61 protein-coding genes (1 of these 61 only partly in view) are annotated in these 54,027 nt (G+C 63.5%); 39 read left to right on the top strand and 22 right to left on the bottom strand.

The features are described 5' to 3' along the window. Nucleotides 1-1,296, bottom strand: the start of a protein-coding gene (gene acnA, locus FJV77_RS13085) for an aconitate hydratase AcnA (RefSeq protein WP_142867218.1). Its footprint begins 1,395 nt before the window's first position; the window shows 1,296 of its 2,691 coding nt (coding positions 1-1,296); its start codon is at nt 1,294-1,296; its stop codon lies off the left edge, out of view. Between the two features lie 285 nt (nt 1,297-1,581). On the opposite strand from acnA, the gene ccmA reads away from it, so the two are divergent. From ccmA to FJV77_RS13065, 5 genes are all read left to right on the top strand, one after another. Continuing rightward, on the top strand, nt 1,582-2,241 hold the full coding sequence (gene ccmA, locus FJV77_RS13080; RefSeq protein WP_142867217.1) for a heme ABC exporter ATP-binding protein CcmA: 660 nt from the start codon (nt 1,582-1,584) through the stop codon (nt 2,239-2,241). 61 nt (nt 2,242-2,302) lie between these two features. Beyond that, the gene (gene ccmB / locus FJV77_RS13075; RefSeq protein WP_142867216.1) at nt 2,303-2,968 is read left to right on the top strand and encodes a heme exporter protein CcmB; all 666 of its coding nucleotides are present in this window, start codon (nt 2,303-2,305) and stop codon (nt 2,966-2,968) included. Next, nucleotides 2,955-3,077, top strand: coding sequence for a hypothetical protein (locus FJV77_RS33270; RefSeq protein ID WP_281408580.1), 123 nt, complete (start codon nt 2,955-2,957; stop codon nt 3,075-3,077). The genes ccmB and FJV77_RS33270 overlap by 14 nt, the downstream gene beginning before the upstream one ends. Continuing rightward, nucleotides 3,074-3,265 (top strand): heme exporter protein CcmD, encoded by a 192-nt coding sequence (gene ccmD / locus FJV77_RS13070; protein ID WP_142867215.1) that lies wholly within the window; start codon nt 3,074-3,076, stop codon nt 3,263-3,265. The genes FJV77_RS33270 and ccmD overlap by 4 nt, the downstream gene beginning before the upstream one ends. After that, entirely contained in the window at nt 3,262-3,837 is a 576-nt protein-coding gene (locus FJV77_RS13065; protein ID WP_142867214.1) for a DsbE family thiol:disulfide interchange protein, read from the top strand. Before ccmD ends, FJV77_RS13065 begins: the two co-directional genes overlap by 4 nt. Before the next feature lie 217 nt (nt 3,838-4,054). Here the strand turns inward: FJV77_RS13065 and FJV77_RS13060 are convergent, their stop codons facing one another. Beyond that, a complete protein-coding gene (locus FJV77_RS13060; protein WP_142867213.1) occupies nt 4,055-4,222 on the bottom strand; it encodes a hypothetical protein in 168 nt (55 codons plus the stop codon). A gap of 288 nt (nt 4,223-4,510) precedes the next feature. Here FJV77_RS13060 and FJV77_RS13055 point away from each other — a divergent pair, with 288 nt between their 5' ends. Both FJV77_RS13055 and FJV77_RS13050 read left to right on the top strand, forming a co-directional pair. Continuing rightward, on the top strand, nt 4,511-5,431 hold the full coding sequence (locus tag FJV77_RS13055) for an SMP-30/gluconolactonase/LRE family protein (protein WP_142867212.1): 921 nt from the start codon (nt 4,511-4,513) through the stop codon (nt 5,429-5,431). Between the two features lie 165 nt (nt 5,432-5,596). Beyond that, nucleotides 5,597-5,803, top strand: a complete 207-nt coding sequence (locus FJV77_RS13050) for a 4-oxalocrotonate tautomerase family protein (protein ID WP_142867211.1) — start codon at nt 5,597-5,599, stop codon at nt 5,801-5,803. Nucleotides 5,804-5,808: 5 nt separating this feature from the next. On the opposite strand, the gene FJV77_RS13045 is transcribed toward FJV77_RS13050, so the two are convergent. The 8 genes from FJV77_RS13045 to FJV77_RS13010 all read right to left on the bottom strand — a co-directional run bounded on the left by FJV77_RS13045 (nt 5,809) and on the right by FJV77_RS13010 (nt 13,307). Beyond that, nucleotides 5,809-6,342 (bottom strand): NADPH-dependent FMN reductase, encoded by a 534-nt coding sequence (locus tag FJV77_RS13045; RefSeq protein WP_142867210.1) that lies wholly within the window; start codon nt 6,340-6,342, stop codon nt 5,809-5,811. A 33-nt stretch (nt 6,343-6,375) separates the two neighbouring features. Beyond that, nucleotides 6,376-6,996 carry a pyridoxamine 5'-phosphate oxidase family protein gene (locus FJV77_RS13040; protein WP_142867209.1) on the bottom strand — a complete coding sequence of 207 codons (621 nt, stop codon included), beginning with the start codon at nt 6,994-6,996 and terminating at the stop codon, nt 6,376-6,378. A 91-nt stretch (nt 6,997-7,087) separates the two neighbouring features. Beyond that, entirely contained in the window at nt 7,088-7,759 is a 672-nt protein-coding gene (locus tag FJV77_RS13035; RefSeq protein WP_142867208.1) for a septation protein A, read from the bottom strand. A 61-nt stretch (nt 7,760-7,820) separates the two neighbouring features. Next, on the bottom strand, nt 7,821-9,797 hold the full coding sequence (gene ftsY / locus FJV77_RS13030; protein WP_142867207.1) for a signal recognition particle-docking protein FtsY: 1,977 nt from the start codon (nt 9,795-9,797) through the stop codon (nt 7,821-7,823). Between the two features lie 12 nt (nt 9,798-9,809). After that, complete coding sequence (gene mtaB, locus FJV77_RS13025) at nt 9,810-11,114, bottom strand: tRNA (N(6)-L-threonylcarbamoyladenosine(37)-C(2))-methylthiotransferase MtaB (protein ID WP_142867206.1); 1,305 nt, start codon at nt 11,112-11,114, stop codon at nt 9,810-9,812. Then, a complete protein-coding gene (dapF, locus tag FJV77_RS13020; RefSeq protein WP_142867205.1) occupies nt 11,114-11,998 on the bottom strand; it encodes a diaminopimelate epimerase in 885 nt (294 codons plus the stop codon). Before dapF ends, mtaB begins: the two co-directional genes overlap by 1 nt. Before the next feature lie 73 nt (nt 11,999-12,071). Next, entirely contained in the window at nt 12,072-12,233 is a 162-nt protein-coding gene (locus FJV77_RS13015; RefSeq protein ID WP_142867204.1) for a DUF1328 family protein, read from the bottom strand. A 63-nt stretch (nt 12,234-12,296) separates the two neighbouring features. Next, nucleotides 12,297-13,307: an MBL fold metallo-hydrolase gene (locus tag FJV77_RS13010; protein WP_142867203.1), complete on the bottom strand. Its 1,011-nt coding sequence runs from the start codon at nt 13,305-13,307 to the stop codon at nt 12,297-12,299. A gap of 158 nt (nt 13,308-13,465) precedes the next feature. Here FJV77_RS13010 and FJV77_RS13005 point away from each other — a divergent pair, with 158 nt between their 5' ends. The 3 genes from FJV77_RS13005 (at nt 13,466) to zapE (ending at nt 16,866) form a co-directional block, all read left to right on the top strand. Continuing rightward, nucleotides 13,466-14,881 (top strand): hypothetical protein, encoded by a 1,416-nt coding sequence (locus FJV77_RS13005; protein ID WP_142867202.1) that lies wholly within the window; start codon nt 13,466-13,468, stop codon nt 14,879-14,881. A 203-nt stretch (nt 14,882-15,084) separates the two neighbouring features. Next, complete coding sequence (locus tag FJV77_RS13000; RefSeq protein ID WP_112560096.1) at nt 15,085-15,624, top strand: AprI/Inh family metalloprotease inhibitor; 540 nt, start codon at nt 15,085-15,087, stop codon at nt 15,622-15,624. Nucleotides 15,625-15,654: 30 nt separating this feature from the next. Beyond that, nucleotides 15,655-16,866: a cell division protein ZapE gene (gene zapE / locus FJV77_RS12995; RefSeq protein WP_142867201.1), complete on the top strand. Its 1,212-nt coding sequence runs from the start codon at nt 15,655-15,657 to the stop codon at nt 16,864-16,866. Between the two features lie 4 nt (nt 16,867-16,870). On the opposite strand, the gene FJV77_RS12990 is transcribed toward zapE, so the two are convergent. Then, nucleotides 16,871-17,209 (bottom strand): hypothetical protein, encoded by a 339-nt coding sequence (locus FJV77_RS12990; protein WP_142867200.1) that lies wholly within the window; start codon nt 17,207-17,209, stop codon nt 16,871-16,873. A 29-nt stretch (nt 17,210-17,238) separates the two neighbouring features. Then, nucleotides 17,239-17,631 (bottom strand): GNAT family N-acetyltransferase, encoded by a 393-nt coding sequence (locus FJV77_RS12985; RefSeq protein ID WP_142867199.1) that lies wholly within the window; start codon nt 17,629-17,631, stop codon nt 17,239-17,241. 236 nt (nt 17,632-17,867) lie between these two features. Between FJV77_RS12985 and mdh the strand changes: the two genes are divergently transcribed. From mdh to lpdA, 10 genes are all read left to right on the top strand, one after another. After that, nucleotides 17,868-18,836, top strand: a complete 969-nt coding sequence (gene mdh, locus FJV77_RS12980) for a malate dehydrogenase (protein ID WP_142867198.1) — start codon at nt 17,868-17,870, stop codon at nt 18,834-18,836. A gap of 35 nt (nt 18,837-18,871) precedes the next feature. Then, nucleotides 18,872-20,065 (top strand): ADP-forming succinate--CoA ligase subunit beta, encoded by a 1,194-nt coding sequence (gene sucC / locus FJV77_RS12975; RefSeq protein WP_142867197.1) that lies wholly within the window; start codon nt 18,872-18,874, stop codon nt 20,063-20,065. Nucleotides 20,066-20,069: 4 nt separating this feature from the next. Further along, nucleotides 20,070-20,441, top strand: coding sequence for a cupin domain-containing protein (locus FJV77_RS12970; RefSeq protein ID WP_142867196.1), 372 nt, complete (start codon nt 20,070-20,072; stop codon nt 20,439-20,441). A 3-nt stretch (nt 20,442-20,444) separates the two neighbouring features. Further along, the gene (locus FJV77_RS12965; RefSeq protein ID WP_142867195.1) at nt 20,445-20,942 is read left to right on the top strand and encodes a DUF1579 family protein; all 498 of its coding nucleotides are present in this window, start codon (nt 20,445-20,447) and stop codon (nt 20,940-20,942) included. Between the two features lie 12 nt (nt 20,943-20,954). Beyond that, nucleotides 20,955-21,857: a succinate--CoA ligase subunit alpha gene (gene sucD, locus FJV77_RS12960; RefSeq protein WP_142867194.1), complete on the top strand. Its 903-nt coding sequence runs from the start codon at nt 20,955-20,957 to the stop codon at nt 21,855-21,857. A gap of 126 nt (nt 21,858-21,983) precedes the next feature. Beyond that, on the top strand, nt 21,984-24,971 hold the full coding sequence (locus FJV77_RS12955; protein ID WP_142867193.1) for a 2-oxoglutarate dehydrogenase E1 component: 2,988 nt from the start codon (nt 21,984-21,986) through the stop codon (nt 24,969-24,971). A gap of 98 nt (nt 24,972-25,069) precedes the next feature. Then, nucleotides 25,070-26,359, top strand: a complete 1,290-nt coding sequence (gene odhB / locus FJV77_RS12950; protein ID WP_142867192.1) for a 2-oxoglutarate dehydrogenase complex dihydrolipoyllysine-residue succinyltransferase — start codon at nt 25,070-25,072, stop codon at nt 26,357-26,359. Between the two features lie 42 nt (nt 26,360-26,401). After that, on the top strand, nt 26,402-26,923 hold the full coding sequence (locus tag FJV77_RS12945; protein WP_246691249.1) for a hypothetical protein: 522 nt from the start codon (nt 26,402-26,404) through the stop codon (nt 26,921-26,923). Beyond that, a complete protein-coding gene (locus tag FJV77_RS12940) occupies nt 26,920-27,675 on the top strand; it encodes an SDR family oxidoreductase (protein ID WP_142867191.1) in 756 nt (251 codons plus the stop codon). Before FJV77_RS12945 ends, FJV77_RS12940 begins: the two co-directional genes overlap by 4 nt. Continuing rightward, entirely contained in the window at nt 27,672-29,105 is a 1,434-nt protein-coding gene (lpdA, locus tag FJV77_RS12935; RefSeq protein WP_281408584.1) for a dihydrolipoyl dehydrogenase, read from the top strand. The genes FJV77_RS12940 and lpdA overlap by 4 nt, the downstream gene beginning before the upstream one ends. A gap of 719 nt (nt 29,106-29,824) precedes the next feature. On the opposite strand, the gene FJV77_RS12925 is transcribed toward lpdA, so the two are convergent. Both FJV77_RS12925 and FJV77_RS12920 read right to left on the bottom strand, forming a co-directional pair. Continuing rightward, the gene (locus tag FJV77_RS12925; protein WP_142867188.1) at nt 29,825-30,892 is read right to left on the bottom strand and encodes a TraB/GumN family protein; all 1,068 of its coding nucleotides are present in this window, start codon (nt 30,890-30,892) and stop codon (nt 29,825-29,827) included. Nucleotides 30,893-31,233: 341 nt separating this feature from the next. Next, nucleotides 31,234-32,172: a tyrosine recombinase XerC gene (locus FJV77_RS12920; RefSeq protein ID WP_142867187.1), complete on the bottom strand. Its 939-nt coding sequence runs from the start codon at nt 32,170-32,172 to the stop codon at nt 31,234-31,236. A 96-nt stretch (nt 32,173-32,268) separates the two neighbouring features. On the opposite strand from FJV77_RS12920, the gene rimM reads away from it, so the two are divergent. From rimM to FJV77_RS12905, 3 genes are read left to right on the top strand one after another with little or no spacing between them, the layout of a single operon-like run. Next, nucleotides 32,269-32,868, top strand: coding sequence for a ribosome maturation factor RimM (rimM, locus tag FJV77_RS12915; protein ID WP_142867186.1), 600 nt, complete (start codon nt 32,269-32,271; stop codon nt 32,866-32,868). Then, entirely contained in the window at nt 32,865-33,566 is a 702-nt protein-coding gene (trmD, locus tag FJV77_RS12910; RefSeq protein WP_142867185.1) for a tRNA (guanosine(37)-N1)-methyltransferase TrmD, read from the top strand. Before rimM ends, trmD begins: the two co-directional genes overlap by 4 nt. Next, the gene (locus FJV77_RS12905) at nt 33,559-34,023 is read left to right on the top strand and encodes a DUF4279 domain-containing protein (protein WP_142867184.1); all 465 of its coding nucleotides are present in this window, start codon (nt 33,559-33,561) and stop codon (nt 34,021-34,023) included. Before trmD ends, FJV77_RS12905 begins: the two co-directional genes overlap by 8 nt. Here FJV77_RS12905 and FJV77_RS12900 read toward each other — a convergent pair. After that, a complete protein-coding gene (locus FJV77_RS12900; RefSeq protein WP_142867354.1) occupies nt 34,005-34,757 on the bottom strand; it encodes a sulfite exporter TauE/SafE family protein in 753 nt (250 codons plus the stop codon). The genes FJV77_RS12905 and FJV77_RS12900 overlap by 19 nt on opposite strands. 339 nt (nt 34,758-35,096) lie before the next feature. Here FJV77_RS12900 and rplS point away from each other — a divergent pair, with 339 nt between their 5' ends. The 10 genes from rplS to FJV77_RS12840 all read left to right on the top strand — a co-directional run bounded on the left by rplS (nt 35,097) and on the right by FJV77_RS12840 (nt 44,695). Next, nucleotides 35,097-35,648: a 50S ribosomal protein L19 gene (gene rplS, locus FJV77_RS12895; RefSeq protein ID WP_142867183.1), complete on the top strand. Its 552-nt coding sequence runs from the start codon at nt 35,097-35,099 to the stop codon at nt 35,646-35,648. A gap of 433 nt (nt 35,649-36,081) precedes the next feature. After that, the gene (locus FJV77_RS12890) at nt 36,082-36,513 is read left to right on the top strand and encodes an organic hydroperoxide resistance protein (protein ID WP_142867182.1); all 432 of its coding nucleotides are present in this window, start codon (nt 36,082-36,084) and stop codon (nt 36,511-36,513) included. Then, entirely contained in the window at nt 36,510-37,007 is a 498-nt protein-coding gene (locus FJV77_RS12885) for a MarR family transcriptional regulator (RefSeq protein ID WP_142867181.1), read from the top strand. The genes FJV77_RS12890 and FJV77_RS12885 overlap by 4 nt, the downstream gene beginning before the upstream one ends. A 237-nt stretch (nt 37,008-37,244) precedes the next feature. After that, nucleotides 37,245-38,045, top strand: a complete 801-nt coding sequence (locus tag FJV77_RS12880; RefSeq protein ID WP_142867180.1) for a transporter substrate-binding domain-containing protein — start codon at nt 37,245-37,247, stop codon at nt 38,043-38,045. A gap of 257 nt (nt 38,046-38,302) precedes the next feature. Continuing rightward, nucleotides 38,303-39,112, top strand: a complete 810-nt coding sequence (locus FJV77_RS12870) for an amino acid ABC transporter permease (protein WP_142867178.1) — start codon at nt 38,303-38,305, stop codon at nt 39,110-39,112. A gap of 60 nt (nt 39,113-39,172) precedes the next feature. Beyond that, complete coding sequence (locus FJV77_RS12865; RefSeq protein ID WP_142867177.1) at nt 39,173-39,808, top strand: class I SAM-dependent methyltransferase; 636 nt, start codon at nt 39,173-39,175, stop codon at nt 39,806-39,808. Between the two features lie 141 nt (nt 39,809-39,949). Then, entirely contained in the window at nt 39,950-40,321 is a 372-nt protein-coding gene (locus FJV77_RS12860; RefSeq protein ID WP_142867176.1) for a VOC family protein, read from the top strand. A gap of 276 nt (nt 40,322-40,597) precedes the next feature. Continuing rightward, nucleotides 40,598-42,007, top strand: coding sequence for a 3-isopropylmalate dehydratase large subunit (gene leuC / locus FJV77_RS12850; RefSeq protein WP_142867175.1), 1,410 nt, complete (start codon nt 40,598-40,600; stop codon nt 42,005-42,007). A 162-nt stretch (nt 42,008-42,169) separates the two neighbouring features. Beyond that, nucleotides 42,170-43,366 carry a GGDEF domain-containing protein gene (locus FJV77_RS12845; RefSeq protein ID WP_142867174.1) on the top strand — a complete coding sequence of 399 codons (1,197 nt, stop codon included), beginning with the start codon at nt 42,170-42,172 and terminating at the stop codon, nt 43,364-43,366. Between the two features lie 108 nt (nt 43,367-43,474). Beyond that, the gene (locus FJV77_RS12840; RefSeq protein WP_142867173.1) at nt 43,475-44,695 is read left to right on the top strand and encodes a GGDEF domain-containing protein; all 1,221 of its coding nucleotides are present in this window, start codon (nt 43,475-43,477) and stop codon (nt 44,693-44,695) included. Nucleotides 44,696-44,782: 87 nt separating this feature from the next. Here the strand turns inward: FJV77_RS12840 and FJV77_RS12835 are convergent, their stop codons facing one another. After that, on the bottom strand, nt 44,783-45,154 hold the full coding sequence (locus tag FJV77_RS12835; protein WP_142867172.1) for a hypothetical protein: 372 nt from the start codon (nt 45,152-45,154) through the stop codon (nt 44,783-44,785). A 245-nt stretch (nt 45,155-45,399) separates the two neighbouring features. Between FJV77_RS12835 and FJV77_RS12830 the strand changes: the two genes are divergently transcribed. The 5 genes from FJV77_RS12830 (at nt 45,400) to rpsP (ending at nt 49,633) form a co-directional block, all read left to right on the top strand. After that, nucleotides 45,400-45,804, top strand: a complete 405-nt coding sequence (locus FJV77_RS12830) for a hypothetical protein (protein WP_142867171.1) — start codon at nt 45,400-45,402, stop codon at nt 45,802-45,804. Between the two features lie 186 nt (nt 45,805-45,990). Next, nucleotides 45,991-46,932 (top strand): type II CAAX endopeptidase family protein, encoded by a 942-nt coding sequence (locus FJV77_RS12825; RefSeq protein WP_142867170.1) that lies wholly within the window; start codon nt 45,991-45,993, stop codon nt 46,930-46,932. 308 nt (nt 46,933-47,240) lie between these two features. After that, nucleotides 47,241-48,848 carry a signal recognition particle protein gene (ffh, locus tag FJV77_RS12815; protein ID WP_142867168.1) on the top strand — a complete coding sequence of 536 codons (1,608 nt, stop codon included), beginning with the start codon at nt 47,241-47,243 and terminating at the stop codon, nt 48,846-48,848. Nucleotides 48,849-48,855: 7 nt separating this feature from the next. After that, nucleotides 48,856-49,182 (top strand): chorismate mutase, encoded by a 327-nt coding sequence (locus FJV77_RS12810; RefSeq protein ID WP_112560129.1) that lies wholly within the window; start codon nt 48,856-48,858, stop codon nt 49,180-49,182. 49 nt (nt 49,183-49,231) lie between these two features. Continuing rightward, nucleotides 49,232-49,633, top strand: coding sequence for a 30S ribosomal protein S16 (gene rpsP, locus FJV77_RS12805; protein WP_112560130.1), 402 nt, complete (start codon nt 49,232-49,234; stop codon nt 49,631-49,633). Between the two features lie 64 nt (nt 49,634-49,697). Here rpsP and FJV77_RS12800 read toward each other — a convergent pair whose 3' ends face one another. The 3 genes from FJV77_RS12800 to FJV77_RS12790 form a co-directional block, all read right to left on the bottom strand. After that, entirely contained in the window at nt 49,698-49,961 is a 264-nt protein-coding gene (locus FJV77_RS12800) for a glycine zipper domain-containing protein (RefSeq protein ID WP_142867167.1), read from the bottom strand. Nucleotides 49,962-50,115: 154 nt separating this feature from the next. Further along, the gene (locus tag FJV77_RS12795) at nt 50,116-50,643 is read right to left on the bottom strand and encodes an SRPBCC family protein (protein WP_142867166.1); all 528 of its coding nucleotides are present in this window, start codon (nt 50,641-50,643) and stop codon (nt 50,116-50,118) included. 19 nt (nt 50,644-50,662) lie between these two features. Continuing rightward, nucleotides 50,663-51,073: a DoxX family protein gene (locus FJV77_RS12790; protein WP_142867165.1), complete on the bottom strand. Its 411-nt coding sequence runs from the start codon at nt 51,071-51,073 to the stop codon at nt 50,663-50,665. A 349-nt stretch (nt 51,074-51,422) separates the two neighbouring features. Here FJV77_RS12790 and FJV77_RS12780 point away from each other — a divergent pair, with 349 nt between their 5' ends. Then, the gene (locus FJV77_RS12780) at nt 51,423-51,830 is read left to right on the top strand and encodes an ACT domain-containing protein (RefSeq protein ID WP_142867164.1); all 408 of its coding nucleotides are present in this window, start codon (nt 51,423-51,425) and stop codon (nt 51,828-51,830) included. A 4-nt stretch (nt 51,831-51,834) separates the two neighbouring features. Here FJV77_RS12780 and FJV77_RS12775 read toward each other — a convergent pair whose 3' ends face one another. The 3 genes from FJV77_RS12775 to FJV77_RS33265 form a co-directional block, all read right to left on the bottom strand. Continuing rightward, on the bottom strand, nt 51,835-52,293 hold the full coding sequence (locus tag FJV77_RS12775; protein ID WP_142867163.1) for a GNAT family N-acetyltransferase: 459 nt from the start codon (nt 52,291-52,293) through the stop codon (nt 51,835-51,837). Between the two features lie 200 nt (nt 52,294-52,493). Then, nucleotides 52,494-53,528 (bottom strand): aspartate-semialdehyde dehydrogenase, encoded by a 1,035-nt coding sequence (locus tag FJV77_RS12770; RefSeq protein ID WP_142867162.1) that lies wholly within the window; start codon nt 53,526-53,528, stop codon nt 52,494-52,496. Between the two features lie 107 nt (nt 53,529-53,635). Then, entirely contained in the window at nt 53,636-53,761 is a 126-nt protein-coding gene (locus FJV77_RS33265; protein WP_280951246.1) for a hypothetical protein, read from the bottom strand. Nucleotides 53,762-54,027 lie beyond the last annotated feature (266 nt).

Genomic DNA, 54,027 nt, shown 5'->3' with positions numbered 1-54,027 from the left:
GGCGATGACGACGTCGCCATGGCCGAGATCATGGTCGGTACCCTCGACGGCGTAGCGCTTGGAGATTTCGGCAGCCTTCTTGTATTCGGTCTCCATCGCCTTGGCGAAGCCGGCCGGAATGCCTTCCAGCGCGACGCGGCCTTCAGGGCGCTTGGGGCCGGCCATCGACGGCACGACCTCGCTGAGTTCAAGCTCGAGCAAATCGGTGAAGATCGGATCGGCCGATCCGGTGTCGCGCCACATGCCTTGCGCCTTGGCATAGGCCTCGACAAGCGCGATGCGGCTTTCCTCGCGGCCCGACATTGTCAGGTAGCGGATGGTCTCGCCGTCGACCGGGAAGAAGCCGCAGGTGGCGCCATATTCGGGCGCCATGTTGCCGATGGTGGCGCGGTCGGCCAGCGTCATGTTGGAGAGGCCGGCGCCGAAGAACTCGACGAACTTACCGACGACGCCCTTCTTGCGCAGCATCTGGGTGACGGTGAGCACGAGGTCGGTGGCGGTGACGCCTTCTTTCAGCTTGCCGGTGAGGCGGAAGCCGATGACTTCCGGCAACAGCATGGAGACCGGCTGACCGAGCATGGCGGCCTCTGCCTCGATGCCACCGACACCCCAGCCCAACACGCCAAGGCCGTTGATCATCGTGGTGTGCGAATCGGTGCCGACGCAGGTGTCGGGATAAGCAGTGGTTTCGCCGTCTTCGGTGTTGGTCCAGACAACCTGTCCGAGATATTCGAGGTTGACCTGGTGGCAGATACCGGTGCCGGGTGGCACGACACGGAAGTTGCGGAACGCCTGCTGGCCCCATTTCAGGAACTTGTAGCGTTCCTCGTTGCGCTCATATTCAAGCTCGACATTCCTGGCGAAGGCCATTGGCGTGCCGAATTCGTCGACGATGACCGAGTGGTCGATGACGAGGTCGACCGGCACCAGCGGATTGATCTTCTGCGGATCGCCGCCGAGCGCCTTGAGGCCGTCGCGCATTGCCGCGAGATCGACCACCGCTGGAACGCCGGTGAAATCCTGCATCAGGACGCGGGCCGGGCGATAGGCGATCTCGACGCCTGCAGTGCCCTTGTCGGTCAGCCAGCCGGCAACCGCCTGGATGCTCTCCTTGGTGACGGAGCGGCCGTCTTCATTGCGCAAAAGGTTCTCCAGCAGCACCTTCATCGAATAGGGCAACTGGGCGATGCCGGTGAGGCCGTTCTTCTCGGCCTCGACCAGATTGTAATAGACATAGTCCGCGCCACCCGCGGTGAGGGTGCGGCGGCAATTGAAACTGTCGAGGGTTTTTGACACGTGCGGTCCGTCCTTGTCTGTTCAGCCTGAAAGGGAACGGACGCCGATGGGCATGCAATCACGCGCAAAGGTGCGGGTACGGCCATTTCCGCTGTCCGCTCCCGAGCAACCCGAGCCGTTCAAGGCGGCGCGTGCGCTGGTTCGGCGCAAATTCTGTTCCCGTGCCGACCGCTGGCACGGATGACCCGCATATAGAGAATTTTCTGGAATAGTTCTAGACAGTCGACAGGCAATTTTGTGCGATGCGGCAGCTGTCGCACGGTAAAGTTTTCGGGACGGGCAGGCATGCGGCTGATTGCCGAAAATCTGGGCGGCGAACGCGGCGGCGAGAGGATCTTTTCCGGCATCGGCTTTGCGCTCGAAAAGGGCCAGGCGCTGGTCGTCACCGGACCGAACGGATCAGGCAAATCGACACTGCTCAGGGTCATCGCCGGGCTGCTGCCGAGGGCTGAAGGCGATGTGCGAATCGAGAGCGGCGGCGAGACGTTTCCGACGATCGCTTCGGCCTGCCACTATCTCGGCCATCTCAATGCAATGAAGACGGCGCTGAGCGTAGCGGAGAATTTGCGCTTCTGGCGCGATTTCAACGGCGATGGCCAGTTGGGTGTCGAAGAGGCGCTGGAAACGGTGGGGTTGGGCGGTATCGGCCATCTGCCGTTCGGCTATCTGTCGACCGGTCAAAGAAGGCGGGCGGCGATTGCGAAACTTTTGGTCAGCCATAGGCCGCTGTGGCTGCTGGACGAACCGACGGCGGGGTTGGACAAGGCTTCGGAGACGCGGTTTGCGGGGCTGATGGCGAGGCACTGCGCCGAGGGCGGGATTGTTGTCGCGGCGACGCATCTGCCGCTGGGACTGGATGGGGCACAGGCGTTGGTGATGGGCTCACCCTCCCCCTTGTGGGGAGGGTCGATCCGCGAAGCGGAGCGGGGTGGTGGTCTCTTATGACAACCGCCGCTCCCCCACCCCGGCGCTGCGCGCCGACCCTCCCCACAAGGGGGAGGGTGAAGTGCTAGCCCTAGTTCTCCGCGACATCCGCCTCTCCATCCGTGCCGGCGGCGGGGCGTTGACGGGCGTCATCTTCTTCCTCGCCGTCATTGCCACCATCCCCTTCGGCGTTGGGCCGGACCTCAAGCTGCTGGCGCGTATCGGTCCGGCGATCCTGTGGATCGGCGCCTTGCTCGCCTGCCTGCTCGGTCTCGATCGCCTGTTCCAGGCCGACCGCGAGGACGGTTCGCTCGACCTTCTTGTGCTCGGCAATGACCGGCACATGCTGGCGCTGACGGTGCTGGTGAAGTGCCTGGCACATTGGGCGGGCAGCGTTCTGCCGCTGGTGGTCGCGGCACCTTTGCTTGGCCTGTTCATGAATATGGAACCGCTCAGCATCGGCGCCACCGCGCTGACGCTGCTGGTCGGCACGCCGGCAATCACCTTCATCGGCGCGGTGGGCGCGGCGGTGGCGGTAGCGCTGCCGCGCGGCGGGCTGTTGATTTCGGTGCTGGTGCTGCCGCTGACCATACCGGTGCTGATCTTCGGGGTGTCGGCCAGTTACGGCGCGGTGGCCGATCCCGACCCGTTTCTGCAGCCCTTCCTCATTCTTGCCGCGCTGACGCTGTTTCTTGCGGTGCTAGGCCCGGTGGCGGCAGCGCTGGCGCTGCGGCATGGAACGGATTGATGTGGCCGCTGCGGCGCAGCGGCCAATTGCGAAGCCGAAGCTGCAAAGCTATGGGAAGGCCATGATCGAGCACGGCGAAGCGACAGCGGAAGGGAAGCGGGCTGCATGAGCGCACACGCCCTTTATGTCACCGCCGCCTATGGCATCACGGCGGTCGTGCTGGCCGGACTGATCGGTTGGATCCTGCTCGACCAGCGTGGGCGCAAACGCGAACTGGCAGAACTAGAGGCAGCAGGCGTACGGCGGCGTTCGGACAAGGCCAGCACTGGGGCCAGCACTGGGGCCAGCAAACCATGAGCACGGAAAGCGAAGCGCCGACGCGCCGCCGCCTGATCGTGCTGTTGCCGCTGCTGGTTTTCCTCGGCCTCGCCGGATTGTTCCTGTTGCAGCTTTTGTCGGGACGCGATGAGGCGGAAGTGCCGTCGGCGCTGATCGGCCTGCCGGCGCCGCGGACCAATCTGCCGGCGCTGGAAGGGTCAAACCTGCCCGGGCTGGATTCGAAAGCGTTCGCCGGCAAAGTGACGCTGGTCAATGTCTTCGCATCGTGGTGCGCGCCGTGCCGGGAAGAACATCCGGTGCTGCTGGCGCTGTCGCAGGACAAGCGCTTCACGCTTGCAGCGCTGAATTACAAGGACGAGCCGCAAAACGCGCGCCGGTTCCTCGGCGATCTCGGCAATCCGTTCCAGGCCATCGGCGTCGACGAAGCCGGCCGCACCGCGATCGACTGGGGCGTCTACGGCGTGCCGGAAACCTTCGTCATCGGCAAGGATGGCAAGATTGCCTACAAATATGTCGGGCCGCTGACGGGGGAGTCGGCGCAGACGGTGCTGATGCCGGAGATCGAGAAGGCGCTCGCGGCACCGGGTTAGGCGACAACGCCCTTTCATTTCGTCATTCCAGGGCGAAGCAAGGAGCGAAGCGACGCGGCGCAGACCCTAGAATCCATGCCGTGACGTCGGCCGTAGACTACTGCGGATCAGAATAAGCGCTGCGTGGAACGGTAGACAGAATTCTGCACCGTTGCACCGCTCGAGAGTCACGGCATGGATCCTGGGGTCTTCGCGACGGAGCGGCGCGATGAGGTGCTCAGCCGTAGATCTGCTTGTGGACCTGGTAGAGCATTTCCGAGCGGTCGGCGCGCAGGTCGGCGAGGTCGCGGCCGGAAAGGTTCTCGATTTCGGCAACGAGGCGGTTGTAGTGCTTGCGCTTGGCAATCGAGGTGCGAGCGCGGGTCATGAGACTGTCGAAGATCATAGCAAGGGTCCTTTCGTGCCGCATATCAGCGGCGAATTTGTTCCTCCCTTGACTGTACGCAGCATGACATAGGAATGGTGCGTTGCAAAAAGAAGATGTTGCAATGCACCATTGCGCAGGACGCATAGCCGGTTAATGCAGCGCTAACAGCACCATGCACGGCCGAACACGTTTCCGGGCCAACACTGGGCGTGCGCCTTTTGTCTTACAAATTGCTCATGCGCCGTCTTGCCTTCTCGTTCACAGGCTGGCTTGATCCGCACGTTGCGTGATGCCCGGAGGAAAAGCATGGCGACTGCAGATTATTACGAAATTCTCGATCCGCGTTTCGCGCGGCTGTTCAATGGCAACGCCCAGGTGGAAAAACTGTTCACCGGCTGTCAGTGGGCGGAAGGGCCGGCCTGGTTCGCCGCCGGCCGCTATGTTGTCTGGTCCGACATCCCCAACAACCGCATGCTGCGCTATGACGAGACTGACGGTAATGTCAGCGTGTTCCGTCAGCCCTCCGGCAATTCCAACGGCAACACCGTCGACCGCCAGGGCCGGCTGGTGACGTGCGAGCATTCCGGCCGCCGCGTCAGCCGCACCGAGTATGACGGCTCGATCACCACCATCGCGGCCAAATGGAAAGGCAAGCGTCTGAATTCGCCCAACGACGTCGTGGTGCGCTCCGACGGCTCGATCTGGTTCACCGATCCGAGCTACGGCATCGACACCGACTATGAGGGCGACAAGGCCGAGAGCGAAATCGGCGCCTGCTACGTCTACCGGGTCGATCCCGGCAGCGGTGAGGTCGAGGCTGTCATCACCGACATGGTCAGGCCGAACGGGCTTGCCTTCTCGCTCGATGAAAGCCAGCTCTATGTCGTCGACACCGGCCGCACCCATGGCTCACAAAACCCGGCGCATATGCGGGTCTTCAACATCGGCAAGGGCGGCAAGAAAGTGTCGGGCGGAAAGGTGTTTGCCGACTGTACGGCGGGCCTGTTCGACGGTTTCCGGCTCGACGAGGCCGGCCGCATCTGGACCAGTGCCGCCGACGGCATCCATTGTTACGATCCCGACGGCACGCTGATCGGCAAGGTCAAGGTGCCGGAAGTCGTCGCCAATTGCGTGTTCGGCGGCAACAAGCTGAACTGCCTCTACATCGCCGGCACGACGTCGCTCTACATGGTGCGGCTGATGGTGAACGGGGCCAAGACCTATTGAGGCTGCTGGAAACGCTTCTCTGGCGGCCCTTGATGGCGCTCCTGCGCATGCCCGCGACGCCGGTTGCGCCGCGGCTGCCGGAACCGCCGCCAAGTGGTTCGCCGGAGCGGATTTCGAAGCCGTCTGCCAGTGGCGATATCAGGCACAATTCAAGGGGAGGACGTCATGCCATTCGTCAACATCCGCATCGTCAAGGAAGTGATCGCCGCCGATCCGGCGGGCAAGAAGGCTGACATCGCTAGAAAGGTAACGGCGGCCATCATGGACGCAACCGGGCTCGGCAATGACGACGTCTGGGTGGTGTTCGAAGAGGTCAACGCGCGCGATTGGTATGTCGGCAAGACCGATGTCGAGACGCTGCGGAAGAGGTAGGACGCTCACTGCCCGCGTATAAAACCCGCAAAGGCCTGCACAGCTTCCCGCATCGCCAGCACATTCGTTGGCTCCGCCAGAATGGCTTCCATCTCCGGCGGTTTCTTGCCCAGCAAGGCGATCTCCAACACCGCGTCCTCGCAGAGCGCAAACGACATCGTCCGCATGATCTCGGCCAGCGCGGCGCGGGCGTAGAGCGAGCGCGCGGAGGCGTGGGCCAGCATGGCCGGCTTGCCGACGGCGGCGTCGCGCGAGACCAGCCAGTCGAGGGCGTTCTTCATGCCGCCCGGCACGCCATGCGCATATTCGGGGCAGGAAACGATGATGCCGTCGGCGCGGGTGACGGCATCGATCAGTCGCGTGGCTTCGGCCGGCGTGCGCTCGCCTTCGTCGTCGGGATTGAAGATCGGCAGCAGGCCGAGCCCGTCATAGATGGTTACCCGGCAATCCGAAGGCGCGTTCGCGGCCAGCGCTGCGAGCAGCGCGGAATTGGTCGAGGCGGCGCGCAGGCTGCCGGAAACGGCGAGGAGCTCGATCAAGGGGAAACCGGGGTGGGCGAATCGTGCTCCACTCTACCACATGGTCTGGCGGTAGGCCTCGTCGAGCGAGCGGTCGAACTCGCCGGCAGTTTCGGAAAGCGTCATCTGGTCGGATAGAATCTGGCCAAGCGTCGGCAATGTCGCGCGATCATACCAGCTGTCCGGCTTCCACAATTGCGAACGCATGAAGGCCTTGGCGCAATGCATGTAGGCGGCCTTGACGCTCACCACGACGACGCTTTGCGGTTGCTTGCCGTCGACGGCGAGACGCTCGCGCAAGCCTGCATCGACGGTGATGCGGGCGTCGCCATTGATGCGCAGCGTCTCGTTCATGCCGGGGATGAGGAACAGCAGCCCAACCGAAGGGTTGAGCAGGATGTTTTCCAACGTGTCGAGCCGGTTATTGCCGGGTCGGTCGGGGATGGCGATGGTCTTGTCGTCGAGGACAAGGGCGAAGCCTGGTTTATCGCCTTTCGGCGTCACGTCGGCATTGCCGGCGTTATCGGAAGAACCGATCAGCACGAAGGGGCTCTTGCCGATGAAGGAGCGGCAGTGGCCGTCGAGCGCCTTGAGTTCCTTGCGCATCGAGGCGTCGGTCGGCCGCGGCGTCTTGTAGATCGTCCTCAGCTCGTCGCGCGTGGTGACGAATTCCATAGCCGTCTCCTCCAATTCCAGCGCAATTCCCAAGGGAAAGCGCTACGCGCTTTTCCCGGGAAAACCGCTACACACTTTTCCTGGAATTGCGCTATTTGCCAGCTTTCTCCGCATTCTCGGTCTTGTCATCCAGCGAATGGCGCAGGATCAGCGGCATCTGGCTGAAGGTGAACAGCAGCGTGATCGGCATGATGCCCCAGACCTTGAAGGTAACCCAGAAGTCGGTCGAAAAATTCCGCCACACCACTTCATTGGCAAGAGCCAGGAACAGGAAGAACAGGCCCCAGCGGAAGGTCAGCTTGCGCCAGCCTTCGGCATCGAGGCGAAAGGCCGAATCGAAGACATAGCCAAGCAGCGAGCGGCCGAAATACAGGCCGCCGAGCAGCACGCCACCGAACAGCGTGTTGACGATGGTCGGCTTCATCTTGATGAAGACGTCGTCCTGCAGATAGAGCGTCAATGCGCCGAAGATGAAGACGACGACGCCCGAAACCATCGGCATGATCGGCAAGGTGCGCATCAGCAGCCAGGAGGCGATCAGCGCGATTGCGGTCGCGGCCATGAACAGGCCGGTGGCGACGAAGATCGGCCCGCCGAACTCGGCCAGGACCGGGAATTTCTCGACCAGCCAGGCGCCGCGCGCATTGGCGAAGAAGAACACCATCAGCGGCCCGAGTTCCAGCACCAGCTTGAGCAGCGGATTGACGCTTTCCTTCTTCTTTTGCGGGTCGGACGGGTCGCGTTCGAGGATGGGAGGGTTCATGACTTCCTTCTGACGCATGATCTTGTCCAAAAAGCCGTCAGCTCTTCGGGATCATTGCCTGTTACGCTACGCCCGCGATCGCCCTGGCGAATTCGCTGGCTGAGAAAGGTTCGAGGTCGTCGACCTGTTCGCCGACGCCGATGAAATAGACCGGCAATTTGTGCTTTGCCGCGATCGCCACCAGAATACCGCCGCGCGCCGTGCCGTCCAACTTGGTCATCACCAGGCCGTTGACGCCGGCGACATTGCGGAAGATCTCAACCTGGTTGAGCGCATTCTGGCCGGTGGTGGCGTCGACCGTCTGCAGCACGGTGTGCGGTGCCTCCGGATCGAGCTTGCCCAGCACGCGAACGATCTTTTCCAGTTCGGCCATCAACTCGGTCTTGTTCTGCAGCCGGCCGGCGGTGTCGATGATCAGCACGTCGGAGCCAGCCTCTTTGGCCTTCTCGAAGGCGTCGTAGGCGAGGCCGGCGGCATCGGCGCCGATCTTGGAGGCGATGACTGGCGATTTCGTCCGCTCACCCCATATCTTCAATTGCTCGATGGCTGCAGCGCGAAAGGTATCGCCGGCGGCGAGCATCACCGATAAGCCGCCATCGGTCAGTTTTGCCGCCAGCTTGCCGATGGTCGTGGTCTTGCCGGTGCCGTTGACGCCGACGACCAGGATGACATGCGGCTTGTGCGAGAGGTCGAGCTCCAGCGGCATGGCGACATGGGTCAGCACCTTCTCCACCTCGGCCGCCATCACGGCGCGCACTTCCCCATCGGAGACATCCTTGCCGTAGCGGCTCGAGGCCAGCGCATCGGTGACGCGCAGCGCGGTCTCCAGGCCGAGATCGGCGCGGATCAGCACGTCCTCAAGGTCCTGCAGCGTTTCCTCATCCAGCTTGCGCTTGGTGAAGACGCCGGCAATGTTGCCGGTGAGTTCGCGCGACGACCGCGCCAGCCCGTCCCGCATGCGCTGGAACCAGGAGCGCCGCGGCGTCGGTTCCGGCGCTTTGACCGGCTCAGCCTTCTGCTCGACCTTCTTGGTGACGGTCACCTTGCCGGGAGCGGGTTTGGGCTCTGGCGAAGGTTGCGGGGCTGGCACTGGTTTGGGCGCGACCTCGGTAATGACGGGCCGTGCTTCGACCGACGTGGGTGCAGCTTCGGGCTGCGTGCGCTTTACCTCCCCCTCGATGGGGGAGGTCCCGAGCGCAGCTCGGGGGTGGGGGTGACTGGCATGAACGTCAGCGCCATCACCCCACCCCGCCGCTTCGCGTCGACCCTCCCCATCGAGGGGAGGGTAAGGCGCTGGCGCAGGAGCTTCTTCCTTCTCCCCGTCCCTATACGGGGAGAAGGTGCCGGCAGGCGGATGAGGGGCGGCGCTGGCTTCTGAGATCGGCTGCGCAGGAGACGGGGCCGGTGGCGGCACCTCGATCGGGGGCGCTTCGGCGGGAAGCTCGGCCGGTGTCGGCACCTCGACAGGCGCTGGCTCAGGCAGCCTTTCCGGGCGCGACGGTTCGATCTCCGGCTCGGCCGGTGCCGGCGGCACCTCTTGCGGCTGCGGTTCGGGCTCCGGAGCGGCGGGCGACGCAGGAACCTCCTCAGGCTCCAGCGGCTCGGGCTCAGGTTCCCGTTGCGGCTCTTCCTCCGGCACAGGCTCCGGCAGCGGTTCAGGCTCGGAGGGGACGACCGGCTCCGGTGCTGGCGGAATGGTCGGTGCTGGTTCGGGCTTCGGTTCTTCGGGCGCAGGCTCTACCTCCCCCTCGATGGGGGAGGTCCCAAGCGAAGCTTGGGGGTGGGGGTGACTGGCGCCGGCGTCGGCGCTGTCACCCCTCCCCGCCACTTCGTGGCGACCCTCCCCCTCGAGGGGAGGGTGGGGAGCTGGTGCTGGCTCGTCGCGCTTCAAAAATTCCGGAACGACTTGTTCAACCGCCGGCTTCAGCGCCTCAAGCGCGTCCCATTTGATCGGCGGCAGCGGAGCGGTTTCGTCGATGCGCTCCTCGACGACTTCCTTCTTGCCGAACGAAAATATCTTCTTGAAAAAACCGGCCATGCTTCAATCGTCTCAGGCGGCGCGGGCAGTGAGCGGTGCTGCAATGAGGCGAGCGCTGTCATGGCCGGAAATGACAGCCTCGACAATCTCGCCCGGCGCGCCGGCGGCGATGGCGGCCAGAGTAAACCCTTCGGTACGGCCAAGACCGTCACGTTCGACCAGGATCGACTGGCGCGTGCCGGGAAGCGATGCCAGATGACGCCGATACGCGGCCTCGCCGGCGGCGCGCAGCCTGGCGGCGCGCTGCTTGACCAGTTCGCGGCGGACCTGCGGCATGCGGGCGGCGGGCGTGCCTTCGCGCGGGCTGAATGGAAAGACATGCAGATGCGTCAGCCCGCACTCCTCGACGATTTTTATCGAATTCTCGAACATGTCCTCGGTCTCGGTCGGGAAGCCGGCGATGATGTCGGCGCCGAAGACGATGCCAGGGCGCAATTTGCGCACATCCTCGCAGAAGCGAATCGACTGGTCGCGCAAATGCCTGCGCTTCATGCGCTTCAAGATCATGTCGTCGCCGGATTGCAGCGACAGATGCAGATGCGGCATCAGCCTGGGTTCGGTGGCGATGGCATCGAGCAGATCGTCGTCGGCCTCGATCGAATCGATGGAGGACAGGCGCAGCCGCTTCACGTCGGGCACCTGCTTCAGGATGGTCTTTACCAGCCTGCCCAATTTCGGCGCGCCCGGCAGGTCGGCGCCGAAAGACGTCATGTCGACGCCGGTCAGGACGATCTCGGCATAGCCATTGCCGGCCAGCCGCTTGACCTGCTCGACCACGGCGCCCATCGGCACCGAGCGCGAATTGCCGCGACCGTAAGGGATGATGCAGAAGGTGCAGCGATGGTCGCAGCCATTTTGCACCTGAACGAAGGCGCGTGCCCTGCCCTCGATGGCGTCGACCATATGGCCGGCCGTCTCACGCACCGAGAAGATGTCGTTGACGCGCGCCTTTTCGGTGTCGTTGACGCCGAAATCCGGCAGTGCGCGATAGGAGTTCGCCTTCAGCTTCTCCTCATTGCCGAGCACCAGATCGACCTCGTCCATCGCAACGAAATTCTGCGGTTGGGTCTGCGCCGCGCAGCCGGTGACGATGATACGCGCCTGCGGGTTTTCGCGGCGGGCTTTGCGGATCGACTGCTTGGCCTGGCGCACCGCTTCCGAAGTGACGGCGCAGGTGTTGAAGATGATGGCGCCGCCTGCGAGCGCGCCGAGGCCGGCACTTTCCGCCTCACGCCGCATCACCTCGGACTCATAGGTGTTCAGCCGGCAGCCGAAGGTGACGACGTCGATGCCTTTGGAATTGGCAAGACTAGCCATCAAGCCGCGCTTTCGGTGTCGCGGGCCCAGCTGCCGGTCGACGGATCGAAACTGCCGGAAAATTCCCATTCGGCCGCGCCGGTCAGGATGACGTGGTCGTCGTCGCGCCATTCGACATGCAGCGAGCCGCCGCCGGGCGTCATCAGCGTAACGCTGCGGCCGGTGCGCCGGGTGCGGGCGGCGGCGACCACGGAGGCGCAAGCGGCCGAGCCGCAGGCCTTGGTCAAGCCGGCGCCGCGCTCCCAGGTGCGGATGATCATCGTCTCCGGCGACGTCACCTGGGCAATGGTGATGTTGGCGCGCTCGGGGAATATCGGGTGGTTTTCGAGCAGCGGGCCGAAGCGCTCGAGTTCATAGGACCAGACATCGTTGTCGACCCAGAAGATGGCGTGCGGGTTGCCCATCGAGAGAGCCGAAGGCGAATGCAGCACCGGCGCGTCGATCGGGCCGATCTGCAGTTCGATCATGCGGGTGTCGCGAAATTCTTCGGCCAGCGGAATATCCTGCCAGCCGAAGCGCGGCGTTCCCATGTCGACCGAGATCGTGCCGTCGGCATGCTCGACGGCGTTGAGGATGCCGGCGCGGGTCTCGAAGGTGAAAGTCTTCTGGCCGGTTTCGGCAGCCAGCGCCTGGACGACGCAACGCATGCCGTTTCCGCAGGCCTGCGCGCCCGAGCCGTCGGAATTCAATATGTCGATGTAATAGGCAGTACCAGGTGTGCGCGAATCATGGATCGCCATGATCTGGTCGAACCTGGTCGTCGCATCGGCGTTGAGCGCGACAGCCGACGCTGCCGTGACCTTGTCGGCACGACCACGCATGTCGGCAACGATGATCTCGTTGCCGATGCCGTTCATCTTGGCGAAGGGGGCCGTGCCTGCCATGGCGTTCGGTAATTCCTGTCCGTTTTGCCGCTATATGGCGGAAACGGGCAGGAATTACCAGTGTGGGCTGCGTCTAGGTTACCGCAAAGACGCCGAGCACGAACAGCAGGAATATGACGAGAACGATGCCGATAAGCACGCGCGCACCGGTGGCTGCGGCCCCCGCCAGCGCCGGCATGCCAAGCAGGCTCGCGGCAGCGGCGACAATCAGAAGAATGATGATCCATTTGATCATGGAAAGGCTCCCGGCCAAATTGCGTTGAGCAAACAACGCGTTTCGCCCCGTAGGGTTCCTTGGCTAGGCGTCCGGAACGTCCCAGATCTCGCCCGGCCGCAAGGCGCGGAATCGATCCTGCGGCAGGCCTTCGGCCTCCAGCGCCTGGCCAAGTTTTTGCGCCGGCTCGTCGATCGGTTCGTCGGTGAGCCGGAACGTCCCCCAGTGGCAGCCTGCGGCGTGAGCCGCGTTGCTGAGCTTCATGCCTTGCACCGCCTCCTCCGGATTTTGGTGCTGCGGCGCCATGAACCAGCGCGGCTCGTAGGCGCCGATGGGCAGGATGGCAAGGCGAAAGCCGCCATGCTTTTCAGCCATCAGCCGGTAGTTGGCGCCGCCATGGAAGCCGGTGTCGCCGGCGAAATAGATCTTTCCGGCGGGGGTTTCGACCACGAAGCCGGCCCACAATGCCATGCGCCGGTCGCGTGCGCCGCGCGCCGACCAATGGTGCACCGGCTCGACATGGACGGCGATGTCCTTGGTAATCTCGACCCGCTCGCCCCAGTCATGCGCGGTCAGCCGCATGCCGGGTACGGTGGCTTCGATGATCGCGTCATTGCCAAGCGGCGTCAGCACCTGCGGATCGTGCCTAGCCTTCAGCCGCTTGAGCGTGGCGAGGTCGAGATGGTCGTAATGGTTGTGGCTGACCAGCACCAGGTCGATCGGCGGCAATTCGGAAAAGGCGATGCCTGGCGCATTGACGCGCCTAGGGCCGGCAAAGGAGAGCGGCGAGACGCGCGGCGACCAAACCGGGTCGGTCAGGATGTTGAGGCCGGCGGTCTGGATCAGCAGCGTGGAATGGCCGACCATGGTCAGGCGCAGCCCGCTTCCGTCGATGCGCGCCGCCGGCTCTGCCGGCTCAAACGGGCTCGGATTGGCCGGCGGCCATTTCGAACGCTCGCCGCTCAACTGCCATTTGAGCAGATCGGTGAAGCGGCCGGGCATCTGGCCGTCGGGGTTGAAGAACAGAGTACCGTCGAAATGGTCGCTGGGCGGGCCGCTGTAATAGCGGTTGGCGGCTCTCTTTCTCGCGGCCAAGGTTTCGGCTCCGGCAGGTTTCTGTCCTTGCTAGATAGGGACCAGGGCCTCCGGCGCAAGCATTTGCCGGGTGGATGCGTGTCCATGGCTAAAGGCCATGCGCTGGTGCGGGCGATGATTTCCGGTGTACGATCGTGCAGCGGAACGGAGGGCCGCCCATGCGTTGGCTAGTTCTTGCAATCACAGCGGCGATCCTGGGGATTGGGCCGATATCGCCGGCTGCCGCCGCGCAGACAGAGCCCAGCGCCTGCACCCACACGCCAACCATCCTGGATGCAGCCGATTTCCTGCTTGCCGAACCGGCGACATTTCCGAATTTCTGGCGCGACCGCTTTGGCGACGATGCGGCCTATCTGAAGATACGCTATGGCGGCCTCGCCTACGCCGAGGGCACGGCGCTTATCGCAGGGCTGGAAAAACGCAGTCATCCGCCGCTGCGCATTGTCGAACTCAGGCTTGCCTACGCAAAAACATCGGACCGGGCGGCGATGATTGCCGGCATGCAACCGCTGCCCAACGCGAAGTCGATTGTGCCTCAGCTTGGGCTACCTGCCTTCCACGTGCTTGTCACCGAGGATGGCGGCGATTGGCTGCTGGGCGAACTGGGGCACTTGCAGACGTTGGATCTGAATCAGGCGTCAGACGCCGCCAAAGCAATTGCGGCCGCGCTGTCCGTTCTCGATGACGCGGCAAAGACTCAGTTCGCCCAAAGGGCCGAAAATGCAGGCGTTTGGCTGCTGGCTCTCGAGATGCGGGCAGTCAAGGACGACCTCTCAGACTACGTCGCGTACCTCGACAAGCTTCCACCCCACAAGGGCAATCGCACGGGGTTTATCCGCAATGCTCTCTACTCAGCCGATCTTCGCCCTTCCTTCGATATCTCCAAACAGCCAGCCGAAGTGCAGGCGCTCGACCGTCAAAACGATATGGGGCCAGCTATCCGACAAGTCGGGCAACTGGTTGCCTATTCTCCTCAGGCCGCGATCCTGCTGCCTCTCGTGAACGAGACCGGCGACCTGCGCCTCGGCACCACAGTGGCAGCGGCACTCAACGCGCAGATTGCCGCAAAACAGCTCGACCCGATCAACGATCCCGATGCTGTTACGACAGCCATGCTCGACGGGATCGATTATGTTCTTGGTCACCGCAAGCGGGAGGATAACCTGCGTCACGCTCTAATCTTTGAAGCGCAGGGCGAAACGGCGGATTCGTTCATCGACAGGGCGTTGGCTCGGTCGACGTTGACCTCTTTCATGCAAAGCAATGGGGCCGAACCGCCACCTCGCCCGAAACTGCTCACCGGGGCCTTTCCTTGGGAACAGTGGGTCGGATTGGCCAGCAGACTCAAGGCCGGCGAAACCATCTCTCCGGAAGATCGCATCGTCGCAGCAGATCTCATGATCGCAGCTGACCGCCCTTCAGATGCGCTGGCCTTTCTGAAAACAGCTGGCGACTGGAAGACGGCAGTGCTTCGGGCTCATGGTTTGGCGCTCGCCCTGGACCGCCGCTGCGCCGATTTGCTGCGACCCCCGATGCCACTGTGGCAACCACTCTACCGGTTCGAACCGCGCTAGAAAGTTGGTGAGGCGATGCAGTGCGCACGCTTGACGCCAAAACAGACTGTGGTTCGGCCGCCATTTTGCGATAAATTTACAACAATTCTTGCCGCAAACCCTATTTTAACCATATCGGGTTGAAATTTCGCCACCTTCTCCATCTTGGTGAGGGTGAGATTGTGCGGACGGCTTCCCCCCAGCCGGATCCGACGGAGGTTGACATGACTTTTTCGAGAAGCGGCCTGGTGGCCGTATCGCTGGCAGCGCTGTTTGCAAGCGGCTGTTCGACCTCGCGTTTTTCATCGATGGATGATCAACAGCCGGCGCCCCTGCAGCCCGCGCCGGCCGGCACGGTGAGCGGAAGCCAGCTGCCGCCGCCGGCAGCGCCGGGCACAACCGACCCCTCGCAATTCCCGACGGCGCCGGCCGGCACCCAGGTCGCCTCGCTGCCGCCGGATGGATCGGCGCCGGCTGGCGCCACCGACCTCACCGCGGCCAGCGTCGCCGGCGTCTGGAACGCCAGCGTTTCGGGTCAGAGTTGCAAGGTGGCGACTCCGCAGACCAAATTCGGCGCCGGCTATCGCGCCGGACCGCTGCATTGCCCCGCACCCATCGACGGCATCAAGTCGTGGAACGTCGCCGGCAAGCAGCTGACGCTCTACGATGAGAATGGCGGCACGCTGGCGCGGCTCTATTCGTCGGGCGGTTCGAAATTCGACGGCCAGACTTCCACCGGCTTGCCGATTTCGCTTACAAGATAAGCTGCCTATCCCTAGACAGCGACGTGACCGATGCATCTGCGTGACGGCCTCCAGACCCATGCGACCGTCAGGCAGCGCTACGACCATCTGGTCGACACCGGCGCCATCGGGCGCGATCCGGCGCAGGAGCGCATCGCCGCCGCACTCGACCGGTTGACCGATGAGATCTCGGTCAAGCGGCTGGCGCAGAAGTCGAGTGCGCTCGGCTGGCTGTTTGCCCGCAAGCGCGAGACGCGCGAGGTCGTCAAGGGCCTCTACATCCATGGTGGCGTCGGCCGCGGCAAGACCATGCTGATGGACATGTTCTTCGAGCTGCTGCCGGTCCGCCGCAAGCGCCGTGTCCATTTCAATGACTTCATGGCCGATGTGCAGGACCGCATCCAGAAGCACCGACAGGCGCGCAAGAACGGTGACGTCAAGGAGGACGATCCGATCCTGCCGGTCGCGCTCCAGCTTGCCGAACAGGCCTGGGTGCTGTGCTTCGACGAGTTTTCGGTCACCGACATTGCCGATGCGATGATCCTGTCGCGGCTGTTCTCGGCGCTGTTTGCCAATGGCGTGGTGCTGGTCGCCACCTCCAATGTCGCGCCCGAAAACCTCTATCGCGACGGGCTGAACCGCCAGCTCTTCGTGCCCTTCATCGGCATTCTCGAGCGCCACGCCCACGTGCTGGCGCTCGATGCAGACCAGGATTACCGTCTGGAAAAACTCGCCCGCACGCCGGTCTATGTCGCCCCGGCGGATGCGGCGGCAGACAGGGTGCTCGACGAGGCCTGGCAGGCCATGACGCGCGGCGCGCCGACCGCCGCAACGTCGTTGGCGCTGAAGGGCCGGCAAGTGACCGTGCCGGCCGCGGCGGGCGAGGCGGCGCGGTTTTCCTTTGCCGACCTCTGCGAAAGGCCGCTCGGCGCGCGCGATTTCCTCGCCATTGCCGGCCGCTTCTCCACCGTCTTCATCGATCACGTGCCGGTGCTGGGCGAAGGCAAGCGCAACGAGGCCAAACGCTTCATCCTGTTGATCGACACGCTCTACGATCATCACACGCGGCTGGTGGTCAGCGCCGAGGCGCCGCCGCAGGAGCTCTATACGGCCAGGCGCGGCAACGAAGTCTTTGAATTCGATCGCACGGCCTCGCGGCTGATCGAAATGCAAAGCCGCGACTGGCTGGAGGATTGGGCAGAACGGCAGAATGCGCAGAAGCCCGAAGGCAGGCATAGCGAGCCTCCGGTCGCGACGGTCTAAGCCTTCAAGTGGGCGGCAAGGTTCCGGCAACAACGGTGTAGTGGTCGACGAATTCGGGCTTTTCCAGAAGGTAGCGATCGTCTTCGGGATAGTAGCGGGCCAGTTCGGGTGCATCCCCAGCAAAGCGTCGCACGGCGTCCATTGATGACCACCAGCTCAATGTGACGATCTCCGTCGAGCCATCGTCGCGATCGCGCATAAGCATCTGGAAACCGCGATTGCCGGCCGTAGCCGCGTAGTCGAGGCCTCCCGTCCGCTCGACATAGGCGGCATAGGCAACGCGATCCTGTGTACGGATGACGGACGACCAGCGACGCAGAATGAGCGGTTCTGTCTCAGTCATGGCTACCTCCCTGTTGTCGTGGCGGCATTCTAGAGCCTGTAGACATACATCACGAATGGCTCGGCTACTGAACCGCGCGTTTCATAAAGCGAGCGCGCCGCAACATTGTCCGGCTCGGTGCCGACCCATGCCTCTCCACAGCCCTGTTCGCGCCCGATCATGAACATCGCATCCAGCATCTTTCGGGCGATGCCCTGGCGCTGGAAGGCCGGCGAGACGCCGACTTCGTCAATGTAGTGGATGACGGCGGCGCATTGGCCGACGACGATGCCGTCGGCCAGAGCGACAATCATGAAATGACCCGGCGAGGCGAGGTAGGCGGCAAGCCTGTCGGGGCGCACCGGCTCGTCGAACACGTCTTCGGCGATGCGCTTCACAAGGGCGTCATCGCCGGCATATAGTCTTCTGATTTCCACGTTCATTGTGTAAAACCTCTCAAGTCGGCTTACGAACTTTGACGTTTACGTAAATCCCGATGTTTCTAACCGATTGAAATTATTCACTCGAAAATAATCGATTGAATATATTTTCCGCCGGGGCTACTGGATGCGGCGAAATCTCGCTGACACCCGCAGCATTCCGGCCTCTTCCTCGACGCCGTCAACCCAGATCGCCAGAGATTTGGGCGTCGTCACAGACAAAGGGAAAATTTCCTCACATGGCACGCAACAAGATAGCGCTTATCGGCTCCGGCATGATCGGCGGCACCCTCGCTCACATGATCGGCCTCAAGGACCTCGGCGACGTGGTGCTGTTCGATATTGCCGAGGGCATTCCGCAAGGTAAGGGGTTGGATATCGCGCAGTCTTCGCCGGTCGACGGCTTCGATTCCAGGCTGACCGGCGTCAACGACTATGCCGGCATCGAGGGTGCGGATGTCTGCATCGTCACCGCCGGCGTGCCGCGCAAGCCGGGCATGAGCCGCGACGACCTTCTCGGCATCAACCTCAAGGTCATGGAACAGGTGGGCGCCGGGCTGAAGAAGTACGCGCCGAAGGCCTTCGTCATCTGCATCACCAACCCGCTCGACGCGATGGTCTGGGCGCTGCAGAAGTTCTCCGGCCTGCCCAAGACACATGTCGTCGGCATGGCCGGCGTGCTCGACAGCGCGCGCTTCCGCTATTTCCTCGCCGAGGAATTCAAGGTTTCGGTCGAGGACGTCACCGCCTTCGTGCTCGGCGGCCACGGCGATTCCATGGTGCCGATGATCCGCTATTCGACGGTATCGGGCATCCCGCTGCCGGACCTGATCAAGATGGGCTGGACCTCGAAGGAAAAGCTTGACCAGATCGTCCAGCGCACCCGCGACGGCGGCGCCGAGATCGTCGGCCTCTTGAAGACCGGCTCGGCCTATTACGCGCCCGCAGCCTCGGCCATCTCGATGGCCGAGTCCTATCTCAAGGACAAGAAGCGCGTGCTGCCTTGTGCTGCGCATCTCTCGGGCCAGTATGGCGTCAAGGGCACCTATGTCGGCGTTCCCGTGGTCATTGGCGCCGGCGGCGTCGAGCGCATCATCGAGATCGACCTCAACAAGAGCGAGCAGAAGATGTTCGACGCGTCGGTGGCGACGGTGCAGGGCCTGACCGAGGCCTGCGTCAAGATCGCGCCCCATCTTGCTGGCAAGTAAATCTCGCTTCCAAGTGATCCCCGGAGACCATCCAGATGAACATCCATGAATATCAAGGCAAGGCGCTGCTGAAGAGCTTTGGCGCGCCGGTGGCCGAAGGCGTGCCGGTGTTCAAGGCAGGCGAAGCGGAAGCCGCAGCCAAGGCGCTGCCCGGCCCGCTCTATGTGGTGAAGAGCCAGATCCATGCCGGCGGCCGCGGCAAGGGCAAGTTCAAGGAGCTTGGCCCCGACGCCAAGGGCGGTGTGCGGCTGGCGAAATCGGTTGCCGACGTCGTCGCCAACGCCAACGAGATGCTCGGCCACACGCTGGTCACCAAGCAGACCGGACCTGCGGGCAAGCAGGTCAACCGCCTCTATATCGAGGACGGGGCCGACATCGAGCGCGAGCTTTACCTGTCGATCCTGGTCGACCGTTCGGTCGGCCGCATCGCCTTCGTCGTCTCGACCGAAGGCGGCATGGACATCGAGGGCGTCGCCCACGACACGCCGGAAAAGATCATCACCCGCGCCATCGATCCACTGGCCGGCGTGACGAGCATCGACGTCGACATATTGGTGCAAGCGCTGGGGCTCACTGGCGATGCCGCCAAGGATGCCGGCACGCTGTTCCCGATCCTCTACAAGGCCTTTGTCGAGAAGGACATGAGCCTGCTCGAGGTCAATCCGCTGATCGTGATGAAGAACGGTCGCCTTCGCGTGCTCGATGCAAAAGTGTCGTTCGACAACAACGCATTGTTTCGCCACCCCGAGCTGATGGAATTGCGCGACACCACCGAAGAGGACGAGAAGGAGATCGAGGCGTCGAAATACGATCTCGCCTATGTCGCGCTCGACGGCAATATCGGCTGCATGGTCAACGGCGCCGGCCTCGCCATGGCGACGATGGACATCATCAAGCTCTACGGCGCCGAGCCGGCCAACTTCCTCGATGTCGGCGGCGGTGCGTCCAAGGAGAAGGTGACGGCGGCGTTCAAGATCATCACCAAGGACCCCGCGGTCAAAGGCATTTTGATCAACATCTTCGGCGGCATCATGAAGTGCGACATCATCGCCGAGGGCGTCATTGCCGCGGTCAAGGAAGTCGGCCTGCAAGTGCCGCTGGTGGTGCGGCTCGAAGGCACCAATGCCGAGCTCGGCAAGAAGATCATCAACGACAGCGGTTTGAACGTCGTCTCGGCGGATGACCTCGACGACGCTGCCAAGAAGATCGTCAAGGCGGTGAAGGGCTGAGCCCATGCCTCCGCGCAAGATAAACCTCGTTGAGGCAGCGGACGCGAAGATCGCCAAGGTCTTCGATCCGCATATCGCCGGCGACGTCAATGACAGCCAGGCCAAGGTGGCCAAGTTCGGCGAGGTTTTCGACTGGCATGCGCATGAGCATGAAGACGAAGCGTTCTTGGTGCTGCGCGGGCGCATCGCCATCGATTTCCGTGACGGTCCGGTCGAGCTCGGCGAGGGCGATTTCATCGTCGTGCCGAAGGGCGTCGAGCATCGGCCGCGCTCGCTGACCCTGGAGCCGGTGGTGCTGATGTTCGAGCCGTCTACGACGCTCAACACCGGCAATGCCAAGAGCGACCTGACCGTCTCCGATCTGAAGCGGCTCTGAGACATGAACGCAGCCTCCTTCTCATCACTCTCCGCCGACCACCAGCGCTTGCAGGCGTTGGTAGGCGCGTGGCGCGGCGAGGAAGAGGTGGCTGATACACAATGGGCCGATAGCGGCGCCGCGACGTCGGAAGTGGTCGCGGAGCCGCAGTTCGGCGGCCTGTTCGTGGTGCAGCGCTATCGCCAACGCCGCGACGGCACGATTTCGTTTGGCTCGCACGCTGTGTTCGGTTTCGACCAGCAGGCCAAAATCGTCACCATGCACCAGTTCGATTCCATGGGCTTTGTGCCGGTCTCGCCGGCCACGGGCACATGGGGTGGCGATGAGCTGGTTCTGGAGCGGTCGTCGCCGCGCGGCGCTGCGCGCGTGACGTATGTTTTCGACAATGCCGATGCCTACCGCATGCGACTGCATTTCAAACCTGCCGGCAGCGACAGCTGGCAAGACATGGTGAGCGGCGTCTACCGGCGCGTCTCGCCTTCCTCGATCAACGATTTTTAGAAAAGGGCTCCGATGTCCATTCTCATCGACAAGAACACCAAGGTGCTGGTTCAGGGCCTGACCGGCAAGACCGGCACGTTCCACACCGAACAGGCGCTGGCCTATCACGACACCAAGATGGTGGGCGGCATCCATCCCAAGAAGGGCGGCGAGACCTGGACCGGCGCCAAGGGCGAGACGCTCCCGATCTTCGCCAGCGTCGCCGAGGGCAAGGCCAAGACCGGCGCCAACGCTTCGGTGGTCTATGTGCCGCCGGCGGGTGCGGCCGAAGCCATACTGGAAGCGATCGAGGCCGAGATCCCTCTGATCGTCTGCATCACCGAAGGCATTCCGGTGATGGACATGGTCAGGGTCAAGGCGCGGCTCGACCGCTCGACCTCGCGCCTGATCGGGCCGAACTGCCCGGGCGTGCTCACCCCCGACGAATGCAAGATCGGCATCATGCCCGGAAACATCTTCCGCAAGGGCTCGGTCGGCGTTGTTTCGCGCTCGGGAACGCTTACCTATGAGGCGGTCTTCCAGACCACCAATGTCGGCCTCGGCCAGACCACCGCCGTCGGTATCGGCGGCGACCCCGTCAAAGGCACCGAGTTCATCGACATGCTCGAGATGTTCCTCGCCGATGACGAGACCAAGTCGATCATCATGATCGGCGAGATCGGCGGTTCGGCCGAGGAAGACGCCGCGCAGTTCCTCAAGGACGAGGCCAAGCGCGGCCGCAAGAAACCGATGGCGGGCTTCATCGCCGGGCGCACGGCGCCGGCCGGCCGCACCATGGGCCATGCGGGCGCGGTCATCTCCGGCGGCAAGGGCGGTGCGGGAGACAAGATCGCGGCGATGGAATCGGCCGGGATAAAAGTTTCGCCATCGCCGGCGCGTCTTGGCACGACGCTGGTCGAGGCGATCAAAGGATAAGCGAGTAGTGAATAGCGAATAGGGAAAACAAACGGGTAACGGCGCGAACCAGGAAATCCCTACTCGCTATTCGCTACTCCCTATTCGCTCTGAAAAAGGAGACGGAGCCAGGCTCCGCGGACAAAAATGGCAAGACAAGATCAGGCCAACGACCAGTTTTCGCTCACCTCATTCCTGTATGGCGGCAATGCCGACTACATCGACGCGCTCTACGCGTCCTATGAGGACGATCCGGAGTCGGTCAATCCGGAGTGGCAGGACTTCTTCGCGGCGCTGAAGGACGATGCCGGCGATGTGCGCAAGAACGCCAAGGGCGCCTCCTGGGCAAAGCCCTCCTGGCCATTGCAGGCCAATGGCGAACTGGTGTCGGCGCTCGACGGCAATTGGGGCCTGGTCGAGAGGACAGTCGAAAAGAAGGTCAAGGACAAGGCGGTCACCAACGGCGTCGTGCTGTCGGATGCCGACGTGCATCAGGCGACGCGCGACTCGGTGCGCGCCATCATGATGATCCGCGCCTACCGCATGCGCGGCCATCTGCACGCCAATCTCGATCCGCTCGGCATCGCCAAGCCGCTCGAGGACTATAACGAGCTGTCGCCGGAGAACTACGGTTTTACATCAGCCGACTACGACCGGCCGATCTTCCTCGACAATGTGCTCGGCCTCGAATTCGGCACCATCCGGCAGATGCTGGAGATTCTCACCCGCACCTATTGCTCGACGCTCGGCGTCGAGTTCATGCACATCTCCGATCCCGAGGAGAAGGCCTGGATCCAGGCCCGCATCGAAGGCACCGACAAGGAGATCTCCTTCACCGCCACCGGCAAGAAGGCGATCCTGCAGAAGCTGGTCGAGGCCGAAGGCTTCGAGCAGTTCATCGACGTCAAGTACAAGGGCACCAAGCGCTTCGGCCTCGATGGCAGCGAAGGCCTGATCCCGGCGCTGGAGCAGATCATCAAGCGCGGCGGCCAGCTCGGCATGAAGGAGATCGTGCTCGGCATGGCGCATCGCGGCCGGCTGAACGTGCTCTCCCAGGTGATGGCCAAGCCGCACCGCGCCATCTTCCACGAGTTCAAGGGCGGCTCGGCCGCTCCCGACGAGGTCGAGGGCTCGGGCGACGTGAAGTACCATCTCGGCGCTTCGTCGGACCGCGAGTTCGACGGCAACAAGGTGCATCTGTCCTTGACCGCCAACCCCTCGCATCTGGAAATCGTCGATCCGGTGGTGATGGGCAAGGCGCGCGCCAAGCAGGACTATCTGTTTGGCCGCAGCCGCGAGGAGATCGTGCCGCTGGAAGAACGCGCCAAGGTGCTGCCGCTGCTTCTGCATGGCGACGCCGCCTTTGCCGGACAGGGCGTGATCGCCGAAATCCTCGGCTTGTCGGGCCTGCGCGGCCACCGCGTCGCCGGCACGCTGCATTTCATCATCAACAACCAGATCGGCTTCACCACCAATCCGCGCTTCTCGCGCTCGTCGCCCTACCCGTCCGATGTCGCCAAGATGATCGAGGCGCCGATCTTCCACGTCAATGGCGACGACCCGGAAGCCACGGTCCATGCCGCCAAGGTGGCGATCGAATTCCGCATGAAGTTCCACAAGCCGGTCGTGGTCGACATGTTCTGCTACCGCCGCTTCGGCCACAATGAGGGCGACGAGCCGTCCTTCACCCAGCCGATCATGTACTCCAACATCCGCAACCATAAGACGACGGTGCAGATCTATGGCGACCGGCTGATCGCCGAGGGCCATATCACCCAGGCCGAACTCGACAAGATGAAGGCCGACTGGCGGGCGCATCTGGAATCCGAGTGGGAAGTCGGCCAGAGCTACAAGCCCAACAAGGCCGACTGGCTGGACGGCGCCTGGTCGGGCCTGCGCACCGCCGACAACCAGGACGAACAGCGGCGCGGCAAGACCGCCGTGCCGGTCAAGGTGCTGAAGGAGATCGGCAAGAAGCTGACCGAGGTGCCGAAGGGTTTCGAGGCGCACAAGACCATTATCCGCTTCCTCGAAAACCGCCGCCAGGCGATCGACTCCGGCGAAGGCATCGACTGGTCGACGGCCGAGGCGCTGGCTTTCGGCGCCATCCTGCTCGACGGCAACCCGATCCGGCTGTCGGGCCAGGATTCCGAGCGCGGCACCTTCTCGCAGCGCCACTCCGTGCTCTACGACCAGCGCGACGAGACCCGTTATATCCCGCTCAACAATCTGTCGGCGGCGCAGGCCGGCTACGAAGTCATCAACTCGATGCTGTCGGAAGAGGCGGTGCTCGGCTTCGAATATGGCTACAGCCTGGCCGAGCCGAAGGCGCTGACGCTATGGGAAGCGCAGTTCGGCGATTTCGCCAATGGCGCTCAGGTGGTGTTCGACCAGTTCATCTCCAGTGGCGAGCGCAAGTGGCTACGCATGTCTGGCCTCGTCTGCTTGTTGCCGCATGGCTATGAGGGCCAGGGTCCGGAACATTCCTCGGCGCGTCTCGAACGCTTCCTGCAGCTCTGCGCTGAAGACAATATGCAAGTTGCCAACTGCACGACGCCGGCTAACTACTTCCACATCTTGCGCCGGCAGCTGAAGCGCGACTTCCGCAAGCCGCTGATCCTGATGACGCCGAAGTCGCTGCTGCGCCACAAGCGGGCGGTGTCGACGCTGCCGGAGATTTCGGGCGAAAGCTCGTTCCATCGGCTGCTGTGGGACGATGCCCAGCTGCTGCAGAACCAGGCGATCAAGCTGGTCAAGGATTCCAAGATCCGCCGCGTCGTGCTGTGCTCGGGCAAGGTCTATTACGACCTCTACGAAGAGCGCGAGAAGCGCAGCATCAACGACATCTATCTGTTGCGCGTGGAACAGCTCTATCCGTTCCCGGCCAAGGCGCTGATCACCGAACTGTCGCGTTTCCGTAACGCCGAAATGGTGTGGTGCCAGGAAGAGCCCAAGAACATGGGCGCCTGGTCGTTCATCGATCCGTATCTGGAATGGGTGCTGGCGCATATCGACGCCAAGCATCAGCGGGTGCGCTACACCGGACGTCCGGCGGCGGCATCGCCGGCAACCGGATTGATGTCGAAGCATCTGGCGCAACTCGCCGCCTTGCTCGAAGACGCGCTCGGCGAATAGAGCAATTCCAGGAAAGGCGGTTTTCCGTCCGGAATTGCGTAAAACATAAAGACAGAATTCGGCACACAGAACAGACAGAGAAGAAACGGACAGGCACAATGGCTACCGAAATCCGCGTTCCCACTCTCGGCGAATCCGTCACCGAGGCGACCATCGGCAAGTGGTTCAAGAAGGTCGGCGATGCCATTGCCGTCGACGAGCCGCTGGTCGAGCTCGAAACCGACAAGGTGACGGTGGAGGTGCCTGCCGCTGCCGCCGGCTCGCTGGGCGAGATCACCGCCAAGGAAGGCGAGACCGTCGGTGTCGGCGCTTTGCTTGGAATGATTTCGGCAGGCGGTGCTGCCGCCGCTGCTCCCGCGAGCAAGCAGGAGACCAAGACGGTGTCGCAGGCTTCGAGTCCGGACGCCGCGCATACCACCAAGCAGGCCGCCGCCGAGACCGCCAAGATCGCCGGCGATGCCGGCGCGGTCGAGCCCCGCACCATGCCGCCGGCGCCGGCCGCCGCAAAGCTGATCGCCGAGGCCAATCTGTCGGTCGATCAGGTGTCCGGCTCGGGCAAGCGCGGCCAGGTGCTGAAGGGTGATGTGCTCGACGCCATCGCCCGGGGCGCGCCGTCGCAGCCGGCCGAAATGCCGAAGGCCGCACCGGCGCCGGTTGCGGCGCGGGCGCCGTCTTCCGGCGACGATGCGTCGCGCGAGGAGCGCGTGCGCATGACCAAGCTGCGCCAGACCATTGCGCGCCGGCTGAAGGAAGCGCAGTCGACCGCCGCCATGTTGACCACCTTCAACGAGGTCGACATGTCAGCGGTGATGGCGCTCAGGACCAAGTACAAGGACATCTTCGAGAAGAAGCACGGCGTGAAGCTCGGCTTCATGGGCTTCTTCACCAAGGCCGTCACCCACGCCTTGAAGGAAATCCCCTCGGTCAATGCCGAGATCGACGGCACCGACATCATCTTCAAGAACTATGCCCATATCGGCGTTGCCGTCGGCACCGAAAAGGGCCTCGTCGTGCCGGTGGTGCGCGATGCCGACCAGATGTCGATCGCCGAGATCGAGAAGGACATCGGCCGGCTGGGCATCGCCGCGCGTGACGGCAAGCTGTCGGTCGCCGACATGCAGGGCGGCACGTTCACGATCTCCAACGGCGGCGTTTACGGCTCGCTGATGTCGACGCCGATCCTCAATGCGCCGCAGTCGGGCATTCTGGGCATGCACAAGATCCAGGACCGGCCCGTCGTGGTCGGCGGCCAGATCGTGATCCGGCCGATGATGTATCTAGCGCTCAGCTACGATCATCGCATCGTCGACGGCAAGGAAGCGGTGACCTTCCTGGTGCGCGTCAAGGACAGCCTGGAGGATCCGGAACGGCTGGTGCTCGATCTCTAGAGGCTGGTCGGTTTTGAGCCGGGGAAAGGACTGCGCCGCCGCATGACGACCCGTTCCTCGCGCTTCCGGTCCGGAATGGTTTTCACGGCAGTGTGTGCGGTCAGCGTCACGCAAGCTGCATCGACAGCCTATGCCGCCTGCCCGCTCTCGCTTGCCGTCTACAGCGATGCCGAGAGCGAGGCTGGTATCGATTTCCGGCCGACCATGGGTGCGGCCACCGTCACCAATTCGTTCAAGATGGTGCTCGACAAGGGCGTCGTGCTCGACGGCATCGTCATGTGGACATCAGGTGTTTCGCGGCCGCATGGCTCGCTGATGTACAAATGCCCGACCGGCGACGTCACCGGTGACGAGCTTGCGGCCTGCACGGTCTGGCAGGGCATCGTCTACAGCGCCGACGACAAGGGCAACATCGCGCTTCTGGGGTCGGAAGGCACGGATGCGCCGCAGAGCCTGATCTTCCCCGACCTCGGGCCTTCACTGCAGGTGTCGGCGGCATTCGGCGCCAACGGTTCCTCGAAACTGCCTTGGGATGTGTTTCTGCTGAAAGGTTGCCAGGAATGAGCGCGGCCAAAAAGGTGCTGTTGGTCACCGGCGGCAGCCGCGGCATCGGCGCCGCCATCTGCCGGCTGGGCGCCGCCTCCGGTTACCGCGTCGCGGTCAACTATGCCTCGAACCAGGCTGCCGCCGACGCGGTAGTGGCCGGCATCGAGGCCGCGAGCGGCGAGGCCATCGCGGTCAGGGGCGATGTCGGCAAGGAAGCCGATGTCGTCGCCATGTTCGCGGCAGTTGACCGCGCCTTTGGCCGGCTCGACGCCTTCGTCAACAATGCCGGCATCGTCGACGTCAAGGCGCGTGTCGACGAGATGAGTGCCGAGCGTGTCGAGCGCATGATGCGCATCAACGTCACCGGCTCCTTCCTTTGCGCCCGCGAGGCGGTCAAGCGCATGTCGACCCGGCATGGCGGCAAGGGCGGCGCCATCGTCAATATCTCCTCGGCGGCCGCGAGGCTCGGTGCGCCTGGCGAATATGTCGACTATGCCGCGTCCAAGGGCGCGATCGACACAATGACCGTCGGGCTGGCGCGCGAGGTGGTGAGCGAGGGCATCCGCGTCAACGCCGTCAGCCCCGGCATCACAGAGACCGAGATCCACGCCTCCGGCGGCCAGCCCGACCGGGTGGCGCGGATGCAGGACATGCTGCCGATGAAACGGGCCGGCACGGCCGATGAAGTTGCGCATGCCGTTCTCTATCTTTTGTCGGATGAAGCGTCCTATACGACGGGCGCGATCCTGAATGTAAGCGGCGGCCGCTGAGCGCCAAGCAGAAGGACAAAACCATGGCTTATGACGTCGTTATCATCGGATCGGGACCGGGCGGCTATGTCTGCGCCATCAAGGCGGCGCAGCTCGGGCTCAAGGTCGCGGTGGTCGAGAAGAACGCGACCTTCGGCGGCACCTGCCTCAACATCGGCTGCATCCCGTCCAAGGCGCTGCTCCATGCCTCGGAGATGTTCGCGGAGGCCGGCCATTCCTTCGATACGCTGGGCGTCGAGATACCGGCGCCGAAACTCAATCTGAAGAAGATGATGGCGCACAAGGACGCGACCGTTTCGGCCAACGTCAATGGCGTCGCCTTCCTGTTCAAGAAGAACAAGATCGACGCGTTCCGCGGCACCGGCAAGGTGGTCGCCGTCGGCAAGGTCTCGGTGACGGCTGAGGACGGCAAGGTCGAGGAGATCGAGACCAAAAACATCGTCATTGCCACCGGCTCGGATGTCGCCGGCATTCCCGGCGTCAAGGTCGACATCGACGAGAAGGTCATTGTGTCGTCGACCGGCGCGCTGTCGCTGGAGAAAGTGCCTGGCCATCTGGTGGTGGTCGGCGGCGGCGTCATCGGGCTGGAGCTCGGCTCGGTATGGGCGCGGCTCGGCGCCAAGGTCACCGTGGTCGAGTTCCTCGACACCATCCTGGGTGGCATGGATGGCGAGGTGTCCAAGCAGTTCCAGCGCCTGCTGTCCAAGCAGGGCTTCGAGTTCCAGCTCGGCGCCAAGGTGACCGGCGTCGCCAAGGCCAAGAAGGGCGCGACGGTTACCTTCGAGCCGGTCAAGGGCGGGGCGCACGAGACCATCGAGGCCGATGCGGTGCTGATCTCGACCGGACGCCGGGCCTATTCCGACAGTCTCGGGCTGAAGGAGGCCGGCGTCGAGGTCGATGAGCGCGGCCGGGTCAAGACCGACGGGCATCTGCGGACCAACGTCGCCGGCATCTACGCCATTGGCGACGTCATTGCCGGACCGATGCTGGCGCACAAGGCCGAGGATGAAGGCGTGGCGGTTGCCGAGACCATTGCCGGCCAGGCAGGCCATGTGAACTACGACGTCATCCCGAGCGTCGTCTACACCAGCCCGGAAATCGCTTCGGTCGGCAAGACCGAGGAGGAGCTGAAGAAGGCCGGCATCGATTACAAGATTGGCAAATTCCCGTTCACCGCCAACGGCCGCGCGCGCGCCATGCTGCACACCGACGGTTTCGTGAAAATACTCGCCGACAAGGTCAGCGACCGCGTGCTCGGCGTGCATATCGTAGGCTTCGGCGCTGGCGAGATGATCCATGAGGCTGCGGTACTGATGGAGTTCGGCGGCTCATCCGAAGACCTCGCCCGCACCTGCCACGCGCACCCGACCATGTCGGAAGCGGTCAAGGAAGCGGCACTGGCCACGTTCTTCAAGCCGATCCATATCTAGGGTTCAGGGCCACCTACGCGACTTCGTCATTCTGGGACAAAGGTGAGTGGTTCGCCGCTAATCGCCAAAGTCTCATCCCAAAAACAAAACGGCCCGCTTTGCAGCGGGCCGTTCTTCGTTGAACTCAGGGGCCAGATTACGGGCTCGGCGCCGGAGCCGGAGCGGGCGCGGGAGCCGGGGCTGGTGCCGGAGCGGGCTCAGGCGCAGGTGCGGGCGCCGGGGCTGGCGCGGGAGCCGGCTCGGCGGGCTTCATCGGCTCAGCCGGTGCAGGCGCAGGTGCCGGTGTGCTGGCTGCCGGCGGCTCGGCGGGTGCCGGATGCTCGCCGCTTCTTCCAAAAACATAGTACGCGACAATCGCAAGGATGACGACGACCAGCGCAATCAGCCAGCCGCTGCCACCGCCCGATTTGGGCGCTGGGCCCGGGTCGTTAGGGTTCGACATAAAAGTGTCCTCCGTGGATGAAAAGCATCAAACAACACCCATCAACGCGCAACCGTTGAACGGGTTTCATACTAGGCCTGGAAATCGCCGAACGCAGGAAAATTCTGATTTGCAACCGCTCGGTGGCCTGTATTTCCCCCGCAAAATCAATCGCGAGTGAGCAAAAGTGAGCTTACCTGTCCTTTTTCGCCAAGAATAGGGCCAACCGGTCTTCGGACCGCGAATCAGCAGACACAACCGAGCCTTGCGTGATTCGGCAGGCAAGGAGCCGCGCAGATCAGTCGACGGCAGTGACAGTATAGCCGGCTTTGCGAAAATCCTCCACCAGGCCTTCGGGGCCGGGAAGATGCAGGGCGCCGACCGCCATGAAGGCGTTGCCCTTGGCCAGGATCGGCTGGGCATGGTCGACCATCACCTTGTTGCGGTCGGTGATCATGGCCTGCTCGAAGGCGGCGTACCCTGCAGCGTCGTCCTCTTCGCCTGGGGACATTGACCGCAGGAGCGGCCAGAACGTGCCGGTGTCGCCGCGCTGGTAGAGCACGATCATGGTCTCGTTGATGTCGTTTATCTTGTCGCCGAGCTTCAAGGTTTCAACCAGCCCCTTGATGTGAAAGGCGATCGGCAGCGAAGCCATGGCGCGGAGTTGGCCGGCGGCGGTTTCCAGGCCTTCCACCGGCTTTCCACTGGCCTTGGCGTCCTCAGCCAGCTTGACGTCGAGAACCGGCGCGCCGCCTGCCTGGCGGGCGACCTCGCAGACCGGCAGCGCGACCATGGCCGACAGCAGCCACGGCTTCATCTTGGAGACGCTCGCCGGCGGAATACCGCGCGCATCGAGCCCCTTGTTCACCACCGCCGCATCCTCCGGCGACAACAGCGACGACAGCGTCGTGCTGTCGGTGAACATCATCAGCTCGGGCTCCTTGAGCATGGCCTCCATCATCTTCTGCTTGTCGAGCACGTCGGTGGTTTCGATGATGATGGTGCCGGCGGCGTCGTAGGCCCGCTTGGCGGCCGGCGGCAGCGTGGTCACGCGCGGGTCGGTCATGTGCATGGTGCCGAACAGGAAGGACGGCCGTTCGCCTGATTTTTCCAGCTTCCACAACAGGCCCTTGCCGTTCAGCGTCGCCGCCGCTTGCGCCTCGATCCTGGCATAGGTGGCAGGATCGTCCTTCTGCAGGGCCGAGAGCAGATCGGCGCCGGTGCAGACCGGGACGTCGGCATGCGCCTTACCGGCGGCGAGCAGCAGAACGATGAGGAAAGACAGGAAAAACAGCGCGTTGAGCGCGACAAGCAGCTTCAGCGACGCAAGGGCCGCGCGGTCGGCGATGGCGATGACGCGTTTCATGATCGCTTTTCTAGGACCGAAAAGCGGCGAAACGGTTAATCGATGGCGGGAAATTGTCTTCGACCGGCTTCTGGCGGCGCAGAGACTCTGAAGGTGATCTGCGCTCATAGGCGGCGCACACGCTGGTGGGTTGGCGGGAACGCCCGTCTCTTCGTCATCCACGGGCGGAGCAAGGAGCGTAGCGACGCAGCGCAGACCCGAGGATCCATGCCGCGACTTCTAGGCGCCGCGACGGTGCAGAATTCTGCTCCGCCGCGTTCCACGGCTGAGGTAACGGCATGGATACTAGGGTCTCCGCGGAGCTGCGCCCCTGCTTCGCCCTAGTATGACGAAGTCAGGGTTCACGCCCTTGGGTGGGCGGACTCATAGATTTCGAGCAGTCTTGCGGTGTCGACGCCGGTATAGACCTGCGTCGTCGACAGGCTGGCATGGCCGAGAAGCTCCTGGATGGTGCGCAAGTCACCGCCTCGGCCAAGCAGATGGGTGGCGAACGAGTGGCGCAGGGCGTGCGGGGTGGCGGTATCCGGCAGGTTGAGCGCCGAGCGCAGCTTGGCCATGTCGCGCTGGACGATGGCCGGATTGAGCGGTCCGCCGCGGGCGCCGCGAAACAAAAGGCCCTTGGGGTCGAGATGGTAGGGGCACAGTTTTCGGTATTCGGCGATCGCCCGCAGCGCCACCGGCAGCACCGGCACCAGCCGGGTCTTGCCGCCCTTGCCGGTGACGCGCAGCACGGTGTCGGCTTCCGAGGCCAGGTCGGCGGCACTGAGGCCAAGCGCTTCGGAAATGCGCAGGCCAGAGCCATAGAGCAGCGTCAGCACGGCGGCATTGCGGGCGGCGATCCAGGGCTCCTCCGCCAATTGGCCTTCCACCGAGACGACATGTTTGGCGTCGCTGGCGGTCAGCGGCTTGGGCAGTGATTTCGGCTGGCGCGGGGCGCGCAGCGCTGCTGCTCCCGCTGCGTTGGCGAGACCGCGCCGTTCGAGGAAACGCAGCAGCGAGCGGATGCCGGCAAGACCCCGGCCGAGCGTACGGGCGCCAGCGCCGGCGTTGCGCCGCGCGGCGAGAAAGCCACGCAGATCGGCTGGGCGTAAAGTGGCGATGTCGGAAATGCCAGGCGAGCCGCCGCAATGACCGGTCAGGAAATGCAGGAATTGGCGCGTGTCGCGCTCATAGGCTTCGACCGTCGCCGGCGACAGCCGGCGCTCGCGCGCCAGCATCTTCAGCCAGCTCGCGCGCGCTGCCTGGAGGTCGGGTTTTGCCGGGATGAGAAATTCCTGCATGCGGCCATTGTCAGGCAGCCGGGTTAGGAAGCGGTGAAGAACCTGTCATTGAAATGGCCACGGGAGGGCGTTAGAGCAGGGCAAAGGACATCAGCCATGAGCAAGCCCCAGAACCCCGTCCAGATGGCCGTGATCGGCGCCGCCCACGGTATCAAGGGCGAACTCAGGGTGAAGACCTTCACCGGCGAGCCGCTGGCGCTGGCCGATTACGGGCCGCTCTACGCCAAGGACGGCCGCGCCTTCCAGATCATCGACATAAGGCCCGCCAACACCGTCGTCGTGGTGCGCTTCAAGGGCATTACCGACCGCAATGCCGCTGAGGCGCTGGCTGGCACGGAGCTGTTCGTCGACCGCTCGATGCTGCCCGACGATGGCGAGGAGGACGAGTTCTACCATGCCGATCTCGTCGGGCTCGAGGTCCGCGACGAAAAGGACGCGATCATCGGCAAGGTGGTCGCCGTGCACAATTTCGGCGGCGGCGACATTCTCGATGTCACGCTCGGCGGGCGCAAAGGCGTACTGATCCCGTTCACCCAGGCCGCCGTGCCGCAGGTGGCGGTTGCCGAGGGTTTTGTCCGCGTCGATCCGGCCGCCGCCGGCCTGATCGACGACGAGGACGGCGAGGCGCCGCGCGAGGAGGGCTTCGACGCGAAGGGCCGGCCGCGGGGGCCTAAGGACGCCGGGGGCAACAGGTGACGTTCAAGGCATCGGTGCTGACGCTCTATCCCGAGATGTTTCCGGGTCCGCTCGGCCTGTCGCTGGCGGGGCGGGCGCTGGAGGCAGGTACGTGGTCGCTGGAAGCGGTCCAGATCCGCGACTTCGCCGAGGATCGCCACCACACGGTGGACGACACACCGGCCGGCGGCGGCGCCGGCATGGTGATGCGCGCCGATGTGCTGGCCAAGGCGATCGACCACACGGCGCCGGCCGGCGATCCGCGCCCGAAACTGCTGATGAGCCCGCGCGGAAAACCACTGACGCAGGCGCGTGTGCGCGAACTGGCGGCCGGGCCGGGCGCTGTCATCGTCTGCGGCCGCTTCGAAGGCGTCGACCAGCGGCTGATCGAGGCGCGGAACCTGGAAGAAGTCTCGATCGGCGATTTCATTCTCTCCGGCGGCGAGCCGGCCGCACTTGTGCTGCTCGACGCCGTGGTGCGGCTGCTGCCGGGCGTCATGGGCAATGCCGTGTCGGGCGAGGAAGAAAGTTTTGAGAACGGCCTGCTCGAACATCCGCACTACACGCGGCCACAGGAATTCGAGGGCAGGCCGATCCCCGACGTGCTGACGTCAGGCAATCATAAGAAGATCGCCGCCTGGCGCCGCGCGGAGTCCGAGAAGCTGACCCGGGAACGGCGGCCGGATTTGTTGGAACGTCGAGAAACCAACGATGGCTGAGATTGCCCAGAGTTCAGCGTCGCTGCGGTTCTTCGGCGATGATCTCGATCCAGCCGAACTCACGAACCTTTTGGCAGGCCAACCGACCTACGCCGTTCGGAAGGGAGATTTTCATACACATCCCCCAAACCAGCCACCTCGTGTCGCGCTGAAGGGACTCTGGAGGCTGTCGTCTGGAAATGGCAAGGGCGATCAACTCGATCACCAGATCGCAAGCATCCTGAACACGCTCACGTCTGACCTAGCGGTCTGGGCCGAGCTCGTGCGGCGGTTCAAGGTCGATATGTTCTGCGGCGTCTGGCTCGATGAGGTAAACCAAGGCTTGGAATTGACCCCACCAACGCTGAAATTGTTAGGCGAGCGAGGAATAAAGCTAGGCCTCGACATCTATCGTCGACCCAGAGGCCATTCCGATTTTCAGAATCAGACTGATCCGCCTCAGCCCTTGGCAAAATAGTAAAACGCCAGAAACAGGCCGACGGCGATGACGAAGCCGCGCACCACGTTTTGCGGCACGCGCTTGGCGATCCACACACCGGCATAGCCGCCGAGCGCGCCGCCGGGGATCATGACGATCGCTTGCGGCCATGCGACGACGCCGCCGGAGACGAAGACGATGATGGCGACTGCCGCGATGACCACGGCCAGCATGTTCTTTAGCGCATTCAGCCGGTGATAGTCGCCGGCCTGGGTCAGGCCGAGCGTCGCCAGCATCATCACGCCCATGCCGGCGCCGAAGAAGCCGCCATAGACGGCGGTGAAGAACTGCGCCAGCGACCCTGCGAGCGAGCCGACCGCGGCCTCGTGTCCCGGCTTGGGCGCGGGCTTCAGCCACGGTCCGGCGCCGAAAAGCGCTGTGGCGGCCAAAAGCAGCCACGGAACCATGACGCGGAAAGACGGGTTGGACAGCGCCAGCAGGATGAAGGCGCCGGCCAGCGCGCCGGCGGCCGAGATCAGGCAGAGCAGCAGCGCGCCGCGCCAGAAATGCTCGATGTCGGTCCAGTAGGCGAGCGTCGAGGTGATGTAGCCCGGAAACTGCGTCACCGAGGAGGTGGCGTTGGCGACGATCGGTGGTACGCCGACCAGCGACATGGCGCCGAAGGTGATGAAGGTGCCGCCGCCGGCGACCGCGTTGCATGCGCCCGACAGAAAGCCTGCCGCAAACAGCAGGGCCGCGTCGAGAACGGACAGGTCGAAAATCGTCATGAGAGTGGCGCCGGACAAGTATGCTTCGTCCGGCTTAGGAAGCTTGGAGGGTCGGCGCAACCCTGCACTGGACGATTGCGTGGTGGCATGCGACCAAAAAAGACAGGGCCAAGGCGTGACAAGTGAGTGAAATAGCTGTATGTGCCCGCCCGTACTGGCGAGAAAATCTCCCAGACCCGTCAACAATGACGGTGTAGTCGCCCCTGCCCGATGTCCAGAAGACAGATGTCTCGGAGACAAAGGGCATAGCCGAGCGGTCAATGGAACTGCAAGGCGAGTGTCGGACGCTCTGACTGTCGGAAGAACAAGAAGTGGACTATTGAGATGGATATCATCCGTCAGCTCGAGGCCGAACAGGCCGCCAAGATCGAAGCCAAGCGCAAGCTTCCCGAATTCCAGCCCGGCGACACCGTGCGCGTCCAGGTCCGCGTGACCGAAGGCACCCGCACCCGCGTCCAGGCCTATGAGGGCGTCGTCATCGCCCGCTCCGGCGCCGGCTTCCAGGAAAACTTCACCGTCCGCAAGATCTCCTACGGCGAAGGCGTCGAGCGCGTTTTCCCGGTCTTCTCGCCGATGGTCGAAGGCGTCGAGATCGTGCGCCGCGGCAAGGTGCGCCGCGCCAAGCTCTATTATCTGCGCGACCGTCGCGGCAAATCGGCCCGTATTTCGGAAAACACCGGCGTGCGCGCCCGCAAGCTGAACGATGAGGAGCGCGACGCGCTGAACGCCGAGAAGGCCCGCATCGAGGCCGAGAAGGTCGCCGCCGCCCAGGCGCTGGCCGCCGAGACGGCCGCCAAGGAAGCTGCCGAGAAGAAGGCCGCCGACGAAGCTGAGGCCGCAGCCAAGGCCGCCGCGGAAGCGACCCCGGCCGAGTAAGATCTCGACCAAGGATTTTGAAAGGCGGCTTCGGCCGCCTTTTTTGTTTTGGCGAACGACAGAGGCATTCGGCTGTGTTTTTCAGCCGCCTTGGCGATTGGCCGAAACATCAGTGCATCGTCATCCACGGGCGAAGCAAGGAGCGCAGCGACGCGGCGCAGACCCGAGGATCCATGCCGGGACTTCTGAGCGCCGCTGCGGCGCAAAACCGGCCCTGGTGAACGCAACTCTGAACCGCTGTGCTCGTGTCGACCGTCACGGCATGGATCCTAGGGTTTCCGCGACGTCGCTTCGCGACTGCTCAACCCTGGGATGACGAAGTCCGGGGCTCGTGCCCGGCATTCGAAGACCACGAAAACACAACGGCAAGACACTTGACGCTCAATTACATTGTGTACTAGATAATCGTGTACAAGATAACTGGAGAAGCGAAATGTCAGCACTCTACACCACGCAGGCTCACGTCACCGGCGGCCGCGCCGGTCGTGGCGAAACCAGCGACGGCCTGCTCAGGGTCGACCTCGCTCTGCCCAGGGAACTCGGCGGGCAGGGTGGCGCCACCAATCCCGAGCAGTTGTTCGCGGTCGGCTATGCCGCCTGCTTCGAAAGCGCCATCCGCTTCGTTGCGCGCAAGCAGAAGCTGCCGCTGACCGATGCGTCGGTGACCTCCACCGTCAGCCTGCTTCCCAATGGCGAGGGTTTCAAACTCGGTGTCGCGCTCGCCGCGGAGACGAAAGGCCTTGATCAGGCGGCGGCGGAAGCGCTTGTATCGGCGGCACATCAGATTTGCCCGTATTCCAATGCGATCAAGGGCAATATCGAGGTGGCGCTTTCGACTGTGGCGCTTCCGGCAAAGGCAGCATGACGACCAAGATCGAAACGAGAGTCGCAGAAGTCCCGGCTGACACCGCTGGGACGATTGCCGTTCCGCGCCTCGACCAGCAGCTCTGCTTCGCGCTCTATTCGGCGAGCGGGCTGATGACCAAGCTCTACCGGCCGCTGCTCGACCCGCTCGGCCTGACCTATCCGCAATATCTGGCGATGCTGGCGCTGTGGCAGCATGCGCCGAGCACGGTTGGCGAGCTCGGCGAGGCGCTGGGGCTGGATTCTGCGACGCTGACGCCGCTGCTCAAGCGGATGGAAGCGGGTGGTCTGGTCACCCGCCGGCGCGATCCGGCCGATGAGCGCCGCGTGCTGGTCGAACCGACTGCCAAGGGTCAGGCGCTGCGCGCCCGTATCAAGGATGTATCCGCAGGCCTTGCCTGCGCCATGCCGCTGGAAGTCGAAGAGCTGAGATCGCTGCATCGGACCTTGACCGGGTTTGTCGCCAAGTTGCGTGACGCAACGTCAACACCCTGACCGGTCATTTGACGGTTTCCCTTCTGTCCGGGAGCGGCCTGGTTAGCCATAGCGGGTCACGGAAGAAAAGCCGATCGCGAAGCGTTCTAAAACCGCGCCGCTTGAAGGCATTGGAATCCTCTTTCACCGGCCGCTGAGCACCGGACCGGCTTGCAAGCCGGCTGCGGACGGCTAAAGTCGCGCCTGGATTTTCATGTGAGCCCGGCTGCGAGCGGGCTTCTCATCCTGGAGTGTGTCATGACCAAATCGAAGCTGCTGCTGGCCGCCCTCGCGGCCTGTTTCCTCGCGCCCGTCGCTGCATGGGCGGCCGATGCGTTGCCCGATCTCGGCGGCAAGAAGGTGGTGGTGGTGACGGAAAACGCCTATCCGCCGCTGCAGTTCATCGACGCCAAGACCGGCAAGCAGATCGGCTGGGAATATGACGCGATGGACGAGATCGCCAAGCGGCTGAATTTCAAGGTCGAGTACCAGAACACCTCCTGGGATGCGATGATCCAGGCGGTTTCCGACAACCAGTACAACATCGGCATGACCGGCATCACCATCAAGGACGACCGCAAGGAGAAGGTCGATTTCTCCGACCCCTATATGCGGTCCGAGCAGTTCATGCTGGTGCGCGGCGATGAAAGCCGCTTCACCGACGCCAAGACGTTCGGCGCCTTCAAGGATGGGCTGATCGGCGCCCAGGCAGGCACCACGCCTTTCTACACCGCCGTCTACAGCGTGCTCGACGGCAATGAGCAGAACCCGCGCATAAAACTGTTCGAGACCTTCGGCGCCACCGTGCAGGCACTGAAGTCCGGCGACGTCGATGTCGTGCTGACCGACGGCACCGCGGGCAAGGGCTATGTCGAGGCCTCCGAAGGCAAGCTCAAGCTGATCGGTGGCCCGCTCGGCACCGAGGATTTCGGCTTCATCTTCCCGAAGGGCTCGGACCTGGTGAAACCGGTCAACGCCGCGATCGCCGCGCTCAAGGCCGACGGCACGCTGGAAGCGCTGAACAAGAAGTGGTTTCTTGACTACAAGATGGGGCAGTAGGCGCCGTTGTCGCTACGGCCGGCAAAGCTGCCAATCTCCCCCCTTGCGGGGGAGATGCCCGGCAGGGCAGAGGGGGGTGTGCAGGATCGCAACGTTTCGGTTCCAAGCGCCTCCGAAGCGAAAGACAGAGGCTGTGACCATGATCGGTTGACAGGCTGGAGGGACAGCACCCCCCTCTGTCCTGCCGGACATCTCCCCCGCAAGGGGGGAGATCAGCAGGTTTTGCGAAGGCAGCTGTTCACCGGCGTTGGGAATTGATGCCCCCAGCTTCCGCCACAAAATCCGACTTCCCCTGGTGGCTTGCCGCTGCGATCGCTCTCGCTGTCGTGGCTGCGCTATGCATTGCCGCCAGCGAGCTCTACGCCCAGGTGTTCGCCACCGTCGCCAAGGGCATCGGCATCACCGTCTTCGTCACCGTGGTCGCCTTTGCGCTCGCCTCGGCCATTGGCCTCGGCATTGCGCTGATGGGGCTGTCGGGGTCGCGTTGGCTCAGGCAGATCGCCCGGTTCTATGTCGAGATCATCCGCGGCGTGCCGATCCTGGTGCTGTTGTTCTGGATCGCCTTCGCCGGCGCGCCGGCCGTCGTCGCGGCCTGGAACGCTCTGACCGCGCCGCTGCAGAACGCCGGCCTGATGGGCGAGCTTTTGGTGCGCGATGTCTCACTGTTGTGGCGCGCTATCATGGCGCTGACCATCGGCTATTCGGCCTTCATCTCCGAGGTCTTTCGCGCCGGCATTCAATCGGTCGAGAGAGGCCAGATCGAGGCCGCCAAGGCGCTCGGGCTGACGCGCGCGCAGCGCTTCCGGCTGATCGTGTTTCCGCAGGCGATCCGCACCATCCTGCCGACGCTCGGCAACGATTTCGTCGCCATGGTCAAGGATTCCTCGCTGGTCTCGGTGCTGGGTGTCGCCGACATCACCCAGATGGGCAAGATCTACGCCGCAGGCTCGTTCCGCTTCTTCGAGACCTATTCGATCGTCGCCTATATCTACCTGATCCTCACCGTCGGCCTGTCGCTGGCGCTGCGGGCTCTGGAGCAGCGACTGCGGCGGGCGCAGGAGGAATAGAAGTCCGGCGCGGACGCGGCTACGATCGCAAGAACAGGTCGTGTCGGGAGGATGCAGGCGATGAATGTCGACAAGGCCAATGCGGCGCTGGACTCCGTCTATTCGGCCGACACGCCGGAAACGCTGGCGCAAGCCTATGCCGACTGGGCCGCGACCTATGACAGCGAGACCGCTTCGCTCGGCTATTTGCTGCCGTTCCTGATCACCGCCTGGGTGGCGCGCCATGTGCCGGCAGGCGAAGGACCGCTTCTCGATGCCGGCTGCGGCACCGGCCTGTCGGGCCCGTCGCTCAAGGCGCTGGGCTATCACGACATTGCCGGGCTCGACCTCTCCGACGACATGCTGAAGATCGCCGGCAGCCGTAATGCCTATGGCGATCTGAAACAGGCCATGCTCGGCGGCCCGCTGCCATGGCCGGACGGGCATTTCAGAGCTTTCTTCTCGACTGGCGTGTTCACCATCAGCCATGCGCCGGCCTCCGGCCTGCACGAACTTGTCCGCATCACGAAAAAGGGCGGCCACGCAATCTTCACCGTGCGCGACCAGGTTTTCGAGAGCGGCGGGTTTCAGGCCGTGTTCGACGAATTGGAGCAGGCGAGAAAATGGCGGCCGGTCGAGCAAAGTCCGTGGTTTCGCTGCTACGCCATCGCCGAGCCGAATGCGTTGGTGAAGACTTTTGTGTTCGAAATCCTGTAGCGCAGTGATGGCTGGTCTTCGGCATCCAAGCGCCATTGGTCGGAACTATGTACAAGTCAGTGCGTTCCGAAAGCGTGGGCTGCGCCCGGCGAAAGCGGCTATCGCGCGGCACCCAGTAATTCCTCGTAAGAGGAGGTTTGAATGGCGTCCGTTCGTTATATCGTTGCCGACATAGACAAGGCGGTAGAATTTTACCGGGGCAATCTCGAATTCAAGGTCGAAATGCACAATCCTGGCAAGTTCGCAGCGCTGCTTCGCGACGACCTGACCCTGTATCTCAGCGCTCCAGGCGCGGGAAGCGGTGGTCAGGCCGGAGGTAATCCGAAGCCAGGCGGGTGGAACAGATTCATGGTCGTAACCAAGGGGTTGGATGACCTGATAAACCGGCTGCGCGCGGCCGGCGTGACGTTCCGAGGGAACATCAGCGATGGCGGTGCGGGCCGGGCTATCCTGCTTGAAGATCCATCGGGCAACGTCATTGAGCTGTTCGAATTCAAGAAGGACAGACAGTAATCTCCCCATTTCGTGAGCGAGGGAATCAGGTTCCGCGAAGACACGCCGCAATTGCCGAAAAGCCAAAACATTGGTATGAGCCACGCCATGGAAGAGCTTTTTGGCGATCCGGCCTATAAGGGTTTCGTGCTGCAGGACAGAAAACGCCTGCCGTCGCGCTTCTCCGCGCGCGTTTCCGGCGCGCTCACCAGCCGACTTAGCTAGGCCGCTTTCGCCGGGCCGAAAGCCTCCGGCGCGTCTGCCCTTCTCCTATTTCAAATCGACGGATTTACGCACATGAGCGCACCGCGCACCCTCTACGACAAGATATTCGACGACCATGTCGTCGACCGCCAGGACGACGGCACCTGCCTGCTCTACATCGACCGCCACCTCGTCCATGAAGTGACCAGCCCGCAGGCCTTCGAAGGCTTGCGCATGAGCGGCCGCAAAGTCCGGCATCCCGAAAAGACACTGGCCGTGGTCGACCACAATGTGTCGACCTCGCCCGAGCGCAAGTTCGGCATCAAGAACGAGGAAAGCCGCATCCAGGTCGAGGCGCTGGCCAAGAATGCCAAGGATTTCGGCGTCGAGTATTATTCCGAAAACGATATCCGCCAGGGCATTGTCCACATCATCGGGCCGGAGCAGGGCTTTACGCTGCCGGGCATGACCATCGTCTGCGGCGACAGCCACACCTCCACGCATGGCGCCTTCGGCGCGCTGGCGCATGGCATCGGCACGTCGGAAGTCGAGCATGTGCTGGCAACGCAGACGCTGATCCAGCGCAAGGCCAAGAACATGCTGGTGCGTGTCGACGGCCAGCTTCCGGAAGGCGTTACCGCCAAGGACATCATCCTGGCCATCATCGGCGAGATCGGCACCGCCGGCGGCACCGGCTATGTCATCGAATATGCCGGCGAGGCGATCCGCGCGCTGTCGATGGAAGGCCGCATGACGATCTGCAACATGTCGATCGAAGGCGGCGCGCGCGCCGGCCTGATCGCTGCCGACGAAACCACCTTCGCCTATGTCAAGGACAAGCCGCGCGCGCCGAAAGGCGCTGCGTGGGATGCGGCGCTCGAATACTGGAAGACGCTGCAGTCCGACGAGGGCGCGCATTTCGACAAGGTGATCGTGCTCGACGCTGCCAAGCTGCCGCCGATCGTCTCCTGGGGTTCCTCGCCCGAGGACGTGGTTTCTGTGCAGGGGGTCGTTCCCAATCCGGAAGAGATCACCGACGAGAACAAGCGCACGTCTAAGATCCGCGCGCTCGACTATATGGGCCTGACGCCGGGAACGAAGATCACCGACATTTCGCTCGACCGCGTCTTCATCGGCTCCTGCACCAATGGCCGCATCGAGGATCTGCGCGCGGTGGCCAAGGTGGTCGAAGGCAAGACCGTGAGCGCGCATGTCGATGCGATGATCGTGCCGGGCTCCGGCCTGGTCAAGGAACAGGCGGAAGCCGAAGGCCTCGACAAGATCTTCATCGCCGCCGGCTTCGACTGGCGCGAGCCGGGCTGCTCGATGTGTCTCGCCATGAACGACGACCGGCTGAAGCCGCATGAGCGCTGTGCCTCGACCTCGAACCGCAATTTCGAGGGTCGGCAAGGCTTCAAGGGCCGCACCCATCTGGTGTCGCCGGCAATGGCGGCGGCGGCGGCGATCGCCGGGCATTTCGTCGACATCCGCGACTGGAAATAGTTCCCGGCGCGCAGTTCATAATCCATATCAGGCCCCGGATCGCATCGCGGTTCCGGGGTCTTTTTCATCCGCTCTGCTCCGCATATTCGCTCTGGCTTAACCGCTTGTTGGGGCTTGCGCTCTAAGGTCTTCCCTGACGTCAAGCGGGGAAGTCACCGTCCTTTGGACACCGGCCTGTTCATTGCGCTGCTCAATCCGACGATCGCGCTGGCGCTCGGCGCGGCGTTCCTCGTGCTGTGGTTCTATCAGCGCCACCGGCCTTATCTGGCGGTGCTCGGCGTAAGCTATTGCGTGTCCGCGCCCGGCTTCCTGCTGCAGTATTTTACCCTGCCCGTCGGCATGGTGCTGACCAAGCTGGCCTCCAACCTCTGTTTCACCTTCGCCGCCTGCTGCCTCGTCGGCGCGGTCATCTCGCGCTACGGCAGGCGCGTCCCCTATGTCGCGGTCGGCATTCTGGCCGGCGGCGGGCTGGCCGCATTCTGCTGGTACCTGTTCGTCCAGCCGGACCTCACCTGGCGCATCCTGGCCATCAATTTCGGTTTTGGCGGCCTCAGCCTGCTGGTGGCCGCCGAGCTGCGCGCCGTGCGCAACAACGGTCCGACCGAAAAGATCCTGTTCGTGCTGTCGTTGCTGTCGGGGCTGAACTTCATCGGCCGGACGTTGCTCGTTGTCATCTCGCACGGGCCTTTCACCAGCTATGACGGGTTCTACGGCTCGTCCTACTGGACGACGGCGCTGCTGACGCACGCGTTGCTGTCGCTGCTGATCGCCCTCTGCCTGTTCTCGGCCGCTGCACTCGATGTGATGAAGGCGCTGAAGACCGAGACGCATACCGACCCGCTGTCCGGCCTGTTCAATCGCAGGGGCTTTGAAGAGCGCGCCTTGCTGGTGTTGCAACACTGTGCCGCCGCCAAGATGCCGGTCGCGCTGGTGCTGGCCGATCTCGATCACTTCAAGGCGCTTAACGACCGGTACGGACACGCCGCGGGCGACCAGGTGATCGCCGACTTCGCCGCCAAGCTTCGTGCCGCCGCCGGCGCGCGCGCCGTTGCCGGGCGCATCGGCGGCGAGGAGTTCGCCGTGCTTTTGTCGTTGAGCGATCTTGCCACGGCGCGGCTGTTTGCCGAGGCCGTACGCACGCACTATTCGGCGGGCAGCGTCGACGGGTTGCCGCCGGGCACCAGGGTGACCGCGAGCTTCGGCGTCGCGGCGCGCACCGGCGACGAAGGGCTGGAGCCGCTGATGCGGCGCGCCGACGAGGCGCTCTACAAGGCCAAGAAGAACGGCCGCGACAGCGTTCGACTGTCCTATGAGCGGGCCGAAACGGTGTTCATTCCCGATACCGGCAGTCTCGGCTGATAAGTATCGCTTGCGCGTCCAAATGGGACGCGTCGCTTCCATGCACCTGGCGTTAACGTCTTTTTCGCCCGTCGATGGTTTGCTGTTGGTCAGAGCGCGAAGGGGGCCATGAGCAGCGCAGACGTCATTCTGGTCATCAACATGTGCGTTGCCGCCCTGCTGGCCGCGGCGTTCATGACGATCGCCGTTTACGGCGTCGGACGTGCGGCGGCGCGCTGGCTGGCGTTCGGCTATGTCCTGGGCATAGTCTATTGTGTCATCGAGATCAGCATCCCGGCCTTCGCCAATGCGCGGCCACCAGTTGTGGCCGCCTTTGCTGTTTTCCTCGGCGCCACCATTGCTTTCAATGGCGGGCTCGCCCGCAAATACGGTGTGACGCCGCCTTGGGCGGCAATGCTGGTCTTCCTGGTCGTCGTCACTGTCGCCGTCTATTTCGTGCAGGACCTGCCGCGGCAATCGCTTGTCCGCATGATGGCCTACCAGCTTCCCTATGCCGCCATGCAATTCACCGGGTTGGCCATCGTCTGGTCGTCCAGGCAAAGGCGCGGGTGGCTCGACACTATTTTGATGATCGTTCTGGCGGCCAGTGCGGTGCAGTTCGCCTCAAAGCCATTCATTGCGGGGGCTCTGGGCGGCTGGGGCGCCAACCCGCAGTCCTATCTGCAGAGCAGCTACGCCTTGGTCTCGCAGTCGCTGGGGACCGTGTTCGCGCTGGCGCTCGCGCTTTTGATATTGGCCGTGCTGGTTCGCGACGTGCTGGCAGAGGCGACGTCAAGATCGGAAACCGACATGCTCTCGCAGCTGCTCAACCGCGGCGGCTTCGAGCGCCATGCCAAGCTGGCGCTGCGCGACGCCGTGCGCCAGGGTGTTCCGGTGGCCCTGGTCATTGCCGACCTCGATCATTTCAAGGGCATCAACGACAGTTTTGGCCATGCCTTCGGCGACCGCGTCATCGAGACCTTTGCGGGATTCCTGCGCGATGCTGCTGCCGACCATCAAGTCGCCGGCCGCATCGGCGGCGAGGAGTTCGCCATCATCCTGCCGGGCACCAACCTTGCCGCTGCAAGGTTGTTTGCCGAGGGCACGCGCAGTGCCTTCGGCGCCTTGCCGATCGAGGGCCTGCCGGCCGACCACCGCTGCAGCGCCAGCTTCGGCGTCGCCGAACTTCATGCGGGGGAATATTTCTCCGACCTTTTGCGGCGCGCCGACGATGCGCTCTATCAGGCCAAGGGCTCAGGCCGCAACTGCGTCCGCGTCTCGACCGGGCTAACCATCGTACGGCAGCCGGCCACAAAGGCCGACCATACCGATTGGTCTAGATTAGTATGACGTTTCGTTGAATCGCCATACTGATCTAGCTCTTTGTTGAAGCATGATCTTTTCCGAAAACCGGTTGCCACTTTTCGGGATCATGCCCTAGCGGCAAGGGCTGAGGTTGGGCATCTCGCCGTCGGAGAGGCCGTACATATAGGAGCGGCCCTTCACGAACACCGGCGGCTGGTAGCAGCCACGTCTGGAGACGTGGTCTGCCTCATCTTCATAAAGGACTTCCGGTTCTGCTTCCGGCTGGCCGGCGCCGGTGTAGTCGGACAATTTCTTGGCCAGTCTGCCCTCGCCGACGATGATGCGCTTGTAGCCGGCGGCGCTGTCGATGACGAGATTGCCGAAGGAATCAGCATAGACGCGGTCATGATGACGCGACCAGGCCATTGCCGGGGCAGCGAAGCCGAGACTGGCTGTCGCCAGCACAAGCGCCGCAAGGCGCGTTCTTCCTGAATTCGAAAGCATGGTGTCCTCTCTGCTTTGGACCCGTTCGAATCCGAAATTAACCTTTTATTAACCTTTGTTAAGAGGGCAGGTGCATCCAACGGCCATCTCTCGTCAAACATGGTTAATATCCGACGGGATGGAAAACCCGCCGGCCATCTTTCGGCCATGCTTGACCGCACCATCGACCGGAAATTGGAACGACGCCCGGTGAGCTTGATCCTGGCGCAGCATCGCGGCTAGTTTGCCGCGCGGAGGACAACCATATGGCGTTACGCCGGGCCTATCGGATAACGCTTGCGCTTGTTGCCTTGCTGAGCACAGCTGCCTGCGTGCCGCAAAACAACGCGCCGAAGGCCGCAAGCGCTGCCGCTCCCGCCGTCACGATGGCCCCCGGCGCACCTGTGACTGCCGCCCCCATCGCTGTCGAAACGGCCGCGCCGCAACCGCGCACCGCGACCTACAATTGCGCCGGTGGCGGCAGGATCACCATCGATAATCTCGGCACATCGCTGCACGTGCTCAGCCCCGACGGCACTGCCGAGGATCTGCCGGCCGCCCCCGCCAACCAGAACAGCCGGTATGGCGCGGCCCATGACGCAATCGTGATCGACGGACGCGAGGCGCTGGTGATGAAGGGTGGGAAGACGCCGGTGACCTGCAAACGCTGACCCTGGATGCGCGGATATTTCAGGTGAGGCGGCTTGCGAACGGCAGATCGCGTCGGCAATAGCGGCTGTCGCCGGTCCCATAAATGTTTCGTATATCGTCCTGTCGGCAGGAATGCGGGAGCGATTGCGCGCAAGACGCCGATCCCCTAGATCATGCGACCCGATGCGTTCGGCAGAGGAATTCGCGTGATATCAGATCCAACCGCCTTCGAGCGCTATCGCAACACCGCCACCGAAAAGACCAACCTGCCGCGCCTGACAATCGGAACGGCCATCGTCGTCCTGTTCTGGGTGGCGATCACTTTGGTGGTGGTGCTTGGCGGCACCTATCTCGCCATCATCTGGCATGTATTGCCGGGCGATCCGCGCGGGCCGCTACAGGGCTTTCTGGCCTCGCCCATCGGGATACTCACCGCGCTCACCTCGTTCGCCGGCATCTGGCTCGGCCTGTGGCTTGCCATGCGTTTCGTCCATGGCGAGCCACTGACCGCGCTTTTTGGCGCCAGCCGCCGCGTCTCCTTGCCGGGCTTCATCAAGGGCCTGATCGCGGTGCTGATCACCTCGGCGCTCTCCGAAGTCCTGCTCTATTGCCTGCAGCCCGAGATCGCACGCGGCGCGATCAGCCTGTCGACCTGGCTGCTGTTCCTGCTCCCGATCGTGGCGCTGACGCTGCTGCAGACTTCGTCCGAGGAGATGCTGTTTCGCGGCTATCTGCTGCGCGGCCTGGCCAGGCGCTTCGAGAGCCCGTACGTTTGGGCGCTGCTGCCCGCCTTGCTCTTCACCTCCTTGCATTGGAGCCCGGATTCGAGCCTCGCCATCAACGCCTGCGTGCTGGCCTCGATCGCCGCCTTCGCCTTTCTGCTAACGCTGCTGGTCTATGTCACCGGCAATCTCGGCGCCACCTTCGGTGCCCATCTCGGCAACAATCTCACCGGTTTCCTGCTGATCTCGCACCAGCAGAGCTACAATTCCTTCGCCCTGTTCAACGCCAAGCCGCTGGAAGGCCCGGACTGGACGACGATGGATGCGGTCATCATCGCCGCGATCGGCATCGTCTGCACCTTGCTGACGATCCTGCTGCTTTTGCACCCACGCTCGCCGCTGAAGGTCACGGCGAACCTGAACTGAGCCAGGATCGGGCGGAGAGGCCGGCAAGCCGCCCAAGTCTTGACTCTTCGGCCGATTTCCTGTCTACAGCCCCGAATTCCGCGACGAGTACTCCTCCGAGCAAGCCGACCAGGACGCCAAAACCTCCGTGAGGTGGGTGCTGTAAACAGATCCTGGAGGCCAACACCCGGCAGCGCTGAGCGCCCCCGGGTGCTTTTTGGCTTTGCGCTTGCCCGGGCTTTTGTTTGGACAAGCTCTTTTGTTTGGACACTTGGCGCGAACGCATTACCTCTCGGATCGAACCCCGAACCGAGATCGAAGGACGACAGATGTTTGAATCACTTCAGGAGCGCCTTGGCTCCATCCTGAACGGCCTGACCGGCCGCGGCGCGCTGTCGGAGGCGGATGTCTCGGCGGCGCTGCGCGAGGTGCGCCGTGCGCTGCTCGAGGCGGACGTAGCCCTGGAAGTGGTGCGTTCCTTCACCGACAAGGTGCGTGAGAAGGCCGTCGGCGCCGCGGTCGTCAAGTCGATCAAGCCCGGACAGATGGTCGTCAAGATCGTCCATGACGAGCTGGTCGACATGCTGGGTGCCGAGGGCGTCGCCGTCGACCTCAACGCGCCCGCCCCGGTCGTCATCATGATGGTCGGCCTGCAGGGCTCCGGCAAGACGACGACCTCGGCCAAGATCGCCAAGCGGCTGACCGAGCGCCAGAACAAGAAGGTCCTGATGGCCTCGCTCGACACGCGGCGTCCCGCCGCGCAAGAGCAGCTTCGCCAGCTCGGCGAGCAGGTCAAGGCGGCGACGCTGCCGGTCATATCAGGCCAGAATCCGGTCGAGATTGCGCGTCGCGCGGTGCAGGCGGCCAAGCTCGGCGGCCATGACGTGGTCATCCTCGACACTGCCGGCCGCACCCATATCGACGAGCCGTTGATGGTCGAGATGGCCGACATCAAGAAGGTGTCGAGCCCGCACGAGATCCTGCTGGTCGCGGATTCGCTGACCGGCCAGGACGCCGTCAACCTGGCCAAGAGCTTCGACGAACGCGTCGGCATAACCGGCCTGGTGCTGACCCGCATGGATGGTGACGGTCGTGGCGGTGCCGCCCTTTCGATGCGCGCCGTCACCGGCAAGCCGATCAAGCTGATCGGCACCGGCGAAAAGATGGACGGGCTGGAGGAATTCCATCCCAAGCGCATCGCCGACCGCATCCTCGGCATGGGCGATATCGTCAGCCTGGTCGAAAAGGCCGCCGAAAACATCGACGCCGAGCAGGCGGCGGCGATGGCCAGGAAGATGCAGTCGGGCAAGTTCGATTTGAACGATCTTGCCGGCCAGCTTCAGCAAATGTCGAAAATGGGCGGCATGGGCGGCATCATGGGCATGATGCCCGGCATGGGCAAGATGAAGGACCAGATGGCCGCCGCCGGCCTCGACGACAAGATGTTCGGCCGCCAACTCGCCATCATCTCGTCGATGACCAAGGCCGAGCGCGCCAATCCCGATATTTTGAAACATTCGCGCAAGAAGCGCATTGCCGCCGGCTCCGGCACCGACGCGGCCGAGATCAACAAGCTGCTGAAAATGCATCGCGGCATGGCCGACATGATGAAGGCGATGGGCGGCAAGGGCAAAGGCGGCGGCCTGATGCGCGGCATGATGGGCGGCCTGGCCTCCAAGATGGGCCTCGGCGGCATGATGCCTGGTGGCCCCGGGGGTATGATGGGCGGCGGCATGCCGGACCTCTCCAAGATGGACCCCAAGCAGCTCGAAGCCTTGGAGAAGCAGGCGCAGGCCGCCGGCCTTGGCGGCATGAAGGGCCTGCCCGGTGGTCTTCCCGGCGGCGGTGGCCTGCCCGGCCTGCCTGGTGGCATGAAACTTCCGGGGCTTCCCGGCCTCGGCGGCGGCGGACTGCCCGGCCTCGGCAAGAAGAAGTGAGGACGCTATGAACGAAGAAAAGGACATGGCCGACGCCCGCATCATCTTGGCCGGCTATCGCGCTTCGATCGACAACATCGATGCCGCCCTCATCCACATGCTGGCCGAGCGCTTCCGCTGCACCAAGGCGGTCGGCGTTCTGAAGGCCGAGCATGGCCTGCCGCCGGCGGACCCGGCGCGCGAGCAGCAGCAGATCACCCGCCTTCGCCAGCTGGCGAAGGATGCCCATCTCGACCCCGATTTCGCGGAAAAATTCCTCAACTTCGTCGTCCGCGAAGTGATCCGCCATCACGAGCAGATCGCCGCGTCCAACGGCGCAAGCAAAGCCGGCTAACTATTAGCCATACCCTATCATTGAAATCAGAGCTTTTAGGAGAAATGAAATGGCACTGAAGATCAGACTGGCCCGTGCGGGCTCGAAGAAGCGTCCTTACTACCACGTCGTCATCGCCGACGCCCGTTCGCCGCGCGACGGCCGGTTCATCGAGTCGATCGGCTCGTGGAACCCGCTGCTGCCGAAGGATGGCGAGCGCGTCAAGGTCGACGCCGACCGCGTCAAGCATTGGCTGTCGCACGGCGCCCAGCCGACCGACCGTGTGCTGCGCTTCCTCGATGAGGCCGGCCTGCTCAAGCGCGAAGCCCGCTCCAACCCGAAGAAGGCCGAGCCGGGCAAGAAGGCGCAGGAACGCGCCGCCCTGCTGAAGAAGGCCCAGGAAGACGCAGCTGCAGCCGTTGCCGCGGCTGCCGCGGCCCCGGCCGAGGCGGAAGCCGCCACCGCCGAGTAAGCGTTCGCTTTATCGCTTTAAGAAAACGGCGGGCCTAGGCCCGCCGTTTTTCGTTGACGTCCGCTCAATAGCCATCCGGGCAGCGGGCGATATAGACACGCCCATAGCGATCCCGATAGCGGCAACGGTCCGGTTCGTTGGCCCGGCCGATCAGTGCTCCTGCGACGGCGCCAACCGCGCCGCCAACGACGGCCCCTTCCACGGGATCATTTGCCACCGCTGCGCCAACCGCTGCGCCGCCGAGGCCGCCGACCGCGGCACCCTTTTCGGTTTGCGAGCACGCGCCGAGCGCGGTCGCCAGCACCAGAATGATAATCGCTTTTTTCATTGTCGTTCCTCTCTCACGCGGATCGCCGTCCTCGCCGCCATGGTTTTAACTCTCAGACAGCTAATTTGATCCCGAAGACGTGGGAGATCGCGATGTCCGCGCCGGGCGCATTCGTGTCGATCGCCGCAGAGCCCTGTTGAAATTCCAGACTTTTTTACCGTTCGGTCGCCCTTTTCAGATTGGCGAGGCCCGCCTCGAAATCCTTGCCGATCAGCTTGTCGAAATTCATGAACAGGCCCATCAGCTTGGCAATGAAGGGCCGGCTGCCGCGCATCGCCCAGGTCACGGCGGTGGTGTCACCGGACGGCTTCAGGGTGAAGTCGACGCTGTTGTTGGCCCGGAACGGCTTCTCGAAGTCGAGCTTGAGCGACACCAGCGAGGATGGCACGGAATTGACGATCTCCATGCGCCCCTTGCCGGCCTTGGCATTGCCCTCCCAGGCATAGGCCGCGCCCTTGCCGGCATCAGTGCCCGACAGCGTGCGCTTCATCTCCGGGTCGAGCTTTTCGTAGGGCGACCATTCCGGCCAGCGCTTGAAATCGTTGATCAACGGAAAGATCGCTTCCGGCGCGGCCTTGATGCTGGCTGTGCGGGCGGTGACGAAATCATTCGGCCGCGTCGCGGCATAAATGAGGACGGCGGCGATGATGATCATCAAGGTGATGAGGATGGTGCTGAGCATCTTTTTCTCTCCTTCGTGCTTAGCGGCTGAACGGGATCAGGGCACGAACGCGTGGGTCGCGCAGATACAGGCCGCCCCACAGGATGATGCCGAGATAGACGCCGAACAGCGTGTGCGAGAACAACGGGCTGCCGACGCGCATATTGGTGGCGATGGCGCCGCCGAGGTAGCCGGTGAGCAGAATGGCGCCGAGCATCGAAGTGCGCGGCAGCGCATAGAGCGCCGTCGAAATCAGGCCGATGACGCCGAGCAGGCGCGCGACATTGACATCGGCCGGCCAGCCGAGCGGCACCATGGTCTGGGTGACGACATCAAGCGGCGGCAGCTTGATGACGCCGTCGAAGATCATGAACAGTATAATCAGGCCGCTGAGCACACGGCCGGTCCAAGGGGTGGCCGACGAGACAGACGTGGTTTCGGAGTTGGTCATTGTATTCCCTCCAGATGGCACTGGCTGTTTGCCAGCTTCGGACCAAGGACGGGCTGTAGGGCTGCGATCCTACAGGGTCCGGATTCTTTTTGGCCAAGAGGACAGCATGATCTCGTTTCCGCAGCGATCCTTCCCACCCCCTCTGTCCTGCCGGACATCTCCCCCGCAAGGGGGAGATCGGCAGCTTCAACGCTGCGTCCATTCCTGCAAGATTTGAGATTGGCTAAAGCGGCTGAGCACGTAATCTCCCCCCTTGCGGGGGAGATGCCCGGCAGGGCAGAGGGGGGTGCTGTCCCTCCAACCCGAGGTCGCCGAGCGTGAACCGGTGCGGACTAGACGGGAGTCAGGAATGACCGGCGAGACCGATCTGAACAAACTGCTGGCGGCGATGACGCCGGAACTGCTGCCCAGCATTTATGTCTTCGTCACTCTGGCGCCTAGCGTCCCGATGCCCGACGAACTTGTGCCTGTCATGCAGTTTCGCGAGCGCGAGGGAATGACACTGATCCTGCTTGAGGACGGGGCGAATGCAGCCGGCCTCACCGGCACATTCCGCAGCCGGATGATTACGCTCAACATTCACTCATCACTGGAAGCGGTCGGCTTCCTCGCCGCCATCACCGCAAGGCTGGCCGCCGCCGGCATGGGCGTCAATCCGGTCTCGGCCTTTTATCACGACCATCTGTTCGTGCCCGCCGATCGGGCCGAGGAAGCGATGGAGTTGTTACGTCAATTGGCCAGGGACAGTGCCGGCTGAGCTATCAGGCTCGGCGCACGTAAAAAATGTCCGGCAGGCCTTCTTCGTTGGTCGTGCCGTCGCCGAATGCCTCGGCGCGAAAGCCGTGACGCTCGTAGAAGCGCCGGGCGCCGGTGTTGGACTGGAAGCAGTGTAGCTTCACCACGGGCAGCGCGGCGGTCGCTTGCGTCAACAGCCGACTGCCGATGCCTTGGCCCGTCCAGGCCGGGTCGAGATAAAGCTGCTCCACCCAATCGCCGCTGACGGCAATGAAACCGACAATGTTGCAGCCTGCCTCGGCGACGGTCACTTGCTGCCGGGGCAGCACGATGTCGCGGATGAAAGCAAGGTCCTCGGCTGGCGTGTGGACGACCGGCATCCAGTTGAACGAGCCGAGCGCTGCGCGCATGAGCTTGGCGATGGCTGCGGCGTCGGAAGCGGCGGCCGGGCGCAGGGTGATATCTATGGGCTGAGTGCTGGTCATGAAGACAACGCCAACGTCTCACTCCGCTGGAGCACCCCTCATCCGTCTCGGCGCTACGCGCCGGATCCACCTTCCCCACAAGGGGGAAGGAAGAAGTGCCCCGGCCGGAGGCCGAGCCCGCGACTGCGGGCCGCCGGCTTTCCGGCGCCCCCGCGGCGGGCCCGCCGCGGCAGCGGCGATACGGCCCGTGAGCGATAAACCTAAGCCGCCTTCTTCTTCGGCTGGATCAGGCCGCGCTCGACCAGAAGCTCGGCGATCTGCACCGCGTTGAGCGCCGCGCCCTTGCGCAGATTGTCCGAGACAATCCACATCGACAGGCCGTTGTCTATGGTCGAGTCCTCGCGGATGCGCGAGATGAAGGTGGCGTCTTCGCCGGCCGATTCCAGCGGCGTGATGTAGCCGCCGTCCTCGCGCTTGTCCAAGACCTGGCAGCCGGGCGCCTCGCGCAGGATGTCGCGCGCCTCGTCAGCGGTGATCGGCTTTTCGAACTCGATGTTGACCGCTTCCGAATGACCGATGAACACCGGCACGCGCACGCAGGTCGCCGTCAGCTTGATCCTGGGGTCGAGCATCTTCTTGGTCTCGGCGACCATCTTCCACTCTTCCTTGGTGAAACCGTCGTCGAGGAAGACGTCGATATGCGGAATGACGTTGAAGGCGATGCGCTTGGTGAACTTCTTGACATCGACCTGGTCGGCGACGAAGACCGCGCGGGTCTGCGTGAACAGCTCGTCCATGCCTTCCTTGCCGGCGCCCGACACCGACTGGTAGGTCGCGACGACGACGCGCTTGATGGTGGCGACATCGTGCAGCGGCTTCAGCGCCACGACCAGCTGCGCCGTCGAGCAATTCGGGTTGGCGATGATGTTCTTGCGCGAAAACAGCGAGATCGCATCCGGGTTCACTTCCGGCACGATCAGCGGCACGTCCTGGTCGTAGCGGAAGGCCGACGAATTATCGATGACGACGCAGCCCTGCTTGCCGATCTTCGGCGACCATTCCTTGGAGACGTTGCCGCCGGCCGACATGATGCAGATGTCGGTGTCGGAAAAATCATACTGTTCGAGCGACTTGACCTTCAGCGTACGGTCGCCGAACGACACTTCCGTGCCCTGGCTGCGCCGCGACGCCAGCGCCACCACTTCGCTTACCGGAAAGCCGCGCTCTTCCAGTATGTTGAGCATTTCGCGGCCCACATTGCCCGTGGCGCCGACTACCGCAACCTTGAAACTCATTCGAAATCTCCTGTCCCTCTCCGCCTGGTTTTTGGAGAAAACCCGCCGGCCAATGCGGGTTCCGTCCCCCGGGCCGAACCCGGGAGAGGGTGGTTAGGCCAAGGGAATCACACCGTTTTGGTGGTGGTTTTGGCCATGGTTTTGGTTGAACGGTAAGACGCGCGAACGCGCCCGGCCAGATGATTGTGGCCGGGGAAGTCGAATGCAAGAAGCGCCATCAGAAGGCCGCGCATCGAAAATGATCCCGTTCGATGCCGGCTTTTACGCGGTTTGCGTCAGGAGTCAATTGCGCTGCTCTGCTCTCCTTCCCCCCTTGTGGGGGAAGGTGGATCGGCGCGCAGCGCCGAGACGGATGAGGGGTGCTCCAGCGGAGTGAGACGTTGGTGTTCCCTGGAGCACCCCTCATCCGTCGCCTTCGGCGACACCTTCTCCCACAAGGGTGTTTGGACCGAGGACATCGCGAACAGGTGTGCGAGGACATCGCGAACAGTTTTGCATG

Source organism: Mesorhizobium sp. WSM4306, assembly GCF_007003975.1.
GTDB lineage: Bacteria > Pseudomonadota > Alphaproteobacteria > Rhizobiales > Rhizobiaceae > Mesorhizobium.
This window is presented reverse-complemented; position numbering and strand designations above follow the sequence as displayed.

What these genes read in the sequence shown, in the direction of transcription:
- FJV77_RS12920 (WP_142867187.1), bottom strand. Translation starts at nt 32,172, where the DNA reads ATGCAGGAATTTCTCATCCCGGCAAAACCCGACCTCCAGGCAGCGCGC.
- FJV77_RS12860 (WP_142867176.1), top strand. Translation starts at nt 39,950, where the DNA reads ATGGCGTCCGTTCGTTATATCGTTGCCGACATAGACAAGGCGGTAGAA.
- FJV77_RS12990 (WP_142867200.1), bottom strand. Translation starts at nt 17,209, where the DNA reads ATGACTGAGACAGAACCGCTCATTCTGCGTCGCTGGTCGTCCGTCATC.
- FJV77_RS13000 (WP_112560096.1), top strand. Translation starts at nt 15,085, where the DNA reads ATGACTTTTTCGAGAAGCGGCCTGGTGGCCGTATCGCTGGCAGCGCTG.
- FJV77_RS13050 (WP_142867211.1), top strand. Translation starts at nt 5,597, where the DNA reads ATGCCATTCGTCAACATCCGCATCGTCAAGGAAGTGATCGCCGCCGAT.
- FJV77_RS12865 (WP_142867177.1), top strand. Translation starts at nt 39,173, where the DNA reads ATGAATGTCGACAAGGCCAATGCGGCGCTGGACTCCGTCTATTCGGCC.
- sucC (WP_142867197.1), top strand. Translation starts at nt 18,872, where the DNA reads ATGAACATCCATGAATATCAAGGCAAGGCGCTGCTGAAGAGCTTTGGC.
- FJV77_RS12955 (WP_142867193.1), top strand. Translation starts at nt 21,984, where the DNA reads ATGGCAAGACAAGATCAGGCCAACGACCAGTTTTCGCTCACCTCATTC.
- FJV77_RS12885 (WP_142867181.1), top strand. Translation starts at nt 36,510, where the DNA reads ATGACGACCAAGATCGAAACGAGAGTCGCAGAAGTCCCGGCTGACACC.
- odhB (WP_142867192.1), top strand. Translation starts at nt 25,070, where the DNA reads ATGGCTACCGAAATCCGCGTTCCCACTCTCGGCGAATCCGTCACCGAG.
- FJV77_RS12905 (WP_142867184.1), top strand. Translation starts at nt 33,559, where the DNA reads ATGGCTGAGATTGCCCAGAGTTCAGCGTCGCTGCGGTTCTTCGGCGAT.
- FJV77_RS13055 (WP_142867212.1), top strand. Translation starts at nt 4,511, where the DNA reads ATGGCGACTGCAGATTATTACGAAATTCTCGATCCGCGTTTCGCGCGG.
- FJV77_RS12840 (WP_142867173.1), top strand. Translation starts at nt 43,475, where the DNA reads ATGAGCAGCGCAGACGTCATTCTGGTCATCAACATGTGCGTTGCCGCC.
- sucD (WP_142867194.1), top strand. Translation starts at nt 20,955, where the DNA reads ATGTCCATTCTCATCGACAAGAACACCAAGGTGCTGGTTCAGGGCCTG.
- dapF (WP_142867205.1), bottom strand. Translation starts at nt 11,998, where the DNA reads ATGGCAGGCACGGCCCCCTTCGCCAAGATGAACGGCATCGGCAACGAG.
- rplS (WP_142867183.1), top strand. Translation starts at nt 35,097, where the DNA reads ATGGATATCATCCGTCAGCTCGAGGCCGAACAGGCCGCCAAGATCGAA.
- ccmA (WP_142867217.1), top strand. Translation starts at nt 1,582, where the DNA reads ATGCGGCTGATTGCCGAAAATCTGGGCGGCGAACGCGGCGGCGAGAGG.
- FJV77_RS12890 (WP_142867182.1), top strand. Translation starts at nt 36,082, where the DNA reads ATGTCAGCACTCTACACCACGCAGGCTCACGTCACCGGCGGCCGCGCC.
- zapE (WP_142867201.1), top strand. Translation starts at nt 15,655, where the DNA reads ATGCATCTGCGTGACGGCCTCCAGACCCATGCGACCGTCAGGCAGCGC.
- FJV77_RS12790 (WP_142867165.1), bottom strand. Translation starts at nt 51,073, where the DNA reads ATGACCAACTCCGAAACCACGTCTGTCTCGTCGGCCACCCCTTGGACC.
- FJV77_RS13005 (WP_142867202.1), top strand. Translation starts at nt 13,466, where the DNA reads ATGCGTTGGCTAGTTCTTGCAATCACAGCGGCGATCCTGGGGATTGGG.
- FJV77_RS12800 (WP_142867167.1), bottom strand. Translation starts at nt 49,961, where the DNA reads ATGAAAAAAGCGATTATCATTCTGGTGCTGGCGACCGCGCTCGGCGCG.
- FJV77_RS33265 (WP_280951246.1), bottom strand. Translation starts at nt 53,761, where the DNA reads ATGCGCGGCCTTCTGATGGCGCTTCTTGCATTCGACTTCCCCGGCCAC.
- FJV77_RS12775 (WP_142867163.1), bottom strand. Translation starts at nt 52,293, where the DNA reads ATGACCAGCACTCAGCCCATAGATATCACCCTGCGCCCGGCCGCCGCT.
- FJV77_RS33270 (WP_281408580.1), top strand. Translation starts at nt 2,955, where the DNA reads ATGGAACGGATTGATGTGGCCGCTGCGGCGCAGCGGCCAATTGCGAAG.
- ffh (WP_142867168.1), top strand. Translation starts at nt 47,241, where the DNA reads ATGTTTGAATCACTTCAGGAGCGCCTTGGCTCCATCCTGAACGGCCTG.
- ccmD (WP_142867215.1), top strand. Translation starts at nt 3,074, where the DNA reads ATGAGCGCACACGCCCTTTATGTCACCGCCGCCTATGGCATCACGGCG.
- mdh (WP_142867198.1), top strand. Translation starts at nt 17,868, where the DNA reads ATGGCACGCAACAAGATAGCGCTTATCGGCTCCGGCATGATCGGCGGC.
- FJV77_RS12835 (WP_142867172.1), bottom strand. Translation starts at nt 45,154, where the DNA reads ATGCTTTCGAATTCAGGAAGAACGCGCCTTGCGGCGCTTGTGCTGGCG.
- rimM (WP_142867186.1), top strand. Translation starts at nt 32,269, where the DNA reads ATGAGCAAGCCCCAGAACCCCGTCCAGATGGCCGTGATCGGCGCCGCC.
- FJV77_RS12880 (WP_142867180.1), top strand. Translation starts at nt 37,245, where the DNA reads ATGACCAAATCGAAGCTGCTGCTGGCCGCCCTCGCGGCCTGTTTCCTC.
- FJV77_RS12940 (WP_142867191.1), top strand. Translation starts at nt 26,920, where the DNA reads ATGAGCGCGGCCAAAAAGGTGCTGTTGGTCACCGGCGGCAGCCGCGGC.
- FJV77_RS12770 (WP_142867162.1), bottom strand. Translation starts at nt 53,528, where the DNA reads ATGAGTTTCAAGGTTGCGGTAGTCGGCGCCACGGGCAATGTGGGCCGC.
- FJV77_RS13065 (WP_142867214.1), top strand. Translation starts at nt 3,262, where the DNA reads ATGAGCACGGAAAGCGAAGCGCCGACGCGCCGCCGCCTGATCGTGCTG.
- FJV77_RS12985 (WP_142867199.1), bottom strand. Translation starts at nt 17,631, where the DNA reads ATGAACGTGGAAATCAGAAGACTATATGCCGGCGATGACGCCCTTGTG.
- FJV77_RS13035 (WP_142867208.1), bottom strand. Translation starts at nt 7,759, where the DNA reads ATGAACCCTCCCATCCTCGAACGCGACCCGTCCGACCCGCAAAAGAAG.
- FJV77_RS12795 (WP_142867166.1), bottom strand. Translation starts at nt 50,643, where the DNA reads ATGCTCAGCACCATCCTCATCACCTTGATGATCATCATCGCCGCCGTC.
- FJV77_RS12925 (WP_142867188.1), bottom strand. Translation starts at nt 30,892, where the DNA reads ATGAAACGCGTCATCGCCATCGCCGACCGCGCGGCCCTTGCGTCGCTG.
- mtaB (WP_142867206.1), bottom strand. Translation starts at nt 11,114, where the DNA reads ATGGCTAGTCTTGCCAATTCCAAAGGCATCGACGTCGTCACCTTCGGC.
- FJV77_RS12970 (WP_142867196.1), top strand. Translation starts at nt 20,070, where the DNA reads ATGCCTCCGCGCAAGATAAACCTCGTTGAGGCAGCGGACGCGAAGATC.
- FJV77_RS12830 (WP_142867171.1), top strand. Translation starts at nt 45,400, where the DNA reads ATGGCGTTACGCCGGGCCTATCGGATAACGCTTGCGCTTGTTGCCTTG.
- FJV77_RS12780 (WP_142867164.1), top strand. Translation starts at nt 51,423, where the DNA reads ATGACCGGCGAGACCGATCTGAACAAACTGCTGGCGGCGATGACGCCG.
- FJV77_RS12945 (WP_246691249.1), top strand. Translation starts at nt 26,402, where the DNA reads ATGACGACCCGTTCCTCGCGCTTCCGGTCCGGAATGGTTTTCACGGCA.
- FJV77_RS13040 (WP_142867209.1), bottom strand. Translation starts at nt 6,996, where the DNA reads ATGGAATTCGTCACCACGCGCGACGAGCTGAGGACGATCTACAAGACG.
- FJV77_RS12870 (WP_142867178.1), top strand. Translation starts at nt 38,303, where the DNA reads ATGCCCCCAGCTTCCGCCACAAAATCCGACTTCCCCTGGTGGCTTGCC.
- rpsP (WP_112560130.1), top strand. Translation starts at nt 49,232, where the DNA reads ATGGCACTGAAGATCAGACTGGCCCGTGCGGGCTCGAAGAAGCGTCCT.
- leuC (WP_142867175.1), top strand. Translation starts at nt 40,598, where the DNA reads ATGAGCGCACCGCGCACCCTCTACGACAAGATATTCGACGACCATGTC.
- FJV77_RS12810 (WP_112560129.1), top strand. Translation starts at nt 48,856, where the DNA reads ATGAACGAAGAAAAGGACATGGCCGACGCCCGCATCATCTTGGCCGGC.
- FJV77_RS13060 (WP_142867213.1), bottom strand. Translation starts at nt 4,222, where the DNA reads ATGATCTTCGACAGTCTCATGACCCGCGCTCGCACCTCGATTGCCAAG.
- ftsY (WP_142867207.1), bottom strand. Translation starts at nt 9,797, where the DNA reads ATGGCCGGTTTTTTCAAGAAGATATTTTCGTTCGGCAAGAAGGAAGTC.
- FJV77_RS13015 (WP_142867204.1), bottom strand. Translation starts at nt 12,233, where the DNA reads ATGATCAAATGGATCATCATTCTTCTGATTGTCGCCGCTGCCGCGAGC.
- FJV77_RS12965 (WP_142867195.1), top strand. Translation starts at nt 20,445, where the DNA reads ATGAACGCAGCCTCCTTCTCATCACTCTCCGCCGACCACCAGCGCTTG.